The organism is Aeromonas sp. 5HA1 (assembly GCF_029237245.1).
GTDB lineage: Bacteria > Pseudomonadota > Gammaproteobacteria > Enterobacterales > Aeromonadaceae > Aeromonas > Aeromonas salmonicida.
The window spans coordinates 57,672-114,571 of the sequence record NZ_JAACFW010000013.1 but is presented as its reverse complement, the minus strand read 5'-3'; the positions used below and the strand labels follow the sequence as shown (position 1 = coordinate 114,571).

The 56,900-nt window shown below is 57.9% G+C and carries 55 protein-coding genes, 1 tRNA gene and 2 pseudogenes (1 of these 58 only partly in view); 34 read left to right on the top strand and 24 right to left on the bottom strand.

All coding sequences use genetic code 11. The features are described 5' to 3' along the window. Window positions 1-127 precede the first annotated feature (127 nt). From ihfB to cmk, 3 genes are all read right to left on the bottom strand, one after another. Entirely contained in the window at window positions 128-412 is a 285-nt protein-coding gene (gene ihfB, locus GWQ27_RS13315) for an integration host factor subunit beta (protein WP_005299934.1), read from the bottom strand. Between the two features lie 92 nt (window positions 413-504). Beyond that, window positions 505-2,175: a 30S ribosomal protein S1 gene (gene rpsA, locus GWQ27_RS13310; protein WP_005315043.1), complete on the bottom strand. Its 1,671-nt coding sequence runs from the start codon at window positions 2,173-2,175 to the stop codon at window positions 505-507. Between the two features lie 94 nt (window positions 2,176-2,269). Beyond that, complete coding sequence (cmk, locus tag GWQ27_RS13305) at window positions 2,270-2,962, bottom strand: (d)CMP kinase (RefSeq protein ID WP_005315040.1); 693 nt, start codon at window positions 2,960-2,962, stop codon at window positions 2,270-2,272. Between the two features lie 248 nt (window positions 2,963-3,210). Between cmk and ribA the strand changes: the two genes are divergently transcribed. After that, on the top strand, window positions 3,211-3,804 hold the full coding sequence (gene ribA / locus GWQ27_RS13300; RefSeq protein ID WP_021140653.1) for a GTP cyclohydrolase II: 594 nt from the start codon (window positions 3,211-3,213) through the stop codon (window positions 3,802-3,804). A 146-nt stretch (window positions 3,805-3,950) separates the two neighbouring features. Here ribA and cysB read toward each other — a convergent pair whose 3' ends face one another. Then, the gene (gene cysB, locus GWQ27_RS13295; protein WP_005315034.1) at window positions 3,951-4,925 is read right to left on the bottom strand and encodes an HTH-type transcriptional regulator CysB; all 975 of its coding nucleotides are present in this window, start codon (window positions 4,923-4,925) and stop codon (window positions 3,951-3,953) included. Between the two features lie 73 nt (window positions 4,926-4,998). Continuing rightward, the gene (locus GWQ27_RS13290; protein ID WP_212539391.1) at window positions 4,999-5,874 is read right to left on the bottom strand and encodes a LysR family transcriptional regulator; all 876 of its coding nucleotides are present in this window, start codon (window positions 5,872-5,874) and stop codon (window positions 4,999-5,001) included. 93 nt (window positions 5,875-5,967) lie between these two features. On the opposite strand from GWQ27_RS13290, the gene GWQ27_RS13285 reads away from it, so the two are divergent. After that, window positions 5,968-7,176: an MFS transporter gene (locus tag GWQ27_RS13285; protein WP_275907552.1), complete on the top strand. Its 1,209-nt coding sequence runs from the start codon at window positions 5,968-5,970 to the stop codon at window positions 7,174-7,176. Between the two features lie 44 nt (window positions 7,177-7,220). On the opposite strand, the gene GWQ27_RS13280 is transcribed toward GWQ27_RS13285, so the two are convergent. From GWQ27_RS13280 to GWQ27_RS13265, 4 genes are all read right to left on the bottom strand, one after another. Then, entirely contained in the window at window positions 7,221-7,775 is a 555-nt protein-coding gene (locus tag GWQ27_RS13280) for a VOC family protein (RefSeq protein ID WP_275907551.1), read from the bottom strand. Next, complete coding sequence (locus tag GWQ27_RS13275) at window positions 7,769-8,533, bottom strand: hypothetical protein (protein WP_005315024.1); 765 nt, start codon at window positions 8,531-8,533, stop codon at window positions 7,769-7,771. Before GWQ27_RS13275 ends, GWQ27_RS13280 begins: the two co-directional genes overlap by 7 nt. Before the next feature lie 189 nt (window positions 8,534-8,722). Next, window positions 8,723-9,448 carry an oxygen-insensitive NADPH nitroreductase gene (nfsA, locus tag GWQ27_RS13270; RefSeq protein WP_005315023.1) on the bottom strand — a complete coding sequence of 242 codons (726 nt, stop codon included), beginning with the start codon at window positions 9,446-9,448 and terminating at the stop codon, window positions 8,723-8,725. Between the two features lie 93 nt (window positions 9,449-9,541). Then, entirely contained in the window at window positions 9,542-11,479 is a 1,938-nt protein-coding gene (locus GWQ27_RS13265; RefSeq protein ID WP_111588722.1) for an EAL domain-containing protein, read from the bottom strand. A 169-nt stretch (window positions 11,480-11,648) separates the two neighbouring features. On the opposite strand from GWQ27_RS13265, the gene GWQ27_RS13260 reads away from it, so the two are divergent. The 4 genes from GWQ27_RS13260 (at window position 11,649) to GWQ27_RS13245 (ending at window position 14,889) form a co-directional block, all read left to right on the top strand. Further along, complete coding sequence (locus GWQ27_RS13260; protein WP_034524291.1) at window positions 11,649-12,350, top strand: DUF2982 domain-containing protein; 702 nt, start codon at window positions 11,649-11,651, stop codon at window positions 12,348-12,350. Window positions 12,351-12,423: 73 nt separating this feature from the next. Next, complete coding sequence (locus GWQ27_RS13255) at window positions 12,424-13,362, top strand: LysR family transcriptional regulator (RefSeq protein WP_275907550.1); 939 nt, start codon at window positions 12,424-12,426, stop codon at window positions 13,360-13,362. A 54-nt stretch (window positions 13,363-13,416) separates the two neighbouring features. Beyond that, window positions 13,417-14,448, top strand: a complete 1,032-nt coding sequence (locus GWQ27_RS13250; RefSeq protein ID WP_275907549.1) for a response regulator — start codon at window positions 13,417-13,419, stop codon at window positions 14,446-14,448. A gap of 9 nt (window positions 14,449-14,457) precedes the next feature. Continuing rightward, window positions 14,458-14,889, top strand: coding sequence for a PAS domain-containing protein (locus GWQ27_RS13245; RefSeq protein ID WP_162626294.1), 432 nt, complete (start codon window positions 14,458-14,460; stop codon window positions 14,887-14,889). Window positions 14,890-14,947: 58 nt separating this feature from the next. Here GWQ27_RS13245 and ltaE read toward each other — a convergent pair whose 3' ends face one another. Beyond that, entirely contained in the window at window positions 14,948-15,964 is a 1,017-nt protein-coding gene (gene ltaE, locus GWQ27_RS13240) for a low-specificity L-threonine aldolase (RefSeq protein ID WP_275907548.1), read from the bottom strand. A gap of 589 nt (window positions 15,965-16,553) precedes the next feature. Between ltaE and GWQ27_RS13235 the strand changes: the two genes are divergently transcribed. The 4 genes and pseudogenes from GWQ27_RS13235 (at window position 16,554) to GWQ27_RS13220 (ending at window position 20,237) form a co-directional block, all read left to right on the top strand. Continuing rightward, entirely contained in the window at window positions 16,554-17,492 is a 939-nt protein-coding gene (locus GWQ27_RS13235) for a universal stress protein (protein ID WP_021140641.1), read from the top strand. Between the two features lie 24 nt (window positions 17,493-17,516). Next, on the top strand, window positions 17,517-18,806 hold the full coding sequence (locus tag GWQ27_RS13230; RefSeq protein WP_275907547.1) for an HAD-IC family P-type ATPase: 1,290 nt from the start codon (window positions 17,517-17,519) through the stop codon (window positions 18,804-18,806). An 18-nt stretch (window positions 18,807-18,824) separates the two neighbouring features. Then, window positions 18,825-18,929, top strand: a pseudogene (locus GWQ27_RS13225) (hypothetical protein); the annotation flags it as partial. Between the two features lie 3 nt (window positions 18,930-18,932). Continuing rightward, on the top strand, window positions 18,933-20,237 hold the full coding sequence (locus GWQ27_RS13220; RefSeq protein ID WP_275907556.1) for an HAD-IC family P-type ATPase: 1,305 nt from the start codon (window positions 18,933-18,935) through the stop codon (window positions 20,235-20,237). A 232-nt stretch (window positions 20,238-20,469) separates the two neighbouring features. Here the strand turns inward: GWQ27_RS13220 and GWQ27_RS13215 are convergent, their stop codons facing one another. Both GWQ27_RS13215 and GWQ27_RS13210 read right to left on the bottom strand, forming a co-directional pair. After that, complete coding sequence (locus tag GWQ27_RS13215; protein ID WP_099992859.1) at window positions 20,470-21,171, bottom strand: SDR family oxidoreductase; 702 nt, start codon at window positions 21,169-21,171, stop codon at window positions 20,470-20,472. A gap of 89 nt (window positions 21,172-21,260) precedes the next feature. Further along, window positions 21,261-21,668, bottom strand: coding sequence for a hypothetical protein (locus tag GWQ27_RS13210; protein ID WP_005314974.1), 408 nt, complete (start codon window positions 21,666-21,668; stop codon window positions 21,261-21,263). 108 nt (window positions 21,669-21,776) lie between these two features. On the opposite strand from GWQ27_RS13210, the gene GWQ27_RS13205 reads away from it, so the two are divergent. Further along, a complete protein-coding gene (locus GWQ27_RS13205; RefSeq protein WP_059113237.1) occupies window positions 21,777-22,676 on the top strand; it encodes an aldo/keto reductase family oxidoreductase in 900 nt (299 codons plus the stop codon). A 68-nt stretch (window positions 22,677-22,744) separates the two neighbouring features. On the opposite strand, the gene GWQ27_RS13200 is transcribed toward GWQ27_RS13205, so the two are convergent. Both GWQ27_RS13200 and GWQ27_RS13195 read right to left on the bottom strand, forming a co-directional pair. Next, window positions 22,745-23,023 carry an RNA-binding protein gene (locus GWQ27_RS13200; protein ID WP_011898630.1) on the bottom strand — a complete coding sequence of 93 codons (279 nt, stop codon included), beginning with the start codon at window positions 23,021-23,023 and terminating at the stop codon, window positions 22,745-22,747. Between the two features lie 218 nt (window positions 23,024-23,241). Further along, window positions 23,242-23,784 (bottom strand): hypothetical protein, encoded by a 543-nt coding sequence (locus GWQ27_RS13195; protein WP_275907546.1) that lies wholly within the window; start codon window positions 23,782-23,784, stop codon window positions 23,242-23,244. Between the two features lie 106 nt (window positions 23,785-23,890). Here GWQ27_RS13195 and GWQ27_RS13190 point away from each other — a divergent pair, with 106 nt between their 5' ends. The 22 genes from GWQ27_RS13190 (at window position 23,891) to nuoN (ending at window position 45,723) form a co-directional block, all read left to right on the top strand. Beyond that, a complete protein-coding gene (locus tag GWQ27_RS13190; protein ID WP_219592432.1) occupies window positions 23,891-24,661 on the top strand; it encodes an amino acid ABC transporter ATP-binding protein in 771 nt (256 codons plus the stop codon). After that, window positions 24,654-25,451: an amino acid ABC transporter permease gene (locus GWQ27_RS13185; protein WP_017411548.1), complete on the top strand. Its 798-nt coding sequence runs from the start codon at window positions 24,654-24,656 to the stop codon at window positions 25,449-25,451. The genes GWQ27_RS13190 and GWQ27_RS13185 overlap by 8 nt, the downstream gene beginning before the upstream one ends. Before the next feature lie 2 nt (window positions 25,452-25,453). After that, window positions 25,454-26,275 carry a transporter substrate-binding domain-containing protein gene (locus GWQ27_RS13180; protein WP_169045939.1) on the top strand — a complete coding sequence of 274 codons (822 nt, stop codon included), beginning with the start codon at window positions 25,454-25,456 and terminating at the stop codon, window positions 26,273-26,275. Next, complete coding sequence (locus GWQ27_RS13175; RefSeq protein ID WP_058394108.1) at window positions 26,275-27,150, top strand: amino acid ABC transporter permease; 876 nt, start codon at window positions 26,275-26,277, stop codon at window positions 27,148-27,150. Before GWQ27_RS13180 ends, GWQ27_RS13175 begins: the two co-directional genes overlap by 1 nt. After that, entirely contained in the window at window positions 27,150-27,887 is a 738-nt protein-coding gene (gene mepA / locus GWQ27_RS13170) for a penicillin-insensitive murein endopeptidase (protein WP_096119313.1), read from the top strand. The genes GWQ27_RS13175 and mepA overlap by 1 nt, the downstream gene beginning before the upstream one ends. A 42-nt stretch (window positions 27,888-27,929) precedes the next feature. After that, window positions 27,930-28,535, top strand: a complete 606-nt coding sequence (locus GWQ27_RS13165) for a LemA family protein (RefSeq protein ID WP_005314946.1) — start codon at window positions 27,930-27,932, stop codon at window positions 28,533-28,535. Next, window positions 28,532-29,266: a TPM domain-containing protein gene (locus GWQ27_RS13160; protein WP_169045937.1), complete on the top strand. Its 735-nt coding sequence runs from the start codon at window positions 28,532-28,534 to the stop codon at window positions 29,264-29,266. The genes GWQ27_RS13165 and GWQ27_RS13160 overlap by 4 nt, the downstream gene beginning before the upstream one ends. A gap of 20 nt (window positions 29,267-29,286) precedes the next feature. Further along, window positions 29,287-29,904 (top strand): TPM domain-containing protein, encoded by a 618-nt coding sequence (locus tag GWQ27_RS13155; protein WP_005314938.1) that lies wholly within the window; start codon window positions 29,287-29,289, stop codon window positions 29,902-29,904. 268 nt (window positions 29,905-30,172) lie between these two features. Next, window positions 30,173-30,260 (top strand) — tRNA-Ser (locus GWQ27_RS13150). Window positions 30,261-30,647: 387 nt separating this feature from the next. After that, the gene (locus GWQ27_RS13145; RefSeq protein WP_021140926.1) at window positions 30,648-31,052 is read left to right on the top strand and encodes an NADH-quinone oxidoreductase subunit A; all 405 of its coding nucleotides are present in this window, start codon (window positions 30,648-30,650) and stop codon (window positions 31,050-31,052) included. Between the two features lie 29 nt (window positions 31,053-31,081). Then, entirely contained in the window at window positions 31,082-31,756 is a 675-nt protein-coding gene (locus GWQ27_RS13140; protein WP_005314925.1) for an NADH-quinone oxidoreductase subunit B, read from the top strand. 38 nt (window positions 31,757-31,794) lie between these two features. Beyond that, window positions 31,795-33,564 carry an NADH-quinone oxidoreductase subunit C/D gene (gene nuoC, locus GWQ27_RS13135; protein ID WP_345893548.1) on the top strand — a complete coding sequence of 590 codons (1,770 nt, stop codon included), beginning with the start codon at window positions 31,795-31,797 and terminating at the stop codon, window positions 33,562-33,564. A gap of 74 nt (window positions 33,565-33,638) precedes the next feature. Continuing rightward, window positions 33,639-34,205, top strand: coding sequence for an NADH-quinone oxidoreductase subunit NuoE (nuoE, locus tag GWQ27_RS13130; protein ID WP_005314908.1), 567 nt, complete (start codon window positions 33,639-33,641; stop codon window positions 34,203-34,205). Continuing rightward, window positions 34,202-35,587, top strand: coding sequence for an NADH-quinone oxidoreductase subunit NuoF (gene nuoF / locus GWQ27_RS13125; protein WP_265422623.1), 1,386 nt, complete (start codon window positions 34,202-34,204; stop codon window positions 35,585-35,587). The genes nuoE and nuoF overlap by 4 nt, the downstream gene beginning before the upstream one ends. 55 nt (window positions 35,588-35,642) lie before the next feature. Beyond that, window positions 35,643-38,390, top strand: coding sequence for an NADH-quinone oxidoreductase subunit NuoG (gene nuoG / locus GWQ27_RS13120; protein ID WP_275907544.1), 2,748 nt, complete (start codon window positions 35,643-35,645; stop codon window positions 38,388-38,390). Beyond that, complete coding sequence (gene nuoH, locus GWQ27_RS13115) at window positions 38,387-39,355, top strand: NADH-quinone oxidoreductase subunit NuoH (RefSeq protein WP_005314900.1); 969 nt, start codon at window positions 38,387-38,389, stop codon at window positions 39,353-39,355. The genes nuoG and nuoH overlap by 4 nt, the downstream gene beginning before the upstream one ends. Before the next feature lie 9 nt (window positions 39,356-39,364). Further along, window positions 39,365-39,907, top strand: a complete 543-nt coding sequence (gene nuoI, locus GWQ27_RS13110) for an NADH-quinone oxidoreductase subunit NuoI (RefSeq protein WP_021140920.1) — start codon at window positions 39,365-39,367, stop codon at window positions 39,905-39,907. A 10-nt stretch (window positions 39,908-39,917) separates the two neighbouring features. Next, window positions 39,918-40,469: an NADH-quinone oxidoreductase subunit J gene (gene nuoJ / locus GWQ27_RS13105; protein ID WP_111588706.1), complete on the top strand. Its 552-nt coding sequence runs from the start codon at window positions 39,918-39,920 to the stop codon at window positions 40,467-40,469. Further along, window positions 40,466-40,774 carry an NADH-quinone oxidoreductase subunit NuoK gene (nuoK, locus tag GWQ27_RS13100; RefSeq protein WP_005314891.1) on the top strand — a complete coding sequence of 103 codons (309 nt, stop codon included), beginning with the start codon at window positions 40,466-40,468 and terminating at the stop codon, window positions 40,772-40,774. The genes nuoJ and nuoK overlap by 4 nt, the downstream gene beginning before the upstream one ends. Continuing rightward, window positions 40,771-42,618 (top strand): NADH-quinone oxidoreductase subunit L, encoded by a 1,848-nt coding sequence (nuoL, locus tag GWQ27_RS13095; RefSeq protein WP_275907543.1) that lies wholly within the window; start codon window positions 40,771-40,773, stop codon window positions 42,616-42,618. Before nuoK ends, nuoL begins: the two co-directional genes overlap by 4 nt. A 62-nt stretch (window positions 42,619-42,680) precedes the next feature. Then, window positions 42,681-44,201 carry an NADH-quinone oxidoreductase subunit M gene (gene nuoM / locus GWQ27_RS13090; protein WP_021140917.1) on the top strand — a complete coding sequence of 507 codons (1,521 nt, stop codon included), beginning with the start codon at window positions 42,681-42,683 and terminating at the stop codon, window positions 44,199-44,201. Between the two features lie 58 nt (window positions 44,202-44,259). After that, window positions 44,260-45,723, top strand: a complete 1,464-nt coding sequence (nuoN, locus tag GWQ27_RS13085; protein WP_275907542.1) for an NADH-quinone oxidoreductase subunit NuoN — start codon at window positions 44,260-44,262, stop codon at window positions 45,721-45,723. Between the two features lie 195 nt (window positions 45,724-45,918). Here the strand turns inward: nuoN and GWQ27_RS13080 are convergent, their stop codons facing one another. After that, window positions 45,919-47,811 carry a M6 family metalloprotease domain-containing protein gene (locus tag GWQ27_RS13080; protein ID WP_275907541.1) on the bottom strand — a complete coding sequence of 631 codons (1,893 nt, stop codon included), beginning with the start codon at window positions 47,809-47,811 and terminating at the stop codon, window positions 45,919-45,921. A 160-nt stretch (window positions 47,812-47,971) separates the two neighbouring features. Here GWQ27_RS13080 and GWQ27_RS22260 point away from each other — a divergent pair. Beyond that, window positions 47,972-48,248: pseudogene (locus GWQ27_RS22260) on the top strand (NADH-quinone oxidoreductase subunit N); the annotation flags it as partial. A 230-nt stretch (window positions 48,249-48,478) separates the two neighbouring features. On the opposite strand, the gene GWQ27_RS13075 reads toward GWQ27_RS22260, so the two are convergent. The 9 genes from GWQ27_RS13075 to GWQ27_RS13035 form a co-directional block, all read right to left on the bottom strand. Next, window positions 48,479-50,098, bottom strand: a complete 1,620-nt coding sequence (locus GWQ27_RS13075; protein WP_111588767.1) for a methyl-accepting chemotaxis protein — start codon at window positions 50,096-50,098, stop codon at window positions 48,479-48,481. A gap of 374 nt (window positions 50,099-50,472) precedes the next feature. After that, complete coding sequence (gene secF / locus GWQ27_RS13070) at window positions 50,473-51,387, bottom strand: protein translocase subunit SecF (RefSeq protein ID WP_174218925.1); 915 nt, start codon at window positions 51,385-51,387, stop codon at window positions 50,473-50,475. A gap of 115 nt (window positions 51,388-51,502) precedes the next feature. Then, window positions 51,503-53,305: a protein translocase subunit SecD gene (gene secD, locus GWQ27_RS13065; RefSeq protein WP_046400730.1), complete on the bottom strand. Its 1,803-nt coding sequence runs from the start codon at window positions 53,303-53,305 to the stop codon at window positions 51,503-51,505. 157 nt (window positions 53,306-53,462) lie between these two features. After that, window positions 53,463-53,936, bottom strand: coding sequence for a hypothetical protein (locus GWQ27_RS13060; RefSeq protein ID WP_275907540.1), 474 nt, complete (start codon window positions 53,934-53,936; stop codon window positions 53,463-53,465). Between the two features lie 110 nt (window positions 53,937-54,046). After that, window positions 54,047-54,904 (bottom strand): DUF6279 family lipoprotein, encoded by an 858-nt coding sequence (locus GWQ27_RS13055; RefSeq protein WP_111588700.1) that lies wholly within the window; start codon window positions 54,902-54,904, stop codon window positions 54,047-54,049. A 3-nt stretch (window positions 54,905-54,907) separates the two neighbouring features. Then, window positions 54,908-55,741, bottom strand: a complete 834-nt coding sequence (locus tag GWQ27_RS13050; protein WP_169045930.1) for a phosphotransferase — start codon at window positions 55,739-55,741, stop codon at window positions 54,908-54,910. Then, window positions 55,731-56,327 carry a penicillin-binding protein activator LpoB gene (lpoB, locus tag GWQ27_RS13045; protein ID WP_005314873.1) on the bottom strand — a complete coding sequence of 199 codons (597 nt, stop codon included), beginning with the start codon at window positions 56,325-56,327 and terminating at the stop codon, window positions 55,731-55,733. The genes GWQ27_RS13050 and lpoB overlap by 11 nt, the downstream gene beginning before the upstream one ends. Further along, window positions 56,327-56,725 carry a YcfL family protein gene (locus GWQ27_RS13040; protein WP_005314863.1) on the bottom strand — a complete coding sequence of 133 codons (399 nt, stop codon included), beginning with the start codon at window positions 56,723-56,725 and terminating at the stop codon, window positions 56,327-56,329. Before GWQ27_RS13040 ends, lpoB begins: the two co-directional genes overlap by 1 nt. Window positions 56,726-56,799: 74 nt before the next feature. Next, window positions 56,800-56,900: the end of a hypothetical protein gene (locus GWQ27_RS13035; RefSeq protein WP_275907539.1), read on the bottom strand. The gene runs 1,324 nt beyond the window's last position; the window shows 101 of its 1,425 coding nt (coding positions 1,325-1,425); its start codon lies off the right edge, out of view; the stop codon is at window positions 56,800-56,802.

Here is a 56,900-nt window from a genome sequence, read left to right as displayed (position 1 = left end):
GCTGATTATCCTTAAAATCACGGGCAGACTCTAGAGCGAATGGGAAAAGACTTGGAGAAACCAGACAATTGACACAAGAGAAGCCACAAAAACAAAAAAGGCATACCCAAGTATGCCGTTTTCTGCATTATTCAATAATGTTCACGCGCTCGCGCAACTCTTTGCCAGGTTTGAAATGAGGGACATATTTCCCGGTCAGTTCAACCTTGTCCCCGGTCTTGGGATTACGACCCACGCGGGGAGCACGATAGTGCAGTGAAAAACTTCCAAATCCACGGATTTCAATCCGGTCGCCGTTTTGCAAAGTCGATGCCATCTGCTCAAGGATCTCCTTGATGGCAGCTTCGACATCTTTGGCCGGCATATGCATGCGGCTCGCAGCCAATTGTTCGATGAGATCTGATTTGGTCATAACGTTAAATCTCCTTCCCCGATCACATGCAATATTCATTACGCCAATATAAAAAAGGGCGGCGTGAAGCCGCCCTTTTCTTGCATCAAGGATTATTCACCCTTGGCAGCTTTGAACGCTTCCATCATAGCATTGCTGAACACAACTTCTTCTTGTTGGTTCAGGCTATCGATAGCAACACGCTCGTCAGCCTCGTCCTTCGCACGGACAGACAGGCTTACGGTGCGGTTCTTACGATCAACGCCCATGAACTTGGCTTCAACTTCATCACCAACGGACAGTACCAGAGTCGCGTCTTCGACACGGTCACGAGCAGCGTCGGAGGCACGCAGGTAGCCTTCTACGCCGTCAGCCAGTTCGATCACGGCACCCTTGGCATCAACCTCGGTAACCTTACCCTTCACAATAGCACCTTTCTTGTTATCAGACAGGTACTTATTGAACGGGTCTTCTTCGATCTGCTTGACACCCAGGGAGATGCGCTCACGCTCCGGGTCCACTTGCAGAACAACGGCTTCGATCTCGTCGCCTTTCTTGAATTCACGAACTGCTTCTTCACCCTGATTGTTCCAGGAGATGTCAGACAGGTGAACCAGACCGTCGATGCCGCCGTCCAGACCGATGAAGATACCAAAGTCAGTGATAGACTTGATTTTACCGGAAACACGGTCGCCCTTGGCGTGAGTTTCGGCAAACAGCTGCCACGGGTTGGATTTGCACTGCTTCAGACCCAGGGAGATACGACGACGTTCTTCGTCGATATCCAGAACCATCACGTCAACCACGTCGCCAACGTTAACAACTTTGGACGGGTGGATGTTCTTGTTGGTCCAATCCATCTCGGATACGTGTACCAGGCCTTCAACGCCTTCTTCGATTTCAACGAAGCAGCCGTAGTCGGTCAGGTTGGTCACGCGGCCAGACAGACGGGTGGTCTCCGGGTAACGCTTGGCGATAGCAACCCAGGGATCTTCGCCCAGCTGCTTCAGACCCAGAGATACACGGGTACGCTCGCGGTCGAACTTCAGAACCTTGACTGCGATCTCGTCGCCAACGTTGACGATTTCGGAAGGATGCTTAACGCGCTTCCACGCCATGTCGGTGATGTGCAGCAGGCCGTCAACACCGCCCAGATCTACGAATGCACCGTAGTCGGTCAGGTTCTTGACGATACCCTTGACTTCTTGACCTTCTTGCAGGTTAGCCAGCAGGCTCTCGCGCTCGGAGGTGTTCTCGGTCTCGATCACGGCACGACGGGAAACAACAACGTTGTTGCGCTTCTGGTCCAGCTTGATGACTTTGAACTCGAGTTCTTTGTTTTCCAGGTGAGCGGTGTCACGGATCGGACGCACGTCAACCAGAGAACCCGGCAGGAAGGCACGGATGCCATTCAGTTCAACGGTGAAACCACCCTTGACCTTGCCGTTGATGATACCGATAACGGTAGCTTGCTCTTCGTAAGCTTTTTCAAGCTGCAGCCAGGCTTCGTGGCGCTTGGCTTTTTCACGGGACAGCTTGGTTTCGCCGAAACCATCTTCGATAGAGTCCAGAGCTACGTCAACAGTGTCACCCACACTGATTTCCAGCTCGCCCAGGGCGTTCTTGAATTCTTCAGCCGGGATGGCGGACTCAGATTTCAGACCGGCGTCAACCAGTACGAAACCGTTCTCGATAGCAACGACAGTACCCTTGACGATGGAACCTTGACGGGTTTCAACGGAGTTCAGGGACTCTTCAAAGAGTTGAGCAAAAGATTCGATCATTGTTTATTTCACAAATGAAACATCCACTTGCAATCCGGCACAAGCGGGGCTGTTTTAAATAATCTGCGCCATCCTTGGTGCAGACGACCGGATGTCAGCTTGCGCTGGCATCACCAAGTTGTTGCTCTGCATAGGCGAGCACTGTTGCCAGCACTTCATCTATGGTCATGGAGGTAGAATCCACCACGAGAGCATCTTCTGCCGCTTTAAGGGGCGCTACGGCGCGATTTCTGTCGCGATCGTCACGTTCCCGAATCTCGGTTAAAAGACGCTCAAAGTTAACATCAAAGCCCTTATCTTGCAACTGCTTATAGCGGCGCTGGGCCCGTTCTTCCGCGCTGGCGTCGAGGAAAATTTTTACCTCTGCGTCCGGAAAAACCACGGTGCCCATGTCTCTGCCGTCTGCAATCAGGCCAGGGGTTTGACGAAATGCACGCTGGCGACGCAGCAGGGCTTCACGCACCCGAGGAAAGGCAGCAATTTTGCTCGCGGCATTGCCCACCTCTTCGGTACGAATGGTGCGGGAGACATCCTCCCCTTCCAGCACCACCTTGACCTGTTCGCTATCCACCTGGAACTGCACATCCAGATTGGCAGCAAGGGGGACCAGCGCAGCTTCAGAATCGAGTTCCACATCATGGTGCAAGGCAGCCAGGGCCAATACCCGGTAGATGGCGCCGGAATCGAGCAGGTGCCAACCCAGTTTTTCAGCCAGCAACTGACACAAGGTGCCTTTACCGGCACCACTCGGGCCATCGATTGTCATCACGGGGGCCATCTGAGGCATAACTTATCTCCTGCACACTTATTGCACACATCCCGGAGGGAATGAGGTAATGGGCGCCGATTATACCCAAATGTGCCGAGTCTGGCAGTCGTCAGGGCGCACATTTGCGCAAAAGCCGTCGCGACTGCGTTGTTTGTGTACAACTACTCAAGTCATTAAATAGCACAAGGTTTTGTTCTTATGGTTGTTATGGACAAGGCGCGCTAAACTGGCCGCCCTTTTTAAGCAGCTGTAGTAAGGAGCAACCTATGAGCAGCGTTACCCTCGTGGCCAAATCCAAGTTGCCGACCCCCTGGGGCACCTTCACGCTGGTAGGCTTTCAGGAAGCCGGCACCGGCAAGGATCATGCTGCGCTGGTGATGGGCGATGTCACAGGCGATGAGCCTGTGCTGGGCCGTATTCACTCTGAATGCCTGACCGGAGATGCCTTGTTCAGCCTTCGCTGCGACTGCGGCTTCCAATTGCAGGCAGCCATGGAGAACATCGCCAAAGCGGGTCGTGGCGTTTTGTTGTATGTACGCCAAGAAGGACGTGGCATCGGCCTGCTCAACAAGATCCGGGCCTATCATCTGCAGGATCAGGGCGCCGATACCGTCGAAGCCAATGTGGCGCTGGGCTTTGCTGCCGACATGCGCGACTACACCATCTGTGCCGATATGCTCAAGGCGTTGAACGTCACCAGCCTGCGCCTGATGACCAATAATCCACGCAAGATGAAGGCGATGGAGAGCTTTGGCATTCCGGTGACGGAGCGGGTTCCCCTGCAGGAAGGCCGCAATCCTCACAACGAGTTCTACCTCTCGACCAAAGCGAATAAATTGGACCACATGTTCAAGAAGTGAGCCTCACAACGAGGCCTGCCTTTTGGCCAAAGCGAACAAGCTGGATCACAGGTTCAGAAAATGACTCCGGTGATCAGACGCTGGCATAAAAACGCCTCCCATCGGGAGGCGTTTTTTATTGATTCAAGCTGATCGCTGGCACGACGCTAGCGAACCGGCAGCTCTATATCGGCAAACATGGCATCCACGTCATCGCTGGAGCGCAGCGCGATGGCGCGCTCCACCACATCCCGGGTCAGGTGCGGGGCAAAACGGGTCATGAAGTCGTACATATAGGTGCGCAGGAAAGATCCTTTACGAAATCCTATCTTGGTGGTGCTGTGAGCAAACAGATGGCTGGCGTCGAGTGCCACCAAATCGGTATCAACTTGCTGATCCAGCGCCATGGTCGCCATCACCCCTATCCCGACGCCCAGTCGAACATAGGTTTTGATCACATCGGCATCGGTCGCGGTAAAGACGATATTGGGCTCGAAACCGGCCCGATTGAAGGCGAGATCCAGCTCGGATCGGCCGGTAAATCCGAACACATAGGTCACCAACGGGAAGCGGGCGATATCCGCAATGGAGAGCTTGCCAACCTGGGTCAAGGGATGTCCCTTGGGAACAATGACGCTGCGATTCCAGTGGTAGCAAGGCAGCATGATGAGATCTTCATACAGGTGCAGCGCCTCGGTGGCGATGGCAAAGTCGGCTTGCCCCTTGACCACGGCTTCACTGATCTGGGTCGGGGTACCCTGGTGCATGTGCAGAGACACCTTGGGGAAGCGCTTGATGAAACCCTTGATCACATCGGGCAGCGCATAACGAGCCTGGGTATGGGTGGTCGCAATATGCAGCGTGCCTTGCTCGGGATGTGTATGCTGGCTCGCCACCGATTTGATGCTCTCCACCTTGCCCAGGATCTCGTTGGCAATCTTGATCACGTCCCGCCCTGCCGGAGTGATCTGGGTCAGATGCTTGCCGCTTCGCTCGAAAATCTGGATCCCCAGCTCATCTTCCAGCATGCGCACCTGCTTGCTGATCCCTGGCTGAGAGGTGTAGAGGCTCTCTGCCGTTGCCGACACGTTCAGTCTGTGATTGGCAACCTCAACGATATAACGCAACTGTTGGAGTTTCATGATGTTAGGCTCTAAAGGCGACTTGAACTAATACTAACAAACTTTTGCCTGATAGCCTTTCCTTCTTGGCCATTTATGGCCTGGCCTGCGCCAGCAGGAAATCACGCAGGGCACGGTTCGCCATGGAGAGCGGATCGCCACGCCGCCACGCCACACAGAGATCAAGAAAAATGGGGGGAGCAAACGAGATGCCAGTGAGTGAAGGCTCCTCATCCAGCACCATCCGCAGGAAGGTAGTCACCGCAAATCCCTGCTTGACCACCGCCTTGAGCAGGGGGATCAGATTGCTTTCAAACGCAATGTCAGGCTCACACCCCAGCTCCTGAGCCAATGCTTCCATGTGTTCACGGTGATAAAAACCTCGTCGGAACATGGCCAGCTCCTGGTCAAAAAACTGGGTCAGTGACACGGCCTGAGCATGTCGCAACGGATGCTCTTCCCCCACCACCATCAACATCTCTTCACGTAGCAACTGGGCCCCTTCCAGCGCAGGTGGCAGATCGCTGGTGATCAGGATGGCCAGATCCAGGGTGCCATCCACCATGCGGCTCAGCAACTCGCGTGAGCCAGCCTCTTCTACCCGGATCTTCAGACCGGGGTAACGATGCTTGAAGGCCATCAGGATCGGAGGAAAATAGTAAGAACCCATCATGTAGGGGATACCGATGCGCACCTCGCCACGTTCCAGCCCTTTCAGCTCGGCCATCTCGGCTTGCGCCTGATGCATCTGCAATAACAGCCGCTCGGCATGACGACAGAGCACCTCCCCCTCCGGAGTAAGCCGCACGTTGCGATCCTGCCTGTCGAACAGCCGCAGCTCGAGCTGCTGCTCCAGCTTGGCAATGGCCATGCTGATGGCTGGCTGGGCTATATGGAGGCCATTGGCCGCCTTAGTGAAGGAACCGGCATCCCGTACCGCCAGCAAATAGGTGAGCTGCTTCAAGTCCATATCAATTAATCTTATTAGATGGATAACTTAAATATATTATATTTATGCCCTGTGGCGCACTACTCTGCACAAAAGCCGTCAGGACAACTGCACATGATCGAAGTAGGTAGCCGCGAATGGATACGCGCCACCCTGGCCCTGAGCCTGGGTTCCTTCCTGGTATTTCTCAACCTCTACCAGACCCACCCCTTGCTGCCACTGCTGGCAAATGTCTTCTCCGTCAGCTCTCTGTCGGCAGGCTGGACACTGGCTGGCTGCACTGCGGGGCTTGCCACCTCCCTGCTGATTTGCGCCCGCCTCGCGGACAGGTTCGGCCGGCGCCGTATCATGCTGTGGACCCTGGGCGGTGCTATTTTGCTCTCCCTGCTCATCAGCCTGGTAAACCAATTTGAGCAGTTATTGCTGTTGAGGATATTGCAGGGGGTACTGCTGGCCGGGTTACCCGCCACTGCCATCGCCTATATGGGAGAAGAATTCAGCAAGCGTGCTCTCCTCTCAGCCGTCGGTGTCTACATCGCCGCCAACTCGCTAGGGGGCATAGCGGGCCGTGTCGTCGGCGGCTTGCTGGCAGGCTGGTTTGGCGACTGGCAACACACCTTTCTCGGCATTGGCTTGATAAGCCTGACCCTGCTGCCCCTCGTCGTCTGGTTATTGCCCGCCCAGACCCGCTTTGTGCCCGTAGTCGCAGAGTCTGGTCAATTCCAGCGGGCCATCAGCAGCCATCTCGGCAATCCGCTGCTGGTCGGTGCCTATCTCATCGGCGGGCTCAACTTCATGGTGTTTTTGAACCAGTACAGCTACCTCACCTTCCTGCTGGCCAAGGCCCCTTTCTCCCTGCCCACCCAGTGGCTCGGCATGCTGTTCCTGACCTATCTGTCAGGCACTGTCGCCTCCTCCTTGAGCGGCCGTTGTGCCCACCGCTGGGGGGCACAGCGCCTGCTGCTGGCAGGGATCTCGCTGATGGCACTGGGCAGTGCGCTGCTGCTGCATGGCTCGCTGGCAGCCATACTGACGGGGCTGCTCATATCCAGTTTCGGTTTCTTTCTCTCCCACGCCTGTGCCAGTGCCTGGGTCGGTCAGCACGTGGAGCAAAATCGGGCGCTGGCATCGTCACTCTATCTGGTGGGGTATTATCTGGGCGCAAGCCTGGGAGGCCTCTATCTTCACCCCTTCTGGGAACGGGGCGGCTTGGGAGGATTGGTGCTCGGCATCGAGCTGGTACTGGTGATCACAGCGGGCTTGAGCCTCTGGCTCGGTCATTTGAAAGGGCGCAGCGCTCGCCCCCGAACCTGCCATACCTGACGACAACAACAGGGGAAAACATGAAACGCCTCCCCCTGCACGGATCAGATACCGTCGTAGTAACCAGCAGGCACAGGCACAACGGCGCCGGTATGCAACTCTTCCTCAATCACCTCGGCCAAGGATCGCAGGTGAAACTTGATCTGACCAGAGGCCAGCATCAGGCCCACATCCGGGTTGCGAAGGTCATCGATATTCGCGGTCTTGAACGGCAGATCGGGATACGCGGCCACCAGTTCATGCAGTGAAGGCACCACCAGCTCGATATGCTCCAGACCTGCCTGATGGTTGCGCCCCGGTTTGGGCGCGGCCAGTTCTATGCAGGGCACGCTGACATGACCACATAACACGGACTGGTGAAGCTGATAGGTGGCGATGGGGCGACCCCCAATCATGCCTTCCACCAGCAGGGTGCCCTGTGTCGCCAGTTCGGCATTCAGCTTCTGATACTCGGCCAGACTCGCCGCCCGGTAACAGAGGTGGTCAACATTGATGTTATTGACGTGAACTGCCAGTTGGTCCAGCTCAGCCAATAGCTGACAAACAAATGGGGCCATGGGCCCCAAAGTGGTATCGAGTGGGTGGAACATGATCACCATTTCTTCTTGGGTTGGAACAGGACGTCCAGTTCGTCCGCCTCTTTGTCCTTAATGTTCTGCAGCTCTTTATCGCTGTGCTGCTGCAAATGTTCATCAAGGCCTTGCAGGCCTTGCCGCATATCCTCTTCCCTGGCCATCAGATAGGGGTCCTTGTCGGACACGCTGGCCAAGGCGGCAAGCCCCTTGGTATAGAGCTGGCGGCAGGTGCCGTACTGCCCCTGGATCTGCGCATCCATGGCCCGTTTGACCAGGTTGGCGATGTTGATCTTGAGCTGCATCAGCTCAAGGCGACGATCTTCCTGAGCAAAACCGTGAGGGTCTATCTTGCCCTTGTTGTGCTCAACACGCAGCACTGCCCGCATCTTTTTGACCAGTTGCAGCATCTGAATGGCCTGACGGTCGGATTCGGGGGTCTTGAAGTGGGCTTCATCCTGGCTGCTGTAGTTGTCCTGCACATTCTTTATCTGGGTCTGCACATCGGCGATACGCTGCTTGATCTGACCATTGGGCATCACCAAGGCGATCGCCCGGTAAGCATCCAGGATCCGGTGTTGCAGCAGCAGCACTATGTTCTTGGAGAAGGGCACCAAATTGACATTCAGCAGCACCTCTTCGGTCTCGTCCGCCACCGCCTTGTGACGAGCAATCGTCTGGCGCTTGTCGGCTTCTGCCTTCTGCTTATATTGCTGCATCACGTTATAGGCGATAACCAGAAACAGGAGTGCGCCAATAGACAGCAATACCAAGGTTAAAATCATAGGATGTCCAAACTCCTGTCCCAATCCAATTGCGTGATCCTACAACAGCTTACCCACTTAAGGTAGCCCGCACCGCGGAGCTTACCCACGATTTATTATCCTCCCCTGTCTCAAAACAGGCAGAGGAGCTCAGGATCATGCAGCGATGGCAACACTGTCATTACCTCATAGTATCGCCCATCGGGCCCATTACTTGAGGTTGAACCCTTTCGATTGCAGGAATTCCTGCATGAAAGGACGCGCCTCTTTGCCGAGAACGGACCGGATCTGGCTGCTCCAGGTCTGCTGCTTGTTGTTGCTGCTGCGGGCCTCATAGTACGACTGGATCTGCTGATCATATTGTGCGAGCAAGGGGCGATCCAGCTCAGCGCTATAGTGGTTCTCATGTACCACCAGCGCCCTCGGCAGACGGGGCTTCTGCTCGGGCTCCTGCGCCGGATGGCCCAGACACAGACCAAACAGTGGTATTACCTGATGGGGCAAGCCCAGCGCCTCGCTCACGGCGGCTGGATTGTTGCGGATACCACCGATATAAACGCCACCCAGCCCCAGTGATTGGGCTGCCAGCAGGGCATTCTGGGCCATCAAAGCACCGTCAATGGCACCGATCAGCAGTTGTTCGACAAAGCCGGTCTGGGCATCTGCCACTATCTGGGTGTGGCGCTGATAATCGGCGCAGAACACCAGAAACTCGGCGGCCTGGGCAACATATGCCTGATGCCCCGCCAGTTCGGCGAGCAGGGTACGCAAGGCCTGGTCCGTCACCCGAACTATGCTGTTGGCCTGCAGGAAGCTGGAGCTGGATGCCGACTGAGCGGCGCTCAGGATCTGGTCAAGCTGCACCGGCGTAATGGGCTCAGGCGTAAACTGACGGATGGATCTGTGGGAGAGAATAAGGTCGATGGTCGGGTTCATGATGCCTCCTGGAAGAAGGCCACACTCTACCCAAAAAAACGCAGCGGCCCAAGACCATCCAGGAAGAGGATGACGACTGCATCTGCGTTGAACCTATTCCGCCAGCGGATAGGTGCCAGCCTTGCAGCAGACCGCAAACCGATTCTCTTCTACCTGAGCCACCGTCATCGGCTTGCTGAACAGAAAGCCCTGAAAAACGTGGCAACCCTGAGCTCGCAGTGCTGCGAGTTCGTGCTCATCTTCCACTCCTTCCGCCATGATGCCAAGTCCCAGGCTGGTTGCCATGGCCACTGTGGCCCGGATCACCGGCAGATTCAGCCCCACCACGAATGAGCGGTCCAGCTTGATGGTATCGATGGGCAGCCGGTTCAGGTAGGCGAGCGACGAATAGCCGGTACCAAAATCGTCGATGGCGATCTTGATGCCCTGCTCGCTCAGGCCATCGAGGATCTCGATGCAGCCTTTCATGTCCAGCATCAAGACGGTTTCTGTCAGCTCCAGGGTAAGCAGGCTGGCATCCACGCCATACGCCTTGAGTTGCTGGGCCACCAGTTCCGGCAAGGAGGTAGATAGCTGGAAACCGGAGAGATTGACCGACACAGGCACCCTTACTTGGCATGCTTGCTGCCAATGGGCCATCTGGGCCAGTGCCGTCGAGAGCACCCAGCTGCCTATCTCCCGAATAAGGCCCATCTCCTCGGCCAGCGGAATGAACTCCACCGGTGAGACATGGCCAAGGACGGGATTGTGCCAGCGCAGCAGTGCTTCAAAGCCAATCAGTTTGCCCTGTGCCACATCCACCTGGGGCTGATAACAGAGGCTCAGCTCCTGCCGACCGATGGCCTTGGCCAGAAACTGCTTCAGGGTCAGCTTGCGATGCAAGGTCTGCTGCATGCTGGGGGTAAACCGCTGCCAGCGCAGGCGTCCCATCTGCTTGGCCTGATACATGGCCATGTCGGCGCGAGTAATGAGGGTGTCACCGTCATCCGCATCGTCCGGGTAGATGGCGATGCCTATGCTGCCGCCTATGGTCACTTCGGGTACACCGCTCAACTGCAACGGTTTGGTCATCTGGGAGAGCATGAGATCGGCTACCTCCTGCGCCCTGTCGCTGGAATGGGCCAGCGGCACCAGGGCGGTAAACTCGTCGCCGCCGAGACGCGCCAGTTCCACATCCCGCGGACAGACTTGTTTGAGCCGACCGGCCACCCGTTCCAGCAGGCGATCGCCTGCCTTGTGGCCATAGTTGTCGTTGACCAGCTTGAAGTTGTCCAAATCCATGAACACCAGCGCAAAACGCCCGCCCATGCCGCAATAAGCCTCGAGGGACTTCATCAGACCATAGCGATTGAGCAGCCCGGTGAGCGAGTCGTGCCAAGCCAGATGGCGGTGCTCCAGCTCTTCGAGTTTGCGGTCGGTAATATCGCGCATGGTGAGCAATATCTGTGCCCCCTGCTGGATATGCCGAAACTGATACTGGAACCAGCGCATCCCCTTCCGGGTACGACACTCCCCTTCTGCCACCACCTCGTCGAGGCGTGAGAGCTTCTGGTAGAAAGCTTCATTGTTGCCGGAAAACACCTGGGAGAGCTGGCTGACCTGATCGCCGAAGCAGGTGTCGAAGTGGTGGTTGCCGCTCTCAAGCCGCCCCTGATTGTCAAATAGACAGGCAAGGGTATCGCCGGTGGCGAGGGAGGACTCCTGATAGAGGGTATCGGCGTCGATCACCGCCTCCGTCATCATCATCAGGCGGCCGGCCAGCTGAATGCCAGACAACCGCAGGTAGATCTGTTTTTTGATCCCCTTGGGGGAGAGCGTCCACCACTCGCTGTAACTGCGCCCCTGCTGGAAATCACCGAGGTAGCGTTGCAGCAGCAGATCGATGGCGGCAGCCATGTCGGCAGAGAAGTCCCGCGCTTGCAGTTCGGCAAGCGAGCTGGCTTCCCATACCCCCAATGCGGTACGGTTGGCCCAGTAAATATGATGATGCCGGATGTCATAAACCCAGATAGGGGTATGCAGGACATCCATCCCGCTCAATAACCGTTCGTCTAGCGTATTCATCTAATGTGGTGATTCATGATGTGTGATCACTGAGAAAGCCTGCTACAAGGTACCCTTTCGGGGCACCCCATGCTGGTACAAAATAGGATCCAGCCCATAATCTGAAAATAAGCTTGCGCACAAGGGCTGACTTCATATGAAAACGCTACATGTGAAACCCATGGTCAGGAAAAACGGACTCACCTTGGTATTGTTGGGCATCATAGTAACCATTACTATGATTTTTATACTTTTTTTCTTCCGTGAACAACCACTAATCCCCTTCATCTCCGGCCTGTTGGCGGGTCTGATGATGATCTTTATCGGCTCGTTGAAGCTGGTCGAACCCCATGTCAGCCTCTCCCTCTGTCACGATTGTTTGCAATATCACCACAAATACGGCGGTTGGATCCTGAAATGGAGAAATATTCAGCGAATTGACCAACCGCGCATCCATCTCGGCTGGGATCTGGTCCCCCTGCCCTACATTGGATTGAAGATAAAAGATTACGATGATTTTTTGACATTGATCACACCCAGGTTGGCCGTTCGCCTGCTGACCGAGCAAAGATCCGTGCTGTTGCAGGCCCTGCGCAATGAACAACAGGATTGTCCGAGCGGTACCTGTGGTGGTGCATTGCAGGGGGAAGGCTTGCTGGAGGAGAGCCGTTTTCGCTCTTCGTCAGGCCAGCGATATGAGGGGGTGATCGCCATGCTGGCCAATCGCATGACCCGGCTGCGTGAGCTGCTTGGTTACGATCTGCTGGTGCCGGACAACAGCCTGGATCGGGATCCAGCCGAATTTATCCGCCTTTTGCACCAATACCAGCGGGAGTCGAATCTAATCCAGATCAATTAAACGCCGGATTGAGCTTGCCAAGGCGGGCGGCTCTTTTTAAGGTCTCCCCCCTGTTACACCCAGAACACCGCTTATGAAGTACATCGAAGAGTTCTATCTGTTCGTCAAGGTGGTGCAAGAGGGAGGCTTCTCCCACGCAGCTGCCGCACTGGGCATGCCGACCGGCACCATCAGCCGACGTATTTCTCAGCTCGAAGAGCAACTCGGCTGCTCTTTGCTGCACAGATCCACCCGCAAGCTCCGCCTCACCGATGAAGGGCTCAGATATTACGAGCGCCTGTGCACCCCGCTGGCCGAGATTGAACAGGCCACGGGGGAGATCCAGGGGCGGGAAGCCGATATCAATGGCGTGATCCGTCTCGCGGCGCCGATCGCCCTCTCCAATACCCTCCTGGTCGACATGCTGGCAGATTTCGGTCTGCACTATCCTGAAGTACAGTTCGACATCACCCAGACCAATGATCATCAGCACCTGTTTGATAACGATAGGGATCTGGTGTTTTTCAACGGTGAGCTGCCGCAATCCATGACCAATGCCCTCTGCCTTGGTCACATCGAATATGGCCTGTTCGCCTCCAGGCTGTATCTGGAGAAAATGGGTACGCCAGCCCACCCAGCCCAGCTGGAAGAGCATTCGCTGATCTACTGCTGGCCCCACCAGCACTGGCAATTGATCGGCCAGGATGACCAGATAATACAGATAAAGCGCGCCGCCAAGCTGACCGTCAACCAGACACAGGCGGCCGTCAGGGCAGCCAGACGGCATCTGGGTATCGTCAATGCCCCGCTCCATTATGTGCACCCATTCTTGCAAGATGAGCAGCTGGTGGCCGTGCTGCCGGACTGGAAAACCGGCCATCGCCCCTTCTACATGGTGCGCTGCCAGCCTCAGTTTGCCCCGCTGCGTGTTAAGATGTTCGCTGAATTCGTTGAAAAATACTCGGCGCACTACCGGAACCGCCAATGGGACAACCAATTTTCACCGGCAACCAGTCTGTCCCATTGCATCTGACCGTGAGCGGGCCACACTTATAGCAATCCTCGTTGACCAGGCCAGCCTAACACTATGAATGTATTGATATGTGATGACTCAGGATTCGCTCGTAAACAGCTGGCCCGTGCCCTTCCCGCTGACTGGGATGTGACGCTGCATTACGCCGCAAACGGACTCGAAGGGATAGAGCAGGTACTGATGGGGCATGGCGACCTGATCTTTCTGGATCTGACCATGCCGGAAATGGACGGCTACGGTGTGCTGGAGACCCTGCAACAGGAGGGACTGCGCAACAAGGTTTTCGTCGTCTCTGGCGACATCCAGCCTGAAGCACATCAAAGGGTCATGAGCCTCGGTGCGCTCGATTTCATCAAGAAACCCGCAGCCCCCGAAACCCTGACCGCCCTGCTCAGGCAACACGGCTTGTGGCAGCCAAACGGCGTGGCCTCGACCCCCGCTCCCCTCCTCACCGGTATAGCAACAGCTGAGCCCGATGCCGATGTTGGCATCAAGATCAGCCCCGAGATCCGCGACGTGTATCAGGAGCTCGCCAACGTCTCCATGGGCCAGGCCGCCGATTTGCTGGCGCGCCTGCTCAATGCCTTCGTGGTACTGCCCATACCCAACGTCAACGTGCTGGAGGTCTCCGAGCTGCACATGGCCCTCTCGGCCGCTGCCGATTCGGATACCCTTTCCGCTGTCTGCCAAGGCTTCATCGGTGCCGGTATCGCCGGCGAAGCGCTGATCCTGTTCCACGACTCCAGTTTCAACGACCTTGCCAGGCTGATGAACCACCAAGGTGCGCTGGATCGCAATGCCGAGCTGGAGCTCTTGATGGACACGGCCAACGTGCTGATCGGTGCCTTCCTGCGCGGTTATGCCAGCCAGCTCGACACCCCCTTCAGTCAGGGCCACCCTGTGGTGCTCGGCCAGCACAGACCCATCAAGGACCTCATCAACACCAACAAGAGTCTCTGGCGTCGTACCCTGGCCATCGAGATCAACTACCGGGTCCAGGATTACGCAGTGCAGTGTGACCTGCTACTGCTGTTTACCGAAGATTCCATCGCCACCATGAACAACAAAATCATGCACATGCTCTAGGGAGTGACCATGGAAATTCGTGAATTTCATTGGCTGATGAACATAGTCCAGAATCTGGACGTGGGGCTGGTGGTACTCGACAAGGAGTACAAGGTGCAGGTGTGGAACGGCTTCATGGAGAGCCACAGCGGCCGGATGGCGGGTGAGGTGCGCGATGGTGTTCTGTTCGAGCTTTTCCCCGACGTTGACAGGGCCTGGTTCGAGCGCAAGGCCAACATGGTGTTCCAGCTTAACAACCGCGCCTTCAGCACCTGGGAACAGAGACCCTACCTGCTGCGTTTCTCCAACTATCGCCCCATCACAGGCTCGGCTCCCCATATGTTCCAGAACCTGACCCTGGTGCCGCTGGCCGATTTTGGCGGCCAGGTGACCCACATTGCCGTGATGATCTACGATGCCACCGACGAAGCCATGCTGATGACAGGGCAACGGCAGATATGATGAACAAGGCCATGCAGTAACAAAACAGGGCGCCGAAGCGCCCTGTTTCATTGCATTATCACGCGCCGAGATACTCGGTAAAGGCGTCGATCACCTCTTCGATGTCGTCGTCATTGATCTGCAGATGGGTCACCAGCCGCAGCTCGCCGTAACCGGAGAAGAGGATCCCCCGCTCCTTCATGAAGGCCAGCAAAGGCGCACTCTCGCCACTCGTCAGTTGCAAGAACACCATGTTGGTCTGCACCTGGTCCAGATCCAGCCTGACGCCCGGCAGCACCGCCAGCCCTTCGGCCAGCCGTCTGGCACGGCGGTGATCATCGCCAAGGCGTACCACATGCTGCTGCAGGGCAAACAGACCGGCCTGGGCCAGGATCCCCGCCTGACGCATGCCGCCACCCACCATCTTGCGCAGCCGTCTGGCACGAGCGATGAAGGCATGAGAACCCACCAGCAGCGATCCCACCGGCGCTCCCAGTCCTTTGGAAAGACAGATGGAAATGCTGTCAAATGGCGCGGCCAGCTCACGCACCGAATGGCCACTCGCCACGACTGCGTTGAACAGGCGAGCGCCGTCCAGATGCAGCAGCAGGCCGTGCTCGTTGACAAACTCGCGCATCTCGTGCAAATAGCTTAGCGGCAACACCTTGCCGTTATGGGTGTTTTCGAGGCAAACGAGGCGAGTCTGGGCAAAATGGGCATCGTCAGGGGCAATAGCTGCGCGCACGTCGGCCAGCGCCAGTGAGCCATCGGCCTGCATGGGCACGGGTTGCAGGGCCACAGACCCCAGCACGGCAGAACCCTGAGCCTCGTAGCGATAGATGTGGGCTGCCGAGCCCAGCACGGCACCTTCCCCACGCTGGCAATGGCTCATCACCGCCAGCAAGTTGGACATGGTGCCGGATGGCAGGAACAGCGCGGCTTCTTTGCCAAGCAGGTCGGCGCCATAGGCTTCCAGCCCATTGACGCCCGGATCCTCCCCATAGACATCGTCCCCAACCTCGGCATGGAGCATGCTCTGACGCATGGCATCCGTGGGTTGGGTGACAGTATCACTTCGTAAATCGATATAGCGCATGACATCCCTCCTGGTGCAGGAGGATGACGTTAACCATGACACGTCTCCTTGGCAAGGCTGCCATCATCAGAATGTGAAGCACATGGTGTCTGCCAAACGGCGGAAAAACCGGTATGCCATCCGGTTAAATGCATATGGTGAAAAGTGAGCACCAATACTTGGAAACGACGCTGAAAATACGCCATCGTGATGACAACAAAGACATTTATTACACCTGTAATAACAAAGAAATATGAGAAATAGATCACAAAACACCATCGAATTATAAGGGGATGCATATTTACCCTTATCATAAGATGCATTTTCTATGCATTAAAACAAAAAATCAAAGCATCCTTTTATAGAGGTTTACTACATGATCGGATTGATTAATTCACTCCCTGTTCATACTTTTACAAATACCATCAGAACAGTTGGCTGCCAAACCATTGATACTAAACAATATGATTTAATATAACGGCAACAGGGCCGTAGATCATGAGGTGTCTCATTTCAAGGTTTCGGAGAAACGGGGGCAATAGATATCTGTTCCCATTCCAACCCACGTAAGCGCATGTCATGCACTTGCATCAAGAAAGGAAACTAACAGATGCAAAAATTTCATAACATACTGTTTGTCAGTCAAGGCTTGGTGGATGAGACAGAAGCCCTGACACAAGCAATAAGCCTTGCTCGTAACAATCATGCAGTGCTGAAAGCACTGGTGGTATGCCCTGATTTTCCCAAGCAAATGAAGGATTATAGAGAAAAATATGAAGCCTCGCTCAAAGAGCAGCTAGCCCAGGTCATCCAGACGACCCGTGACATCCTGAAGGTCAACGAAGGGGATGTGCCGGTGCAAATCGAGGTTGAAAGCGGAGATACCCCCTCTATTCGGATTATTCGTCATGTATTGAAGCACTCTCATGATTTGGTAGTGAAAGCCACAGACCCCAAAGAAGGTGGCAAAGGCTTCAAAGCAATCGACATGGAGTTGCTGCGTAAATGTCCATGCCCCATCTGGCTTACCCGCCCCATTCATAGGCACCGCAATACGATGCGCGTTGCCGTGGCGATTGACCCAAAGAGTACGGCCCCTGAGGGACGTGACCTTTCACTTAACCTGTTGACCCTTTCGCGGTCCCTTGCTGATACATGCAGCGGAGAACTGAATGTACTTTCTTGCTGGGATTATGAGTTCGAGGATTATCTGCGTCAAAATGTATGGATAAAAGTATCAGATGATGAATTAACCAAAAGTATCGATGCCGCGCAAAATGAACATAAAGCAGCCCAGGCGCACTTATTAAAAGAGTCAGGTATTCAAGGAAATCTACAGATCCACCACATTCGAGGGCAAGCTGAACACGTCATTCCACAATATGTGGCAGACCACCAAATCGACATTTTGGTGATGGGGACAGTCGCCAGAACCGGCATTTCCGGGTTCTTTATTGGGAATACCGCCGAAAATGTCGTACAAAAACTTGAGTGTTCCTTGCTGGCACTGAAACCAAACGGATTCGTGTCTCCTGTGATGGCTTATTAATAACGGGGGTTGGAAATGCAGCCTGTGCAACCAGAACAAGATCCCGTCCTTTGGCATAGCATCACATCAGATTGTGCCCTCAAGCGACAAGCATCTTCCTGCTCAGGTCTGAGCCAGAACGAAGCCAGTGATCGACTGGCCAAATACGGCGAGAATCGCTTGCCGCAGACGGCCAAGCGTAGCAACTTCATACGCTTCTTGCTGCATTTCCACAATATTCTCATTTATGTCCTGCTTGCTTGCACTGTGGTGACTGCCGCGCTGGAGCACTGGGTTGATACGAGTGTGATTCTGGCCGTCGTCATCGCCAATGCTCTGATCGGCTTCATTCAGGAGGGCAAGTCAGAAAAAGCGATGGATGCCATCCGCCATATGCTGGCACCCAATGCGAATGTCATTCGCGATGGGCAGCGCATCAGTATTGCAGGCGATCAACTTGTTCCTGGCGATATTGTATTGCTGGAGGCGGGCGACAAGGTGCCTGCCGATCTGCGGCTACTCACAGCGCTCGGATTATCGGTGCAGGAGGCGATTCTGACCGGTGAATCTGTGCCGGTAGAAAAACACAGTGAACCAGTGGTGGAGAACGCACCGCTCGGTGACCGATGCTGCATGGCGTTCTCCGGCACCATGGTGGCCAGCGGACAAGGTAAAGGTGTCGTCGTCGCGACGGGAGCTAGTACCGAGATAGGACGCATCAGTGGCCTGCTTTCAGGTGTAGACGTGCTCACAACCCTTCTGGTGCAACAGATGGGTGTATTTGCCAAATGGCTCACCATACTGATCCTGCTGATCGCGTCGTTGTTGCTCGGATATGGTTACTTTGTCGGACATCAAGACTTTACCAGCATGTTCATGGCGGTGGTGGGGTTGTCAGTTGCCGCCATCCCCGAAGGCTTGCCCGCAGTGCTCACCATCACTCTTGCCGTGGGCGTACAAGCCATGGCGAAGCGCAATGCCATTGTGCGCCACCTGCCAGCGATTGAAACCCTCGGCTCTGTGTCCGTCATCTGCACTGATAAAACCGGCACCCTGACCCGCAACGAAATGATGGTAGCCTCAGTGCTAACCCATCAGCATATGTTCACGCTGGAGGGCGAAGGTTATGCGCCTGAAGGCGCCTTGACACACGAGGAGGCTCGGATTGCACCGTCTGAACATGCCGTATTGGAAGAACTGGCCCGCGCAGCCGCACTTTGCAACGATGCCGCCTTACGCGAGCATGAGCAGGTGTGGACAGTAGAAGGTGACCCAATGGAAGGGGCGCTGCTTGCCTTCTCTGGAAAAATGGAGATGGATATTCGCAAGGAGTAGGCAGCCTGGACACGTACTGATGCTATTCCCTTCGATGCCAAACACCGCTTCATGGCAACCCTGAACCATGATCACGAACGCCATGGGTTTATATTCGTCAAAGGTGCGCCAGAGCGGATCCTTGCCATGTGTGCGGCTCAGCGCAGTACCAACAACAAGACAGAAGCGCTCAATACGGCCTACTGGAACGACAGAGCAGAAGACATTGCCGCACGCGGACAGCGTGTGCGGGCCTTCGCCGTGAAATCGGTCAAACCCGAGCACACTGTATTGGAACACAGCGAGGTTGAAGGCACGCTCACATTGCTGGGCATGGTAGGTATGATTGACCCGCCGCGTACCGAGGCAGTAACGGCCGTGGCAGAATGTCACTGTGCAGGCATTCGGGTGAAGATGATCACCGGCGATCACGCCAAGACAGCGGCGGCCATTGGCAAGCAGATTGGCCTGCAAAACGCTGACAAGGTACTCACTGGCGCAGACCTTGACAGCATGGATGATGCATCACTCCAACAAGCCGTTTTGCACTGCGATATTTTCGCCCGTACCAGCCCTGAGCATAAATTGCGGCTGGTAATGGCTTTGCAATTCCACGGCATGACGGTCGCGATGACGGGAGACGGGGTGAACGATGCCCCTGCCCTGAAGCGCGCCGACGCCGGTATTGCAATGGGAAAAAAGGGCTCGGAAGCCGCCAAGGAGGCCGCCGAATTGGTACTGGCGGATGATAACTTCGCCTCCATTGTCGCCGCAGTGCGCGAAGGGCGAACCGTGTATGACAATATAAAGAAAGTGATCAGCTGGACACTGCCCACCAACGCAGGCGAAGCCATGACCATCATCATAGCGCTGTTGCTTGGTGTCACACTGCCCATCACGCCGATTCAGATTTTGTGGATCAACCTTATCACGGCGGTCACCCTCGGCATTGCGCTGGCGTTTGAGCCGACCGAAGAAAATACCATGCGCCGCCCACCACGCCCTCGCCATGAGCCTATCTTAAGTGGCGAGCTGGTATGGCACATCGTATTGGTTTCTCTACTTTTTCTCTGCGGAGTGTATGGGATCTATTCATACGCAATGGATAGCGGCTATTCTGTCGAGCTCGCCCGCACACTGGCGGTGAATACACTGGTAGTGATGGAAATCTTCCATATGTTCTTCATCCGCAATATCTATGGCACGTCGCTGACATGGCAAGCGGTGAGAGGAACCAAGACAGGATGGACAACCGTTATCATCATTGTCATTGCACAATTCGCCATCACCTATTTGCCTGTGATGCAGGCCATATTCGCCACAGAGTCAATCCCCTTCTGGGATGGCGTCTTGGTCATTGCCATTGGTGTCGCGCTGTTTACCATTATTGAAACCGAAAAGCAGATTCGTCTGGCATTTAAACGCATGAAGGGAACAGGACAGCCGGTTTAGTCTTTTACAGACAGACCCGCGTGTCATCTATTAACCATACCCTGAACCCGGGTGGTATTGGCTAGTTGCACAATCTGTCAAAAGATAACGTGAAATCCTGGTTATCTTGTTTCCAGCAGATGCTCTTCTACTTGGGATGGTTATCTGAAGCACTCGACGGGGATCTGAATTAACCGCCAGCCCCAGTGGCAGGAGACTATCCGAGTTGACTCAGCCAGAGTGACAAAACGGTTTACCAAGGCAAGGGCACCCCATTCAGATCCAAGAGTTGTCCCGATTGGTTCAAAGATAATCCATTGAGTAGATTAAGCAGTTTGACGGCGACCTCGGCTGGGTTCTGCCACTGTTCTGCTGGCAGCTCCGTCAAGAAGGGAGTATTCATCGGGGAATCCATCAGCCCGGGAGCCACGGCAATAACGCCAGCTTGCGGGAAACTGCGCGCCCACTCATGGGCAAGGGTCCTGACCCCCATGTTGAGGGCCGCCTTGCTCATGCGGTAGCTGTAACGTTCCCCTTGTTCATTTGCGCCTATGGCTCCCGCCAGATCAGAAATGGCACAGAGCCAGACTCGGCTATCCTCCGCCATCAGGCGGCCAAGCCGGGCAGCCACGGCCAGGGTGGGCCAGGCATTGGCCAGCAGGCTGTCACACAGCCACTTGGGATTGACCTCCTCTACCCGCTTCTCCGGCATGAAGTTGATATCGTGCAACAGGCCTATGGTGTTGATCACCACGCTCGGCAGCGCGACTGTGTCATAGAGGGTGAACAGCGCATCGAAAGAGAGCGGATCCACCTCCTGCAACGGAAAGTAGCAGGCCGGATCCAGCCCTTTTGGCAGTTGCCTGCCCGCCAGTACCAGCTCCTCTCCACGGGCTGACAGCTCCCTGGCCAGCGCCGTGCCCAATCCACCACTGCCCAAGATCAGATAGCCCATCACCCTCTCCCTGGATTGACTGCCTGCTTAGAGGTTATCAGAATAATGACCGCTTGCCGCCAAGGGAAGGCGGTAACCCCTATACGGCTTTATGCCTCACCCAGATGTTTGCCAAATTCCCGTGCCAGCGCCAGATCCAGAAAACCATCTGCCTTCTTGTGGCTGCGCAAGAACTGGTAATACGCGAGCAGGGTGACCAGCTGTTTTTCATCTGGCAGGGATTGCTCGGGAACCAGCTCCTGCAGCAGGGTGCCGGCGGCGGCCAACGCCTCCCGATCCACCACTTCCGCCTGTCGATAGAGGTAGCCACAGCCGGTGGCGAGCCACTCCAGCGAACAGTTGGCTCCCATGGCAATCTGGTTTGCCTTGCCAAGGCCGGGCTCGGCTCCCTTCAGGTACTTGCGGATCAGGGCTTCACTCAAACCCACCTTGCGGGCGAAAGCGCTGACACTGCCCTCCCCGATCAGACTCTGCAACCGCGCGGCAAATCCGTCCATCATGCATCCCGTCAGAACTAAAGTTCGAATGAACAAAAACCACATTATTGCCTTGCCAGGCAGAAGAGACCAAGATGCTGGCAGCATTTATTCCCCAAGGAGTCACCCATGTCTGTATCTCGCCTCGCCCTGCACGCCCAGGGCCCGACCTTCTCTCGCCTTATCATGGGCTACTGGCGTCTGATGGAGTGGCAGCTCTCCCCGGCCGCCCTGCTCGATCTGATGAAGTACCACCTGGACCTGGGGGTGACCACCATAGATCACGCCGATATCTATGGTGGCTACCAGTGCGAAGAGGCATTTGGCAATGCTCTGCGCCTGGAACCCTCCTTGCGTGACCGGATGGAAATCGTCAGCAAGTGTGGCATCGCCCTCACCGCCAAGCCTGAGCATGCCCTCAACCACTACAACACCGGCAAGGCACACATCATCGCCAGTGCCGAGGACTCCCTGCGCAAACTCGCGACCGATCACCTGGATTTGTTGCTGATCCACCGTCCGGACCCCCTGATGGATGCCGATGAGGTGGCCGATGCCTTTATCAGCCTCAAGCAGGCGGGCAAGGTGAAACATCTGGGGGTGTCCAACTTCAGTGCCCGCCAGTTCGAGCTGCTGCAGTCCCGCCTGCCCTTCCCGCTGGTCACCAATCAGCTGGAGATATCGCCCCTGAATCAGAGCACGACGCTGGATGGCACCCTGGATCTCTGTCAGCAACTGCGCATCAAGCCCATGGCCTGGTCCTGCCTGGGTGGCGGACGCCTGTTCGATGGCCAGGAGTATGCTCCGCTGCGCGCCGAGCTCGAGCAGATCCGTCATGAAGTGGGAGCCCAGAACATAGAGCAACTGGTGTACGCCTGGGTAATGATGCTGCCGAGCCAGCCGCTGCCGCTGATTGGCTCAGGCAAGCGGGAACGGATTGCCGCTGCCGTGGCAGCCGAGTCCATAGCGCTCACTCGCCAGCAGTGGTTCCGCATTCGCAAGGCGGCGCTTGGTTACGACGTACCCTGACCCCTGCTTGATGGCACAAACAAAAACGGCATGGGAAAACCCATGCCGTTTTGCATTAACGAGGCAACTCAACGATGACGCTGGGGGCGACCACGTGGTGCATCTGTCTTCGGTTTGGCTTGGTTGACTGTGATGGTACGGCCACCGATCTCGGTGCCATGCAAACCGGCGATGGCCTTTTCGGCATCGCCATTAACAGGCATTTCAATAAAGCCAAACCCCTTGGACTGACCGGTATCTCGGTCGATGATGATATCGACCTTGTCTACCTGTCCAAATTGGCTGAACACGGTTGTCAGTTCGTCGGCCGTCATCCGGTACGACAGATTACCTACGTAAATCTTCATGCCATCCACTCTCGATTCAAGGTGCCTTCTCTATCCCATCACCAACACAAAGGTAAGGGCACAACCCCCATGCCGGACCTGCCAGGGCGTCATGCCTTGGCACTCCCCGTTCTGCTCACTCAAGTCATTGATCTCTTGGGTGAACAGAACAGGCAAGATCAATTCGAGTCACTGGCAGTATCTGAGCTTTGAGATGGATTGTCGAGAAAATAGTCAGCTCAAACCGGGAGCAGCTCGTTCAGCACACCCTTGATCGCCCGGCGGCTATGCCAGGCTCGTTTAAAGCCAAAGCGGTAGATGCCAGGGGCAACCTCATGGGTCCCTTCGCGGCTCAGCCCCATAAGCGTGGTCGCCGCAGCAAGCTGCGCACCATCGAGCCTAAGGTCAAGACTGAACGCCAGCCACTGACCGTCATGACCTACCTTGTATTCCCGCTCTATGGCCACCAGCGCCGTTTTAGGCAAGGCCAGGGCCTGATCATCGCTGCCGTTGAGCAGAAAGAGGTGCTCGTCATCCCAACCCAGTTCGGCCAGCCGCCAGCGTTGCCAACTGCGTGGCAGAGAGACCAGGATCCCTGTGATGCCCCCGAATGTCACCCCAACCCAGTGGAGCAACCCCATGGCACCCCGTCCATACCACAAGGAGGCAGCCACCACGCCCCAACTCGTCAGCAACAACAGAAAAATGACGCAGCGATAGGGCATTGCCGGCGGCATCAGCAAGCGAACCCCGGGGGTTGCCAGCAAGGATGTAATTCGCATGAAAGGTTCCTGTGACCGTGAAATGGCGCCATTGTGAATAGACCTCACGGGGCTGACAAGGGGGTTTTCTTTGTCATCCTCCTATAAAATCAATACCATGGCATCATTGATACTCAATGGAACTTGTTTCTTGACCAGCTCGCAGCCCTGTGTGCGCTTTTGTGGCGTCAACAAATTCTACGGTGACTTCCAGGCCCTGCATCAGATTGACCTCACCATAGCGCGAGGGGAGAAGTGGGTTATCTGCGGCCCGTCAGGCTCTGGAAAATCCACGCTGATCCGCACCATCAATGGCCTGGAGGGAATAGACAGTGGCCAGCTGTTCCTGTTTGGCGAGCCCGTTACCCCCGCCTACCTGCGTCGCCTGCAAGGGCGAGTCGGCATGGTGTTTCAGCAGTTCAACCTGTTCCCCCATATGACGGTGCTGGAAAACCTGATGGTGGCCCCTGTACATACGCTGGGACTGAGCACGCAAGCGGCCAAAACCCGTGCCCTCGGCCTGCTGGAACGCGTACGCATTCAGGCCCAGGCCGACAAGTACCCCCACCAGCTCTCAGGCGGCCAGCAACAGCGCGTGGCCATCGCCCGCTCCCTCTGCATGCAGCCGGAACTGATGCTGTTTGATGAGCCTACCTCGGCCCTCGACCCCGAGATGATCCGCGAGGTACTGGATGTGATCCGCGAGCTGGCAGACGAGGGAATGACGCTTATCTGCGTCACCCACGAGATGGGTTTTGCCCGCCAGGTGGCGGATCGTGTGCTCTTCATGGATGAGGGCAAGATCATCGAATCCGCCCCGCCGGCTCAGCTGTTCAGCAAGCCTGCCCACCCGAGAACCTGTGCCTTTCTCGAGCAGGTGCTCAGCTACCATGGCTGATACCCGACCCACCCGCCTCGCCAGCTGGTTGCTGGCAATCCTGTTGCTGATCCTGCTGCTGGGCTGGGTGCTCTACAGTGGTGCCCATCAGATGGGTTATGAGTGGCAGTGGCAGCGGGTCGGCCCCTTTCTCGGGGAGTGGGAAGATGGCGACTTCTACCCTGGCCCACTGCTCAGCGGCTTGCTGGTGACCCTGCAAGTAGCCTTGCTCAGTCTGGCAGGCACCCTGGTCGTCGGGTGTTCCGTCGTCAGCCTGCGTCTGCTTCCCTCTCGCCTGGGCCCCTGGCTTGCCGTCACCTATCTGGCGCTGGTGCGCACCACGCCCCAGCTGGTGCAACTCTATATCCTCTATTTTCTGCTGGGCCCCATGTTGGGACTGGCCCCGCTCGCCTGCGCCGTGCTGAGTCTCTCCCTCTATCAGGGGGCCTTCACCGCCGAAGTATTGCGAGCAGGAATACAGGCCATCCCCAGCGGACAGTGGGAGGCAGCACGCTCTCTTGGGTTGTCACGGGCCATCACACTGCGCAAAGTGATACTGCCGCAGCTGGTTCGTATCGTACTGCCTCCGCTCACCAACGAGCTGGTGTCCCTCATCAAGCACTCGGCGCTGGTGAGTGTCATCGCCATCTTCGATCTCACCAACGAAGGGCGTACTCTGGTGGCCGATACCTTCCTCACCTTTGAGGTGTGGTTCACCGTAGCCGCCCTCTATTTGCTGTTGACGCTGACACTGTCAGCCTGTTCGCGGGCGCTCGCCCGTCATCTGGATCCGGAACAACAAGGACGCTAACCATGTCACTCTCGTTCAAAACCGCCCTGTCGGGCGCAGCACTGCTATTTACCACTCTTTTTACCCCTGCCCAGGCAGAAGGCGAGGCATCTGCCACCCTGGCGCAGATAGAACAAAGCGGCACCCTGCGGGTTGGCATGTCCACCTTTGCCCCCTGGGCGATGCGCGACAAACAAGGCGCCCTCATCGGCTTCGAAATCGATGTTGCCCGCCGCCTGGCCACCGACAACGGCTGGCAGGTCGAATTCGTCCCCACCGCCTGGGATGGCATCATTCCTTCCCTGCTGGCAAAAAAATATGACGTCATCATAGGCGGCCTCACCATCACACCCGAACGGGAGAAGAGCGTGCGCTTCACTCAGGCCTACTCCCACTCAGGCATCCAGCTGGCCGCCTCAAAGGCGCAGGCCCAGGACAAAAAGGCGCTGTCCGACTTCAACCAGCGCGGCGTGATCCTGGCGGTGCGCCGTGGCGCCTCACCGGTGCAGGTCGCCAAGGAGAACTTCCCCAAGGCGACCCTGCGCCAGTTCGATGATGAATCCCAAGTGTTTCAGGAAGTACTGAACGGCCGCGCCCACGGCGCCCTCTCCTCTTCCCCGAAACCGGAACAAGAGACACTGCGCCACCCCGAAGCTCTTTTTATGCCGTTTGCCGAACCGCTGTCGCAAGGCAGCGAAGGTTTTGCCCTGCGCAAGGGGGATGACGCCCTGGCCGAGCAGTTCAACGAGTGGATTGCCGCCCGTCAGGCCGACGGCTGGCTCAAGGCCCGTCATGACTACTGGTTCAAGTCGCTGGCATGGGAAGCCCAGGTCGCCAATCCCTGATGCTGATTGCCATCAAACGCGCTACCCGAGCCGTCGGCTGGCTCGACGGGATACTCATGCTGATACTGCTGCTGGCAGGCATGTGGCTTGCCAGCAGATTGCACCTTGGCGTGGCCTACCAATGGCACTGGCAGGCCGCCTTCGAGTTGCTGTTCACGCGCGGCCCCCAGGGTGAGCTGCCCTATTTTTTCAGCGGCTTGCTCACCACCTTGCGCATCGCCCTGCTCGGCATGGCGCTGGCGCTGCTGCTGGGCACTGCGCTGGGTCTGGCGGCATTCAGCCGCCGTCCCTGGCTGGTGTTGCCGGCGACCCTGTTCATCCAGTTGATCCGCAATCTGCCGCCGCTGGTGTTTATCTTCATTTTCTACTTCTTTATCGCCAATCAATTACTGCCGGCGAGCGGCCTCTCCCGCTGGCTCGGCACTCTGTCACTCTCCCCCTGGCAAGAGGCGCTGCTGGGCCCGCCCGCCAGATGGGAGAATCTCATCTCGGGCACCCTCTGTGTCGGCATGATCAGCGCCGCCTTCGTCGCCGAGATAGTCCGTGCCGGTCTCGCGGCCGTGCCCAAAGGGCAGTGGGAAGCAGCGCAGAGTCTGGGGCTCTCGCCCCGGGTGCGGCTGCGCCGGGTGATCCTGCCCCAGGCCATGTTGCTGATGCTGCCTCCCCTCACCGGCCAGCTCATCGCACTGGTGAAAGATACCGCCATCGTTTCCCTCATTTCGGTGCAGGAGCTCACCTTCGTCGGCACCGAGATGGCCAACTCCAGCGGGCTGGTTTATGAAATCTGGCTACTGGTGGCAGCCGCCTATTTATTGATATGTTTGAGTCTGTTTGTGCTGCTCAGCCGACTCGAAGCAAAACAAGGAGCCCATTGATGCTGACGTCCCTGTTACTGGCCTCTGTACTGCAGGCCGAGGCGATCGGCGGTTATGCCGCCGGTTGCCTCAAAAACGGCATGGCCCTGCCACTGGAGGGACCCGGGTATCAGGTGATCCGCACCAAGCGGTTGCGTTACTACGGTCATCCCGACCTCATCCACTATCTGCAGGGGCTGGCCAACCAGACCCGCATGGCTGGCATGCCGGATCTCTATATCGCCGATCTGGCGATGGCCCGCGGCGGCCCCTTTACCTCGGGCCATCGCAGTCACCAGACGGGTCTGGATGCCGACATCTGGTTTCGCATGGCCAACCGCCCCATCAGCAAGTGGGAGCAGGATGCCCCCAGGGAGTGGGCGCTGATCGACGAGCCCAGCTATCGGGTATTGCCGGGCCGCTTCGGCCCGGAGCAACTGAACCTGTTGCGACTGGCTGCCAGCAAGCCCGAAGTGGCACGCATCTTTATCAACCCCGTCATCAAGGGCGAGGTGTGCAAACGGGCCGCCGATGAGCCCTGGGTTGCCAAACTGCGCCCCTGGGTCGGCCACTTCAGCCACTTTCATGTGCGGTTGCGCTGCCCCGTCGGCAGCCCGGATTGCGAGCCACAAGCCCCCATTCCCCCCGGCAATGGCTGCGGCGCCGAGCTGGCCTCCTGGCTCAAGGACAAACCACAGCTACCCAAGGTCTCAGGTATCAACAAGATGCCCATCCTGCCCGCCCGTTGTGGCAACTGACCCCAAGCTGGTATGGTGGGCCCATATCCGCTAGAAATTTCAATGGAGAACAACAAGATGGCCACTTCACTCTGGCGCAGCACCACGCAGAGCCTGTTGACACTGACCCTGCTGCTGGGATTGACCGGCTGCGGCATGAACAATATTCCGACCCTGGATGAGCAGGTCAAGGCAAGCTGGGGCCAGGTCGAGAATCAGTATCAACGCCGCGCCGATCTCATTCCCAATCTGGTGGCCACCGTCAAGGGCTACGCCAGCCATGAGCAGGAGACCCTCAAAGCGGTCACCGATGCCCGAGCCAGGGTCGGCAGTGTGCAGGTGAGCGATCCGGCCCAGCTCAAGGAGTTTGAAGCGGCCCAGAACCAGCTCTCCAGTGCCCTCTCCCGCCTGATGGTGGTGGTGGAGCGCTATCCGGATCTCAAGGCAGATCAGCAGTTCCTCACCCTGCAGGCGCAGCTGGAAGGCACCGAGAACCGCATCTCGGTAGCACGTCGTGACTACATAGAGGCGGTGCGCCAGTTCAATACCGAGATCCGCACCTTCCCCGGCGTCATCTGGTCCAAACTGCTCTATTCGGATCTCGAAGCCAAACCGAGTTTCAGTGCCAAACCCGGGGCTGAAGAGGCGCCCAAGGTCAGCTTCCAATGAGCAAATTTGCCCGCTGGTTGCTGCCCTGTCTGTTGCTCTGGACCGCAGTACTGCAAGCCGCTCCCTACTTTCCGGCCCTCAGCGGCCGGGTCGTGGACGAGGCGAACCTGATGTCCCGCAAGCAGGCCCACCAGCTGACCCAGCAACTGGCCGCGTTTGAAAAACGCAGCGGCATTCAGCTGGTAGTGGTCTCCATCGACAGCCTGGATGGCGAGACCATAGAGGAGTACGGCTATCAGCTCGGTCGTCATTGGGGCATAGGCCAGAAGGGAAAGAACAACGGTGTGCTGCTGTTGATCGCTCAAGATGAGCGCAAAGTGCGTATCGAAGTGGGCTATGGGCTGGAGGGTGCCCTGCCCGATGCCATCGCCGCCAACATCATCCAGACCCGGATCCTGCCCGCCTTCAAACGTGGCGACATGGTTGCGGGCGTAGTGGCTGGCAGCCAGAGCATCATGCAGGCATTGGCGGGTGAATATCAGCCAGTGGACACCGCCAAGAAAGAGGACAAGCTGGGTGGTCCCTGGCTGTTCATTCTGATGGTGATTGTGATGATAGTGCTGCATAACCTGCGCGGAGGCGGTGGGGGTGGTGGCGGTGGTCGACGCCGCGCGGCTTTTCTGGCCGGTGGTTTTGGTGCCGGTAGCTTCGGCGGCAGAGGAGGTGGCGGCGGTGGCTTCAGCGGTGGCGGCGGCAGTTTTGGTGGCGGTGGTGCCTCCGGTGGTTGGTAACAGGAATAAAGAGACAGACCATGATTTCTAAACAGTTCTTTCACACCCTGCAGGCCAAGGTTCGCGAAGCGGAGCTGGAAACAGACGCCGAGCTGGTCACAGTACTGGCCCCGGCCAGCGACGGCTATCGCTACATTCCCACCCTGTGGGCAGCCCTGATTGCCATGCTCACGCCCCTGCTGGTGTTCGAACTCGGCTTCTGGCTCGGCTGGTACGAGATACTGCTGGCACAGTGGTCAGTCTGGTTGCTGCTGAGCATACTGTTCCACTGGACTCCCATCAAAATGTACCTGATCCCGAAGAAGGTACGCAGGCACAGAGCCGCCCTGATGGCGCGCCTGCAGTTTGTCGAGCAGGGGCTGCACCGCACCCGTGACAGGCTGGGGGTGCTGATCTTCGTCTCTGTGGCCGAGCACTATGTAGAGATACTGGTGGATGACGGCATCGCCCAGCATATCGACAATGACCAATGGCAGGCGATCATCGATGACTTCACCCGCCGGGTACGCAACAAGGAGGTGGAGCAGGGATTCCTCGAATGCGTGGAGCGCACCAGCGCCATCCTGACCGACGCCTTCCCGGCTACCCGGGATCAAAACGAGCTGCCCGACAGCCTGATCATCCTGGACAAGCCCTGATCGGGTGTAAAATACCGGCATTTTGTTCAAGGGATAGCCGCTCGATAAAGATTATGAAAAATAAGGGGAAAAGTGGTTGACCCAGACAGCCCTTTCCCCTAAATTACGCCCCGTTCCGGCGCAACAGCGCAGCGAACTCAGTGTTGGCCGAACACGTTAAACGCTGGTCAAAAATTTGGTGTGGTGTCCGAGAGGCTGCCCACCGGCGAAGTCGGCAAGAAAGCACGCACAGCGTGCTCCGAAAGCCACTTCAAAGCAGTAAAAATTTGGTGAGGTGTCCGAGTGGCTGAAGGAGCACGCCTGGAAAGTGTGTATACGGCAACGTATCGAGGGTTCGAATCCCTCCCTCACCGCCAAATTTAAAAGAACCGACCTGATGGTCGGTTTTTTGCTTTTGGGCCGGCCTATCCTCTGCTGCCGACTCTCCTTCCTCTACTCTTACCAAGATTGCATGCTGCAGTGTTGGCCGCTCTCCCCTCTGCCCGACAAAATTCCCTTCATTCCCCTCTCTCTGTGTAAACCCGCCATCTTTGCCCATCTCTACGAAACACTGTTTTGCGGGCTTGTTCCAGCCGTTGAAAATCATTCTCAAATGGGAAAATTGACCCTTGTAGCAAAAAACGATTTTACCCCCATCGATTAATTATTAATCCCCTGAAATGACATGTAAATCAGTATGAAAGTGCCATAATGCGTAACATTATTGTTAAGTCACGTGATTAATTTGGTTAGGGAAAATCTCTATGTTTGCTGATATTGCTGTTCAACATTGGGCTTTTGCCATTTATGTCATTGCAGCCATCTGCCTCTGTCTGGTGATGATCGGCCTCGCCGCCCTGCTGGGTGGCCGCGCCCACGGCCGTGCCAAAAACAAGCCCTTCGAGTCTGGCGTCGATTCGGTGGGTAACGCCCGCCTGCGCTTCTCCGCCAAGTTCTATCTGGTTGCCATGTTCTTCGTCATCTTCGACGTGGAAGCGCTTTACCTGTTTGCCTGGTCTGTTTCCGTTAGGGAAAGCGGCTGGGTCGGCTTCATCGAAGCCGCCATCTTTATCGGCTTGCTGCTGGTAGGACTCCTCTACTTGTGGCGTATCGGCGCCCTCGACTGGGCACCGAAAAAACGCGCCCTGACCGACAAGAAGCCTGACTGACTTACTGATTCTCTCTTTGAGGTTGCACCATGAAGTACACCCTGACCCGGATTGACCCGGATGCGCCCGTTGAGCGCTATCCACAGGAACAGAGCCAGACCGTCGATGACCCGCTGGCACAAGATGCGACGCGCGGCATCATGATGGGGCGTCTTGAGGAGGTGTTGCAAGACACCGTCAACTGGGGTCGCAAAAACTCCCTCTGGCCCTACAACTTCGGTATCTCCTGCTGCTATGTGGAGATGTGTACCGCCTTCACTTCCCCCCATGACGTGGCCCGCTTCGGTGCCGAAGTGATCCGGGCCTCGCCCCGTCAGGCGGATTTCATGGTGATCGCAGGAACTCCCTTCATCAAGATGGCGCCTGTCATTCAGCGACTGTATGAACAGTTGCTCGAGCCCAAGTGGGTCATCTCCATGGGCGCCTGCGCCAACTCGGGCGGCATGTATGACATCTATTCAGTGGTACAGGGGGTAGACAAGTTCCTGCCGGTCGACGTCTATATTCCGGGCTGCCCGCCCCGTCCCGAGGCCTTCCTGCAAGCCCTGATGCTGCTGCAGGATTCCATCGGCAAGGAACGCCGCCCCCTCTCCTGGGTGGTCGGCGATCAGGGGATCTACCGTCCCGACATGCCGGCCGAGAAGGACCGCAAACGGGGCGAGCGGATCAAGGTGACCAACCTGCGCACGCCGGATGAGATCTGACCATGAAACTGACTCGCGATTTTCCCAGCAATTACACCATGGCCCAGTGGCAACCCAGCGATCACCAGGATGCCCAGGTTGTCGGCGAACTGTTTGCCCACTTCGGTGCCGAGCGTTTCACCGTGCAGAGTACCCGTACCGGCGTACCCGTGATCTGGCTCGCCCGCGAACTGCTGCTGGACGTGGTGGGCTTTTTGCGCAAGCTCCCCTCCCCGTTCGTGATGCTGTATGACCTGAGCGCCACCGACGAACGGCTGCGCAGCCATCGTGACGGCCTGCCCCAGAGCGACTTCACCGTCTTCTATCACTTCATCTCCATCGACCGTAATGCCGATGTGATGCTCAAGGTGCCCCTTGCCGAGAGCGACCTGCATCTTCCCACCCTCACAGGCCACTTCCCAAACGCCAACTGGTATGAGCGGGAAGTGTGGGATCTGCTGGGCATTACCTTCGACGGCCATCCCCATCTGACCCGCATCATGATGCCCAAGAGCTGGCAGGGTCACCCGCTGCGCAAGGACTATCCGGCGCGGGCCACCGAGTTCGATCCCTTCATGCTCGATGCCGCCAAGCAGGACATGGAGCAGGAGAACCTGCTGTTCAAACCGGAAGAGTGGGGCATGGCCCGTGGCAACGAGAACGAGGACTATATGTTCTTGAACCTCGGTCCCAACCACCCCTCCGCCCACGGCGCCTTTCGGCTGGTGTTGCAGCTTGATGGAGAAGAGATCCGCAACTGCGTGCCCGACATCGGTTATCACCATCGCGGTGCTGAAAAGATGGGTGAGCGCCAGTCCTGGCACAGCTATATCCCCTACACAGACAGGGTCGAGTATCTGGGCGGGGTAATGAACAACCTGCCTTACGTGCTGGCAGTGGAGAAACTGGCCGGCATCAAGGTGCCGAACCGGGTCGACGTGATCCGGGTGATGATGGCGGAGCTGTTCCGCATCCAGAGCCACCTCCTGTTCCTTGGCACCTATATCCAGGACGTGGGGGCCATGACCCCTGTCTTCTTTACCTTCACCGACCGGCAGAAGATCTACACCATCATCGAAGCCATCACGGGTGCCCGCATGCACCCGGCCTGGTTCCGTATCGGTGGCGTGGCCCACGACTTGCCCAAGGGATGGCAGCGACTGGTGCAGGACAATCTGCTGAGCTGGCTGCCCAAGCGTCTGATGGATTATGAAAAAGCCGCCATGCGTAACAGCATTTTGCGCGGGCGCACCATTGGCGTCTCTGCCTACACCACTGAGCAGGCGCTCGCCTGGGGCACGACGGGGGCGGGTCTGCGGGCCACGGGCCTCAACTTTGACGTGCGCAAGTGGCGCCCTTATTCGGGTTATGACCAGTTCGACTTCGAAGTGCCGGTGGGTAGCAATGGCGATGCCTATGACAGGGCCACGGTACGCATCGAGGAGATCCACCAGAGCCTGTCGATCATAGAGCAGTGCATGAAGAACATGCCGGAGGGGCCCTTCAAGGCGGATCACCCCCTCACCACACCGCCCCCCAAGGATCGCACCCTGCAAGACATAGAGACGCTGATCACCCACTTCCTGCAAGTGTCGTGGGGCCCTGTGATGCCGGCCGCCGAGTCGTTCCAGATGATAGAGGCCACCAAGGGGATCAACAGTTATTACCTGACCAGCGATGGCTCCACCATGAGCTACCGGACCCGGATCCGCACCCCGAGCTTTGCTCACCTGCAACAGATCCCCTCCGTGATCAAGGGCAGCATGGTGTCGGATCTCATCGTCTATCTGGGCAGTATCGATTTCGTTATGTCGGATGTGGATCGTTGAGTCCTCGGGTAATCAAACCACAGCACTCAACAACCGTGACGAGACAAAAAGAATAAGCCACAAAAGGTTAAGCCATGAGCCAGCAATGTCAGTGCCAAAACAGTCAGACCCCGCAGGGGCAGAGTGCGTGCGGGGGCAAGGGGGATGGACCCGTCCCTGGACCAACAGACGGCTTCGTCCTGAGCCAGGCCGAACGGGACGCCATCGAACATGAGAAACACCACTACGAAGATCCCCGCGCCGCCAGCATTGAAGCGCTCAAGATAGTGCAGCAGGCCAGGGGCTGGGTACCGGACGGTGCCATTTATGCCATCGCCACCGAGCTCGGCATTCCCGCCAGCGACGTGGAAGGGGTCGCCACTTTCTACAGTCAGATCTTCCGTCAGCCGGTAGGCCGCCACATCATCCGCGTCTGTGACAGCATGGTCTGTTACATCAACGGTCACGAAGGGCTGCTGGCCGGCCTCAAGGAAGTGATGGATCTCGCCCCCGGCCAGACCAGCGCCGATGGCCGCTTCACCCTGCTGCCCGTCTGCTGCCTCGGCAACTGCGACAAGGGCCCGGCCCTGATGATCGATGACGACACCTATGGCGGGCTCGATGCCGCCACACTGATCAAGACGCTGGAGGCTTATCCATGAGTCTTCCAATCAACAAGATCCTCGCCTCTCTCGGCACCGCCAACCGCACGGCCCGGGCCCCCGAGACTCATCCGCTCACCTGGCGACTGCGTGACGACGGCCAGCCGGTCTGGCTGGATGAATACCAGAGCAAGCAAGGCTATGACGCTGCCCGCAAGGCGCTGGGCCAGATGAGCCCTGATGAGATAGTCGGCACCGTCAAGGATGCCGGTCTCAAGGGTCGTGGCGGCGCCGGCTTCCCCACAGGGGTGAAGTGGGGGCTGATGCCCAAAGACGAGAGCATGAACATACGTTACCTGCTCTGCAATGCCGACGAGATGGAACCCAATACCTGGAAAGATCGCCTCTTGATGGAGCAGCTGCCCCACCTGCTGATCGAGGGCATGCTCATCTCCGCAAAGGCGCTCAAGGCCTATCGCGGCTATATCTTCCTGCGCGGTGAGTACGTGGATGCTGCCATCCATCTGCGCCGTGCGGTGATCGAGGCCAAGGCCGCCGGCCTGCTCGGCAAGAACATTCTGGGATCCGGCTTTGATTTCGAGCTGTTCGTCCACACCGGCGCCGGTCGTTACATCTGTGGTGAAGAGACTGCGCTGATCAACTCACTGGAAGGCCGGCGCGCCAACCCGCGCGCCAAGCCCCCCTTCCCCGCTGTTTCCGGCGTCTGGGGCAAACCCACCTGCGTCAACAACGTCGAAACCCTGTGCAACGTGCCAGCCATCATAGGCAATGGCGTGGCCTGGTATCAGGGACTGGCGCTGCCGGGCTCTGAAGATCACGGCACCAAGCTGATGGGTTTCTCCGGCAAGGTGAACAACCCCGGGGTCTGGGAGCTGCCCTTTGGCATCACGGCCCGCGAGCTGTTTGAGCACTACGCCGGTGGCATGAAGCCAGGCTACCGCCTCAAGGCGTGGCAACCGGGCGGGGCTGGCACCGGCTTCCTGCTGCCAGAGCACCTGGATGCCCAGATGTATACCGCCGGTATCGGCAAGGTGGGCACCCGCATGGGCACCGGCCTCGCCATGGCAGTCGATGACAGCATCAACATGGTAGGGCTCTTGCGCAACATGGAAGAGTTCTTCGCTCGCGAATCCTGCGGTTGGTGCACCCCGTGCCGTGATGGCCTGCCCTGGAGCGTCAAGCTGCTGCGGGCACTGGAGCGTGGCGAGGGACAGCAAGGGGATCTCGCGACCCTGGAGCAGCTTTGCAATTTCCTTGGGCCGGGCAAAACCTTCTGTGCCCACGCGCCCGGCGCCGTCGAGCCCCTTGCCAGCGCACTCAAGTATTTCAGATCCGAATTCGAGGCCGGTATCAAGGGGCCAAGCGACCATCACTCGCTGCTCAAAGGGATCCAGCCCAATCTGCTGGGTGAACGCTGGTAAGCGCCAAGGCGCATCGGGCAATAGCCGATTTCACCATAGGTTTCAGGAACGTTGTATGGCGACCATTTTTGTAGACGGTAAAGAGTACGAGGTAGACGGGGCAGACAACCTGCTGCAGGCCTGTCTGTCGCTGGGTCTGGACGTCCCCTATTTTTGCTGGCATCCGGCGCTGGGTAGCGTGGGCGCCTGCCGCCAGTGTGCGGTCAAGCAGTATCAGAATGCCGACGACAAGCGCGGCCGGCTGGTCATGTCCTGCATGACCCCCTCTACCGATGGCACCTATATCTCCATCGAAGACGAAGAGGCGAAAGAGTTTCGCAAGTGTGTGGTGGAGTGGCAGATGACCAACCACCCCCACGACTGCCCTGTCTGTGAAGAGGGCGGAGCCTGCCACCTGCAGGACATGACGGTGATGACAGGCCACAACAGCCGTCGCTACCGCTTTACCAAGCGTACCCACCAGAATCAGGAACTGGGGCCCTTCATCAATCATGAGATGAACCGCTGCATCGCCTGTTATCGCTGCGTGCGTTACTACAAGGATTACGCCGGTGGCGAGGATCTGGGGGTCTATGGCGCCCACGACAACGTCTATTTCGGCCGGGTCGAAGATGGCACCCTGGAGAGCGAATTCTCCGGCAACCTGGTGGAGATCTGCCCCACCGGCGTGTTCACCGACAAGACCCACTCAGAGCGTTACAACCGCAAGTGGGACATGCAGTTTGCCCCCAGCGTCTGCCAGCAGTGCTCGGTGGGCTGCAACATCAGCCCGGGTGAGCGTTATGGCGAGCTGCGCCGCATAGAAAACCGCTTCCATGGCGGCATCAATCACTACTTCCTGTGCGATCGTGGCCGCTTTGGCTATGGCTACGTCAATCTGGCTGACCGTCCCCGTCAACCGCTGCTTCGGGTAGACAAAGAGCCGCGCGATGACAACGACCCGCTGGCCATCACTGTGGATGGCGCCCTCAACCGCGCCGCCGATGCCCTGCGCACCGCCAGCGCCGTCATCGGCATCGGCTCACCGCGCGCGTCGCTGGAGAGCAACTTCGCCCTGCGCGAACTGGTCGGGGCCGACAACTTCTATTGCGGCGTTGAGCAAAGCGAGTGGGCGTGCCTGCAAAAGATGCTGCACATACTGCAGCACAGCGGTATTCGCACGCCGAGCCTGCGGGACATGGAAGAGGCCGACGCCATTCTGGTGCTCGGTGAAGATGTCACCATGAGCGCCGCCCGTATCGCCCTGGCGCTGCGCCAATCGGTCAAGGGCAAGGCCCGTGAAATCGCCCGCAAAATGAAGGTGGACTTGTGGCAGGTCGCCGCTGTGCAGACCCTGGGCCAGAATGAGCGCTACCCGCTGCTCATCACCAGCCTGGACAGCACCCGCCTCGACGACGTGGCGGCAGAAAAACTGCACGCCCCCCATGCGGATCAAGCCCGCCTCGGCTTTGCCATCGCCCATCTGCTCGACAGCTCGGCGCCAGCCCTGTCCGATCTCGGCCAAGAGCAGCAGGCGCAAGCCGCTCGCTGGGCCGACCTGCTTGGCAATGCCAAAAAGCCGCTCATCATCGCAGGCTCAGGCGCCCGCACCCCGGCATTGATCGACGCGGCCAGCAACATCGCCCGCGCCCTCAAAGGCCGCGGTCAGGACGTCAGTCTGGCACTGGTGGCACAAGAAGCCAACAGCCTGGGGCTGGCCATGCTGGCCGGCAACGTCGCCCCGCTGGAAGCCGCACTCACCCGCATCGAGGCCCAGGATAATCTGGCGCTGGTGACCCTGGAGAACGATCTCTACCGCCGTGCCCCGCGCAATCGGGTCGATGCCGCCTTCAATCGTCTGCAACACCTGCTGGTCATCGATCATCAGGCTACCCAGACCGCTCAAAAAGCCGATCTGGTGCTCCCTGCCGCCAGCTTTGCCGAGGCCGATGGCACCCTGGTCAATATGGAGGGGCGCGCCCAGCGCTTCTTCCAGGTCTATGCCCCCGCCTTCTACAACTCCGACATTCAGGTGCGTGAAGGGTGGCGCTGGCTGGCCGCGCTGCAAGGCGCCCTCCTGCGCCAACCGCTGCGCTGGCAGACCTATGAGCAGATAAGCCATGACTGCGCCACCAGCCATCCGCTGCTGGCCACCATGCAGGAAGCGGCCCCCAACGCCGGATTGCGGATCCGTGGCATGAAGCTGGCCCGTGAACCGCACCGCTACAGCGGCCGCACCTCCATGCTGGCAGATCAGAACGTCAGCGAACCCAGAGTGGCGCAAGACCCGGATTCCCCCTTCAGCTTCTCCATGGAGGGCTATGCCGGTGCCCGTCAGCCGATGCAACAGGTGCCATTCGCCTGGGCGCCGGGGTGGAACTCCCCCTCTGCCTGGAACAAGTTCCAGAGCGAGGTAGGTGGCAACCTTAGGGCCGGCGATCCCGGTCGCCGTCTGCTGGAGCCGGGCGACGACACCCTGGCTTGGTTCGATACCATTCCTGCCCCCTTCACCGCCCAGGAAGCCCTGCAGGTGGTCAACTATGACCAGCTGTTTGGTGGCGAGGAGCTCTCCGCCAGAAGCCCCGTCATACAGGCGCGCATGAACGAACCCGAGCTGGTGCTGAACCCGGCCGATGCGGCTCGCCTTGCCCTCAAGGCGGGCAACCAGGTGAGCTTCTCCTGGGGTGGCAACCACTGGCGTCTGAAGCTGCGACTGAGCCATGCCCTGGCGCAGGGCCTGCTGGGACTGCCCCTTGGAGTGAACGGTCTGCCGACCGCACTGCAACAGGCCTATATCAACAACCTGCAGGAGGCCATCGCATGAGTGATTCCCTGATCGACCTGTTGCTGGAGGTTGGCAAGGCATTGATAGTGCTGGTGGGGATAGTGGGGGCTGGCGCCTTCATGAGCTTCATCGAACGCCGCCTGCTGGCCCTGTGGCAGGACAGATACGGCCCCAATCGGGTGGGCCCGTTCGGCCTGCTGCAACTGGCGGCCGACATGATCAAGATGTTCTTCAAGGAGGACTGGATCCCGCCGTTCGCCGATCGCCGGATCTTCATCCTGGCCCCCATCATCGCCTTCACCGCCTTTATTCTGGCGTTTGCCGTGGTGCCGCTCACCCCTACCTGGGGCGTGGCGGATCTCAACGTGGGGCTGCTCTACATCCTGGCTATCGCGGGGCTCGCTGTCTATGCCGTGCTGTTCGCCGGCTGGTCGAGCAACAACAAGTACTCATTGCTCGGCAGCCTGCGCGCCTCGGCCCAGACCCTCTCCTATGAAGTGTTCCTGGGGCTCTCCCTGATGGGGATAGTGATCCAGACCGGCAGCTTCAACCTGAGAGACATAGTTGAGGCACAGGCCGGCTTGTGGAACGTGGTGCCCCAGATATTGGGCTTCATCACCTTCCTGTTTGCCGGCGTTGCCGTCACCCACCGTCACCCGTTTGACCAGCCGGAGGCCGAGCAGGAGCTCGCCGACGGTTATCACATCGAGTACGCGGGCATGAAATGGGGTCTCTTCTTCGTGGGCGAATACATCGGCATAGTGCTGATCTCCTCCCTCATAGTGACCCTGTTCTTCGGTGGCTGGCATGGCCCCTGGTTACCCCCTTTCATCTGGTTTGCCCTGAAGACCGCCTGTTTCATGGTGTTCTTCATCCTGCTGCGGGCTTCCTTGCCAAGGCCGCGCTTTGACCAGGTGATGTCGTTTGGCTGGAAAGTCTGCTTGCCGCTGACCCTTGTCAATATGCTGATCACCGGCGCTGTGGTGCTGATAAATGTGCAGTGAGGCACGACTATGAAAATCATTAACATCATAAAGGGTGTCGGCACCCAGTTACGTAGCCTGGGCATGGTGTTCTCCCATGCCTGGCGTCCCCGCGAGACCCTGAGCTATCCGGAGGAGTCCGTCTATAGCCCGCCCCGCTACCGTGGTCGTATCGTACTGACCCGGGATCCGGACGGTGACGAGCGCTGCGTGGCGTGCAACCTGTGCGCCGTGGCCTGCCCGGTCGGTTGCATCTCGCTGCAAAAAGCCGAACGCGACGATGGCCGCTGGTATCCCGAGTTCTTTCGCATCAACTTCTCCCGCTGCATCTTCTGCGGCTTGTGCGAGGAAGCCTGCCCCACTACCGCCATCCAGCTGACGCCGGATTTCGAAATGGGGGAATACCGCCGCCAGGATCTGGTGTACGAGAAAGAAGATCTGCTGATCAGCGGGCCCGGCAAATACCCGGACTACAACTTCTATCGCATGAGCGGGATGGCCATCGACGGCAAGCCGAAAGGGGATGCCGAGCACGAAGCCAAACCCATCGATGTCAAAAGCCTGCTGCCCTGAGGAGTCAATCATGGAACTGGCATTTTATGCCGCGGCCCTGGTCGCCGTTTACAGCACGCTGCGGGTGATCAGCACCAGCAATCCCATGCATGCGCTGCTCAATCTCATCATTTCGATCATCGCCGTGGCCATGATCTTCTTCTGCCTGGGGGCCTCTTTTGCGGGCGCCCTGCAGGTGATCGTCTATGCGGGCGCCATCATGGTGCTGTTCGTGTTCGTGGTGATGATGCTGAACCTGGGGTCGGCCCAAGCCCAGGAGAAGAAGTGGCTCACCCCCATGACCTGGGGCGGCCCCGCCCTGCTCTCTCTCATCCTGCTCGGCTTTCTGGCATACGGCATCCTGGGCGTGACCGGTGGTCAGCTTGGTCTGAGTGACGTCAGTGCAAAAGAGGTGGGCATAGCCCTGTTCGGCCCCTATGTGCTGGCGGTGGAGCTGGCCTCCATCCTGCTGCTGGCGGGTCTGGTGACCGCCTACCATCTGGGTCGTGAAGACAAGAGCGGCGAGGTGCTTTCTGTCCCCCGCGCCTCATCACGCTCGTCACAAGAAGGAGGACCGCTATGAATGGCATTCCAATGGAACACGGCCTTCTGCTGGCTGCGATCCTGTTCTGCATCGGGTTATGCGGTCTGCTGATCCGCCGTAACTTGCTGTTTATTCTCATGAGTATCGAGATCATGATGAATGCCTCGGCGCTGGCGTTCGTAGTGGCTGGCAGCCGCTGGGCCCAGGCCGATGGCCAGATCATGTACATACTGGTGATTTCTCTGGCGGCAGCGGAGGCCAGTATCGGCCTCGCCCTGTTACTGCTGCTCTATCGTCGTTACCACACCCTCAACGTGGACACTGTGAGCGAGATGCGCGGATGAGCCTCTTATACCTGACGTTTCTATTTCCGCTGCTGGGATGGCTGGTGCTGGCCTTCTCCATCGGCCGTTTCGGCGAACGCACCTCGGCCCTGATCGGGGTTGGCAGCATAGGATTGTCGGCCCTCACCACCCTGTGGGTCGGCGTCGATTTTCTCAACACCATGCCGGTCGGCGGCGTCTATACCCAGACCCTGTGGCAATGGATGGCGGTGGGCAACTTCAGTCCCAGCTTCCGCCTCGCACTGGACGGCCTGTCGCTGACCATGCTGGGGGTGGTGACAGGGGTGGGTTTCTTCATCCACCTGTTCGCCTCCTGGTACATGCGCGGGGAAGAGGGCTATTCCCGCTTCTTTACCTATACCAACCTCTTCATCGCCAGCATGGTGTTTCTGGTGCTGGCCGATGACCTGCTGTTCGTTTACCTCGGCTGGGAAGGGGTGGGGCTGTGCAGCTACCTGTTGATCGGCTTCTACTATCGCAACCCGGCCAACGGGGCTGCCGCCCTCAAGGCGTTCGTGGTGACCCGGGTTGGCGACGTCTTCCTCGCCATCGGCCTCTTCATCCTTTACCGAGAGCTGGGCACCCTCAACATCCACGAGCTGCTAGTGCGCGCCCCCGTCATGTTTGCCGAGGGCTCCCCTGCCCTCTCCCTGGCCTGCCTGATGTTGCTGGGCGGTGCGGTCGGTAAATCTGCCCAGCTGCCGCTGCAAACCTGGCTGGCGGATGCCATGGCGGGCCCGACCCCGGTCTCGGCCCTCATCCACGCCGCCACCATGGTGACCGCCGGTGTCTACCTGATTGCCCGCACCCACGGCCTCTTCCTGCTGGCCCCCGAGATCCTGCATCTGGTAGCGCTGGTCGGTGCCATTACTCTGGTGCTGGCCGGTTTCGCAGCCCTGGTGCAGACTGACATCAAGCGGATCCTCGCCTACTCCACCATGAGCCAGATCGGTTACATGTTTCTGGCCCTCGGGGTCGGTGCCTGGGAAGGGGCCATTTTCCATCTGATGACCCACGCCTTCTTCAAGGCGCTCTTGTTCCTCTCCGCCGGTGCCGTCATCGTTGCCTGTCACCATGAGCAGAACATCTTCAAGATGGGGGGCCTGCACAAAAGCTTGCCACTGGTCTATGCCTGCTTCCTGGTGGGAGGCTCGGCGCTGGCTGCATTGCCGCTGGTGACCGCCGGTTTCTACAGTAAAGACGCCATCCTGTGGCAGGTGCAGGCATCCGGCCAGACCACCCTGTTGTGGGCAGGTCTGGTGGGCGCCTTCCTGACCTCGCTCTATACCTTCCGCCTCATTTTCATCGCCTTCCACGGCAAGGTGCAGACGCAAGCCCATGCCGGTCACGGTCTGGCCCACCAGCTGCCGCTGCTGGTGTTGCTGGTGCTCTCCACAGGTATTGGGGCCCTGATAGTGCCGCCACTGGCCGGAGTACTGCCAGCCGGGCCGGGAGACAACATCGAAGCGGGTCGCCATACCCTGGAGATCGTCTCAGGCATTGTTGCCATCGCGGGCATTGCCCTGGCGGCCTTCCTGTTCCTCGGCGAACGACGCCTAGCAAACAAGATTGCATCCAGTGCGCCGGGCCGGCTGCTCAGCACCCTCTGGTTCAATGCCTGGGGCTTTGACTGGTTGTATGAACGGCTGTGGGTCAAACCCTATCTGCTGGGGACCCGACTGCTTGGCAAGGACCCGCTGGACTGGATGATGAACCTGCCAGCCTGGCTGGCACAGCGCGGCCACCAGCTGTTGGTCTGGACCGTTTCCGGCAAGTTGCGCTGGTATGCCGCCTCCATGGGGATGGGTGCCACCCTGATCCTGGCTCTGTTGCTGCTTGGCTGACCCCATGCGGCCCCTGAACGCGGACTAGTACCATTACTCGCACATAAACGAGAGCTGATATCGTGACCTTACTCTGGATCTTGTTAATTCCTTTCATCGGCGGTCTGCTCTGTTGGCAGATGGAGCGCCTTGGTGAGCAATTCGTACGCTGGGTTGCCCTGTTGTCGATGAGCGCCTGCCTGTTGCTCTCCTGCGCCATCTGGTGGAGCGGTGACTTCACCCTGATCAACCAGACTGGCGTGCCCGTCTGGGCCGCCGAGCTGCAACTGCCCTGGATCCCCCGCTTTGGCATCTCCTTGCATCTGGCGGTGGATGGCCTCTCCCTGTTGATGGTGATGCTCACTTGCTTTATCGGGGTGCTGGCCATCCTCTGCTCCTGGAAGGAGATAGTGCAGCGCATCGGCTTCTTCCACCTCAACCTGCTCTGGATCCTGGGGGGCGTGCTCGGTGTCTTCATGGCCGTGGACCTGTTCCTGTTCTTCTTCTTCTGGGAGATGATGCTGGTTCCTATGTACTTCCTGATCGCGCTGTGGGGCCATTCGGTCACCGATGGCAAGTCACGGATCAACGCCGCCACCAAGTTCTTCATCTACACCCAGGTCAGCGGTCTCATCATGCTGGTCGCCATCCTGGGGCTGGTGCTGACCCACCATGCCGCCACCGGCGTCTTCACCTTTAACTACGAGGATCTGCTCCACACCCCCATGAGCACGGGTGTCCAGTGGCTGCTGATGCTGGGCTTCTTCATCGCCTTCGCGGTCAAGATGCCGCTGGTGCCACTGCACGGCTGGCTGCCGGATGCCCACAGTCAAGCGCCGACCGCAGGCTCGGTTGACCTGGCAGGCATCTTGCTCAAAACCGCTGCCTATGGCCTGCTGCGTTTTGCCCTGCCCCTGTTTCCGGAGGCCTCTGCCGAATTTGCCCCCTACGCCATGGCGCTGGGTCTCATTGGCATCATCTACGGCGCCCTGGTGGCCTTTGCCCAGACCGACATCAAGCGGCTGGTGGCCTACACCAGCATCTCCCACATGGGCTTTGTGATGATCGCCATCTACTCGGGCAGCGAACTGGCATTGCAAGGTGCCGTGGTGCAGATGATTGCTCACGGGCTCTCTGCCGCTGGCCTTTTCATCCTGTGTGGTCAGCTCTACGAGCGGCTGCATACCCGGGATTTGCGCCTGATGGGGGGGCTCTGGGGCAGACTGCGTTACCTGCCCGGCGTCATGCTGTTTTTCTCGGTGGCTTCCCTTGGCATGCCGGGCACCGGCAACTTCGTCGGCGAGTTCCTGATCCTGATCGGCAGTTTCCAGGTCGCCCCCGTCATCACTGTCATCGCCACCTTCGGGCTGGTGCTGGCGTCCGTCTACTCCCTTATCATGCTGCAACGGGCCTGCTTTGGTGCGCCCAAAGAGACCACCATGCTCAAGGGGCTGGATCGCCGCGAACTGGTGATGATGATGACCATAGCCGGCCTGCTGGTACTGCTCGGTGTCTATCCCCAGCCCATTCTCGATACCGCTGGCAGCAGCCTGATGAGCGTGCTGCACTGGTACGCACTGCCATCCGCAGGAGCCTTGCAATGACACCTTCCTCTCAACGGCCCACCCTGTTGCCTTTCTTGCACACGACAGGAGCACTGCAATGACCTTCACCGCTTCTCAACTGCTGGCGCTCTTGCCCCTGCTGCTGACCACGGGGACCATGGTGGCCCTGATGCTGGCCATCGCCTGGCGGCGCTGTGACGACACCGCCTTCATCGTCACCATCACTGGCCTGAACCTGACACTCTTCTCCCTGCCCATCGTCATGGCACAGGGTGACCAAGGGATCACTCCCCTGCTGCAGATCGATGGCTACGCCATCTTTTACATGGGACTGGTGCTGATCGGCGCGCTTGCAACCTGTACCTTCGGTCGCTCCTGGCTCAAGGGTTATCCGGACAACCGGGAAGAGTTCTACCTGCTGCTGGTGATCGCTACCATAGGCGGGCTTGTGCTGGCCGGCTCCCGTCATCTGGCGTCGCTGTTCATCGGGATCGAGATGCTGACCCTGCCCATGTTCGGTCTGGTGGGTTACGCCTACCGCGAGCGCCATTCGCTGGAAGCCAGCATCAAGTACATGGTGCTCTCCGCCGCCGCCACCGCCTTTCTGCTGTTCGGCATGGCCTTGCTCTATGCCCAGGCAGGCAGCCTGAGCTTCAGTGATCTGGGGCTGACCCTGGCACAGAGCCCGGCCCATCATCCACTGCTGATGGGCGGCCTCGGATTGATGCTGGTCGGCTTTGGTTTCAAGCTGTCACTCGCCCCCTTCCACCTCTGGACACCCGACGTCTATGAAGGCGCACCGGCGCCAGTGGCCACTTTCCTCGCCACCGTCAGCAAGATAGCCGTGTTCTGCGTGCTGCTGCGATTCTATCTGGCGGTACCGGCGGCGGCGGATCCCATGATCCACTGGTTGCTGGCAGCCATGGCAGTTATCTCCATCGTCATCGGCAACCTGCTGGCGCTGCTGCAAACCAACATCAAGCGGATGATGGGGTACTCCTCCATCGCCCATTTTGGTTATCTGCTGGCGGTGGTGGTGGCGAGCCGCCTCGGCCAGATACCGGTGGAAGCCGCCGGTGTCTATCTGTTGATGTACCTGTTCACCAGCCTGGGTGCCTTCGGCGTCATCAGCATGATGTCCAGCCCGTATCGCGGCAAGGATGCGGACTCTCTGCACAGCTATCGCGGCCTGTTCTGGCACCGTCCTTACCTGACCGCTGTGCTGACAGTGATGATGCTCTCCCTGGCCGGTATTCCCATGACATTGGGCTTTATCGGCAAGTTCTATCTTATTGGCGTAACGGTCGAAGCCCGGCTGTGGTGGCTCTCCGGCGCCATAGTGCTCGGCAGCGCCCTGGGGCTCTACTACTACCTGAGGGTCATGGTGACGCTCTATATGCGCGAACCCGGCATGCAGATGCGTGACGCCAGGGGCGACTGGGCCCTCTCCTCGGGCGGGCTGGTGGTACTGCTCTCCGCCATCATGGTGGTGGCCATGGGCATCTATCCCCAACCGGTCATCAGCCTGGTGCAGGGCTTGCAGAACGTGGTCTTGCGCTAACCCGCCCTGATAGCCAATGCCCTTTGTGTCAGGCACCATGGCCATCTTCCAGATGTGAAAAAATCCGAAACCAGCTTGGCTGGTTTCGGATTTATGTGATTGTCAGCAGACGAAGCCAACCGATTCAGAATAGAACTTTAGTCGACACATGCCATTAATGTGTTTATTAAGATCCTTTATGTTTATGACAAGAATCTATTTTTTCAACGTAAAGTTATAGTTCCCCTCGCCATTATAAGAATAAACTTTAAAACGATAATAACCACTGCTTGCAACATAGTTAATCGCTTCATTCGAGGTGACGCTGGTGGATGTTGCCACAGATATCCAAGTACTGTTTTGCCATTTTTCCAGTGACAAATCGAAATCAGCATTGCCGGGACCGGTCAACACACCATACAGGGTTCCACCATCATATTGAAACCAGCTGCCATTCGGAATGATATGACTAACGCCCTTCCCACTCAGATAACCTGAGTAATTTTCTTGATTTGAATTACCCTGGCCACCGATGTCAAACGTCATTCGACTTGAGATAGCACTAATATTCGTCAGCTCCAACCCTGAATCAGCACCACTCCACCAGCGTGAATTGGTTCCTCGGCTGGACAGCGCATTGGGTTGAGTATCACCAAACGTATCTTTCCCAGAAGCATGATACATATCATAAGCATCACCAAGATTAATATTTTTCTCTGGATCACGATTTCCATCCGCATGTTCCATCTGAACATATGGATACCACTCATTATTATTGGAGCCATTAGGATCAACATGCCATACAATAAGACCTTGACTTGGCATATACTGATTTTGCCCGGCCTGAGTTCTTGTCTCTATATAAAAAACTTCACCGGCTTTATTCGGGTTGGACCAGCGGTATAGTGTGTTGCTGTTAGCCTGGTGACTCAATAGACCTGAAGGTGCATTGCCATTAACCGCAGGATTGAGCTCAGTGATCGTTTCCCAGCCACTCAGTGAGCGAAAGTAGCCATTGGGTGGAACTGGTTTTTTATGTCTGTTACCGGTTACACCGCCATATCCCATAATGCAGTGAGAGCCAGCGGATCCTCCTGAGCTGCCATCGTAATCGTAAAGATCAGGCCAGCCGAACAACAGGTGTCCTGACTCGTGAATGAAGGTCCCGATAGATAAACTGCTATCCATGTTGGAGATCTGGTATTTGGATGCACAGACCCCATCGGCACACCAGCGGTTCAAGCCACCTTGATGAGGCCATAGGCCCTGAGCCCAGCCACCACCAGTCTTGCCAGAATAGAACACATTCAAACCACGAATATTGCCGTTACTATCTTTCGAGATGGTCGAAAAGTCGAAGCCTTCGGTATATTCAAGCCAATCCAGCGCTTCGACTATCAACTCTCTTGCTCTGGCACCATAGGTTATCGTGGGGTCTGTGTAGTAGGACTTATATTTCTTGGCCGTATAATATCCAACCACAGTATTGGTATAGTCCAATTTATTACCAGACACGGCACGAAAATAGTCCCGGATTGATTGTGCATTTCCATGGCCTGTGTAACCGATTTGGTTGGTGTAGTTGATGACCTCACTGGGTGGAATAGAGCTGGATTCATCAGGAAATTGAATCAATATGGTCAACCCTCGAACATTACCTGTTACATTGGCATATTGATTGGCAAAACCACTGATTTTGGGTGATTGGGCTTGATATTGTAAAACTTGTAATTGCCTGGCGTTACGTTGCACGATAGAACGCTTGGCATGTTGAGGAATATCAGTGTCCTTCTGTATGGACCTGGTGCTAATACCATTCGATTCGGTAACCAGAATTCCGGTCGACTCAAACATCTCTTCATTTTCTGAAAGCTTGGCATAAGCGTAACCTTTCAGGGTATTGTCATAGATAACCGGATAGCCATCTTTAGTTCGTTGATCTGCGTAAAGAGTTGAGCCATTGAGGATCAACTCAAGTGTCGCACCATCCGGCTGCGTAACCGTGTGATGATAGTTGACATAAGGTACTGCGGCTTCCGTTTGAACAGCGAACATGACTGACCCTATGATGGTTAAAATATTTAACCATCCTGCTCTTCCATTTTTCATTTTATCTTCCTTGTGAGTCCCGTGCAGAGTAAGTCTTATATCCAGTTCACCAAGGGATCAAATTTTATTTTCAAACTGGGATGTGTGTAACCATTCACCGACGTGAATTCAAACAAAACCATGTCATTTTTTGTGGTTATATCCCTGATCAGGGAATCGCTCAAGTATTCCCATGACATTGGGCTTTATCGGCAAGCTTTGTCTTATTAGCGTGACGGTCGAAGCCCGGCTGTGGTGGTTCTCTGGTGCCAGAGTGCTCGGCAGCGCCCTGGGGCTCTACTACTAGGGTCATGATCACTCTCTACATGCGCTAATCCGGCATGCATATGCGTGATGCCAGGGGAGACTGGACCACCACCTCGGGCGGGCTGGTGGTACTGCTCTTCGCCATCATGGTGGTGGCACTGGGCATCTATCCCCAACCGGTCATCAGTTAGGTGCTGGGCCTGCAGACCCGGGTCTTGCGCTAACCCGCCCTAATAGCCAGCATCCCTTGTGTCAGGTACCGTTGGCCATCTTCCAGATATGCAAAAATCCGAAACCGGCTTGGCTGGTTTCGGATTTCTTATGCGCATATCAGGGTTATCAAGGTGCCACAGATATCCCTCTGCGTGGGTCCATCCCCCTGGACGACCTTAATGATGGCGGCATCAGGGGCCACTGACCATCACTGGATACGGTAACGAGAGATCTGCTGATGGATGCTCTCTGTGGTCACATTGAGCTCTTCCGCTGCGGCCGAGGTCTCTTCTGCCGTACTGCTGGTCTGCTGGACCACCTGTGCAATCTGCTCCACCTGATGAGCGATGGATTCCGCGGCCGAGCTTTGTTCGCGGATGGCATTGGTGATTTCACCGACCTGATCCATGACCCGGTGCGACGCATGGCGGATCTGGGTGATGATCTCCCCGCTTTCAGTGGCCATCGCAACCCCTTGCACCACTTTTTCCTCTACCTGACTCATTCTGGACACTGTGGCCTGAGACTCTTGTTGAATCGCCTCTACCGTTGCCGAAATTTCCTGGGTTGACTGAGCCGTACGCTCAGCCAGCTTGCGCACCTCGTCAGCGACCACCGCAAATCCTCGACCTTGCTCACCCGCACGGGCTGCTTCAATGGCGGCATTGAGGGCCAGCAGATTGGTCTGGCCTGCAACGTCACGAATGACGTTCACCACACCGCCGATCCGGGAAATGCCCTCGCCCAAGGCCGTCACCTCATGGGAGGCCTGGCGAATGGAGTCGGCAATCTCGTTGATAGCTTGCACCGTTCTCTCTATGGTCGCGCCGCCGTCACTGGCAAGCTTGCCCGACTCGTTGGTGATACGGCTGGTCTCCTGGGTTCGCTGCGAGATATCCGTGATGCTCACCGTCATCTCCTCCACTCCCGCAGCAATCAGACTGGTTGCATCATTTGCCTGGCTCGCGGAACTTGCAAGGTGCTGCGCAGCCTGGGAGAGCGACTCAGCAGTACTCTTTATTTGCAAACTGCCCACCGAAAACTCAGTAAAGGTTTGCTGCAAGGTATCCAGCAGACGGTTGACCGCATTGAGCGTCAACCCAATTTCATCCTGCTGCTTCACGTCTGCCCTCAGGGTAAAATTCAAGTCGCGCTGGATCAGGGAAAGGGTCTGCATGGCAAGTCGAAGTGGGTTGGCAACCTGATTGAACAACCAGATAAAAAGCCCCAGGGTCAATATGCCGGTGCCACCGGCAATGAACAGCAGGGTTTGCAGGCTGCTGTCATAGTTCTCTTCTCCCTGCCGCTTGAGCGTCAGCCCCAGATCGACATTGAACTTGACATGGCGCTCTATCGCCTGAGCAAACTGCCCAAACAGCGTCATGACGTTGTTTGCCAGATAATCTCTGGCCTCGGTGTTTTTGTTTTGGCGCGACAGCAACAGGACCTTGTCTATCTCCAGATAATATTGGGCAATGATCCGCTGATCATCATCAGTCAATCGCCTGTCTTCATCATTGGAAAGCATCTCGGCTTTATATTTTTCCAGAAGCGAATTGATCGCTGTCCGTATGTCAGCGATATCCGTTTCAATCTGCTGCATCTTGCCATCATCGGTATTGAGTACATGTGTCTGGATCAGTGCATGCAGCTCATAGAAATCGGCCTGCACCTCCTTGATCAAGGATATGCTTGGCACTGTATTATCCGTCACATAACTCAGATCCTGGTTGGACGCCGCGAGGCGATTGATACTGAACCAACTGAGAAAAACGAGAGCCACCATCACCAGCAAGGCAATCAGTTGAAGCCGGCGCGCAATGTTCATAACCGCATACTCCATAAGGAAACTCCCTAGCAGTGTAGACGATGCATAAACAAAAAATGGTCTGCGAAACGGGCTGTTTCATTGCGTACCCTGGCCGGCCAGCCGCGCCTTTTTGACTCGCGCTTGTTCGGGACTTTGCCACTCCCCAGGCCGTGGCAGTGCCGTTCAGCGCATGCCCTATGTCTGTACCTGAACACAATGCTGGATGAACAGCAGGCCAGCTCGCTGGGTCATACCCGCCAGCCAATAAACAAAGAGGGAGGCACAATGCCTCCCTCTTGTTATTCACACCTGTCACAAAACGGGCCAAGGATTGGATCCCCTGAGCACATTGCCCAAAAACCCGTTTTGTCTGCAAAGGCTGGCGAGTCAGGTCATGCCGCTTCTGCCAGCTCTTCCTCTTTTTTCTGGTACGCCTGGGGCGTGAGTCCCAGCAGCTCCTGTACGGTCGACGCGACCGTGATGGAAGAGATGGTACCCACCAGGACGCCGGTAAACAGCGTGAAGGCGAAGCCGAACAAGGCATCCCCCCCGAACAGCAGCAGGGCTCCCACGGTAAAGAGGGTGGTCCCCGAGGTGATCATGGTACGACTGAAGGTCGCCTTGATCGCCACGTCCGAACACTCGTAGATGGAGAGTTTGGTGCGCGAGCTCAAGATGTCCCGCAGCCGGTCCGAGATGACGATGCTGTCGTTGAGCGAGTAACCGATCACCGCCATCAGGCCGGCGATCACGTTGAGGTCAAACTCGATGTGGAACAGTGCCAACAGCCCTATCGCCACCAGACCATCGTGCAGCACAGAGATCAGGATGCCGATGGCCTGGCGCCACTCGAACCGTACCGCCAGGTAGGCGGAGATGGCCAGTGAGGCCACCAGCACCGCCAGCATCCCCTGCTGGAACAGCTCGGCGCCCACCTGGGGACCGACTATGGTGGTGCGCAGCAGCTCCACCGGCAAGTTGAGCTGTTGACCCAGCATGACCGCCAGCTCCTCGGCTGGCCAGGGCAGCTCGTGGGGCGGCAGCTTGATGAGCCACTCTCCCGGAATGCCGGCGCCATTGAGTTCGATGGCCCCCGCCAGCGGCGCGCTCAGCAGGGCGTTGAGTTCATGGGCCTCTTTCAATGTCTGGATACGAAACTCCAGCAAGATACCGCCGGTGAAGTCGAGCCCGAGCTCCAGGCCGTTGATGGCCAGCACGGCTATGCTCGCCACTGTCAGCAGCACGGAAATCCACAATCCAATGTAACGCCAGCGGGTCAGGCCCATGGCAACGATCATTCTCAACATAATTTTATCCTCGACAACAGCTGACTCGGGCTTCCCAACCGGAAGCGCGTGACGCAGGCGCGGAGCAGGCTCGAACGCGCGGCGCTATGGCACAGAGTAAATGCAGGGGTCACGGTCACACCCTCAGCAGCTTGGCGCTGCTCTTGCCCCACAAGGGGTTGATGATGGCCCGAGTACCCCAGATACCGGTCACCATGCTGGAGATGAGGCCCAGGATCAGGGTGATGGAGAAGCCCTGCAGCGGGCCAGATCCGATGGAGTAGAGCACAACGGCACAGATCAGCGTGGTGATGTTGGCATCGAAAATGGTGCGAAACGCCGAGCGATAGCCAAAGTCGATGGCATTGGCCAGGCTGCCCCCTTCACGCAGGCGGTCCTTGATCCGCTCAAAGATCAGCACGTGGGTATCCACCGCCATGCCGACCGTGAGCACCAGACCGGCGATCCCCGGCAGGGTCAGTACGGCCCCCGGCAGCACGGCCAGCATGCCCACCTGCATCAGCAGGTTGGCGATGAGCGCCGTGATGGCAACCCAGCCAAACTTGCGATACCAGGCCATCATGAACAGCATCATGCCCGCCATGCCAAACGCCAGCGCGGTGAAGCCAGCCTCGATATTTTGCAGCCCCAGGGTCGGCCCGATTGAGCGCTCCTCCAGGATCTTCAGCGGCGCCGTAAGGGCACCGGCCCGCAGCAGCATGGCCAGCTCCTGAGCTTCGGGTACGCTGGCAAGGCCTGTGATGCGGAACTGGTTGCCAAGGGCAGTCTGTATGGTGGCGACGTTGATCACTTCGCTCTGGGCACGCAGCTTGCCCTGGGCATTGGTCTTGTATTCGGTGAAGACGGTGGCCATGGCGCTGCCCACATGCTGGCGGCTGAACTGGTTCATCTTGCTGCCACCCAGGGTGTCGAGCACTATGCTCACCTGGGGTTGTCCCATCTCTCCCATACCTGCCCGCGCATCGACTATGTGCTCACCGGTCAGTACCGGCTTGCGCGCCATGCCGACCGCCTGACCGTTGCGATCCGCCATGAAGAAGCGGCTCTCCGGCTGGGCCTGATAGAAGGCGAGTGACGCCGTGGCGCCTATCACTTCCTTGGCTTGCTTGGGATTGTGTACCCCTGGCAGCTCGATGCGAATGCCATCCTGGCCCTGACGCTGGACCGAGGCTTCGACGATGCCGAGCTCGTTGATCCGTTTCTTGAGGATCGACAGGTTCTGGGTCACGGCGTTGTTGGCCAAGAGGGTACGCTCGGCCTCGCTCATCACCAGTCGCAGCTCGTTGCCGCTGCGATTGAGGGTCCACTGATCCTGCCGGGTACCGGCAGAATCCTTGATGATGTTAAGCCAGGGTGCCTGATCGGCCACCTCGGGCAGTATGACCCGCACCTCACCTTCACTCACCCGGGCCACGTTGGCCCCCCGCAGGCGCGCTTCACGGAACTGGCTGCGCAGCATGTCCACCAGGTTTCGGGTCTGGTTGTCCACCACGAAACTGAGATCGACCCCGATCAGTAGCTGGGAGCCACCACGCAAGTCCAGCCCGAGCTTGATGGGAGCCGCACCGAGCTGGCTGATCCAGGTCGGGGCATTGGAGTAGAACTCCAGGGTCAGGGCGGCGCTGTCATAGCCTTGCTGCTCCAGCAGCTGTTTGGCCCTTTGCTGTTCAGACTGGCTGCTGAACACCAGTTCGACCCGCTCTTTTTGTTGTACCTGTTTGACCGGCGCTATCTGGTTGTCGGCCAGCAGGGTGCGCTGCGCTTCTGTCAGGCTGGTCTGGCCGTGCAGGCCCAGTGAGGGTTGCTCACCGAAGAAGGTAGGCAGGGAGTAAAACGCGAAAGTGAACAGCATGAGCAGCAGCAGGGCGTACTGCCACTTGCTCATGCGGTTCAGGGTAATACGACTCTTTTTTCTCATGGCAAAAGCCTCTGTCAGGAGAAGGCGGCGGGCACGCACACCAAAAAGGTGAACAGCACGCAAGAAAATACAAATGAGACAGTGAGCCAGTTCACGCGCGGTGAGCTGGCTTTACGGAGGCGATGAGGCTGTGCAGTAAGACCGGACCCCATCGGGATCAGGCGAGATAGCTCTGGGAGAAGCGGTATTGCAGGTGTTGGCGTTGCAACCTGTGCCGATGAATGGTGGCAAAGCGGTCGCGGAAACTGTTTTTGGGGGAATAGAGAACAGCGTAGAACAGCAGGCCGCACAGCAGCAACAGGATCGCCTGCTGCGACCAGCTCATGATCAGCTCGTAAACAACGCTGCCGGGCTGACTATCGCTACGCAGGGAGTGCTCGAGACGCAACAGGTGATTCTGGTGGGAGCCGACAAACTTGACGATGCCGTCATCGCTGTCACTGGCACTGTGGAGCGCCCGCGAGCTGTCTGACTGCTCGCCTGTGCCGGCATCATGCATCACCTGAGTGTGCTGGCTGGCAGACGGATGAGCGGATAGCTCGAGCCCCTCCACCGAGACGGTAGAGAGCAACAGAGTGAGCGAGATGAGCAGTGTCATCAGCGCCAGTTTCACTTTGTCCAGCAGGCTCAAAAAGTTAATTCCCAAATAATAGAAAGGGCAAACTACCACAGAGGCCCGCCAAGGACAAGGCGGCAAGGCTCATCACCTCGCCGCGTTGACCTTGCAATGCCCCCCTGCGCTTACCCCTCGGACATCTTTCTAAAGTCCCGGGCATAGTCCTTGAGCAGGGAGTAAAGATGGGTGCGCTGGGAGATATCCAGCGACTGGCTCAGGGCGCTCAGCCAGTTGACGGTACGCTGGCGGGATTGATCCGTGTAGCCGGTGAAACGGCCATCCATGAGCCCATCCCCCTGCTGCAACAGGGCGGTGAGCTGGGCACCGAAGTCCGGGCTCTGGCGCTGCTTCATCAGCCGGGCCAGCTCCTTGGTCCAGGCGGTCTGGAACTCCAGCCAGGGGGCTTGCAGCTCATACTGCCACTCCACCCACTGCGCCACCAAAGGCGCCTGCGCTGGTTTCACTTCGCCAATCCAGAACACGAGTCGTTCGTTCATCTTGTCGGTGAACTCCTTGAGCATCTCGGCCTTGGGCTTGCGGGCAAAGTCCTGCTCCCGCTCGGCCTGACGAGTGAGCCTGTCCTTCATGAACATGGCCACCTGATCTTCGGTCAGGGTGCGGGCCAGCCGAACGGCACGGGGAACCGTGTTCTCCAGGGTGCGGGTCAGGCTCTGCTGGGCCGCATCCAGATGGCGGGAAACCTGCGCCGGGCTCATGGGGCTCGCGACCGCCTTGGCCAGGGCATCGAGATCATCGGCATAACGGGGCACCTCGTGCTGACGGTGCCAGGCCATCAGCCCTTTGACCTCATGATCCAGCAAGCGCTTCTGGCCACGATCCAGCGAGAAGTAGTCATCCAGCTGCCAGACGATGGCCACGTCCAGCCAGTAATAGACAACGCGGGTGGAACAGCCCACCAGCAGCAGGCAGAGCAACAACAGACTCCAGCTGCGGGGCTGACGCCAGGAAAAGGTGGTCATCATGCACTACTCCAAACGTTGACGATTCATGTCGATCAGGGCCTGATAATCAGGCTCGTCTTGTTGCTCGGCCATCAGCAGGGCCCACAGCAGGCCAATGTAATCGACCCAGGGCAGGAAGGCCTGACTCTGAAAGCCCTTTGCTCCCGGCGCCCTCCCTGCCAGCTCAAGATAGCGCTGTTCCAGTGCCGCTCGCCGCTCGTCATCCCAGCCGTGGGTGCGCTGTATGCTGGCGACCTCGAAACCGGGGTGACCGGCGGCGCCATACTCCCAGTCGATGACCCAGGGGCGCGACCCCAACAAATTAGCCGGATTAAGATCGTGATGGCAAGGGAGCCAGCAGTCGTCAGGCTCGCGGCTGGCAAGCAGCGCACGCTCCAGCGCAGGCAACCATTCAGGGATCCGGGCCAGACGGCCGCGATAACCGGTGGCATGAGCCCGCACCGCCATCACGACGGCAGGCACAGGCAGCCGGTGCAGTCGCACCAGCACCTCAGCCAGCAGGCCGGGCTGCTCGGCCAGGGGCGGTGGCACCTCGGCCCAGTTTGGCTCGTCGCACCAGTCCAGCAACATCAAACCGCTGGCAGGATCGCTGTGGTGGCAGGGCAGCGCCAGCCCTTGTACCATGGCGCCCTGATAGAGCTGCCACTCTGTGGCTCTGTCGATGCCGAGCCGATAGGGGTCGGGGTGACCAAGCCGCAAAAAATGACTGCGCCCCGAGGGGAGGCGCAGTCGATAGTTGCAGTTGGTCAGGCCACTGGCCAGGGATTCCAGCCGCCCCGAGCACCAGGGGACTGGCAGGCTGGCCAGCAGCTCGAGCTCTGCCAGATCACCAGCCAAAGGTGGATTTCTTCGCCTGTTTACGGATCTCTTTCTGGTCGGCCCACAGCAGTTCACCGTTTTGCAGATCCATCAGGTTCATGGTCATCTGGTAGTAGACGTCCTTCACCTTGCCGTTGTCCTTGACGATGCTGCTGAGGTTGCCATAGACCATGTAGCGGGCACCGGTCTGCTTGCCCAGACGCACCATGGAGGCAGGATCCACCATGCCGCTGCTCTGCTGGTATTCGAGCTGCTGCTTGACCGCGGCCACCTTGCTCATGTCGACGAAGCGGAACTTGCCAACGCGCAGCAACTTGGTGCGGATGGTATCCGTGATGGCTTCGGTATCGATGTGCTCCGAGGTCTTGTTGCGGATGGAGTCCATGAACATAACGGGACGACCACCTGCAGTGATCTCGCTGGTCGCCGGTGAAGCGAGCATGGAATCCGCCATCTTGTCGGCAATGGCCTGCAGATCCGATGAGCCGTAATCCACGGTCACCGTCTCGGTTTCGGTGGGGTCGCCATAACTGACGGTGGTACTGGAACAACCGCCGAGCAGCAGGGCGCCGCTCAATATCAGCAGGGCATGATTCATTTTCATCAGTTGGATTCCTCAATCACTTCGCGTACATAAATCCGGTATCCCTGGGCGGCCGGGCTCGGCGCCAGAGCAGACAGGGTGCGGCTCTGATAGCCGTGGAGCTTGATGGGTGTCCAGCCGCGACCATCACTGGCCACTTCCTGCCCCGCCTCATCATACCAATAGAACATATATTGCAGCTTGTTATCGCCACGCTGGGTACTGGCAGCGGCCACATTGACCTGCAGCAGGCCGTTTTGCTCGCGCCGGCTCAGCTCGGTCAGGGTCACATTGACGTTCTGATGCTGCTCCTGCACAGGCGCCGCGCCTGCAGCGCCATAGAGCGCCACGCCGGACGTATTGGTAGCGCAGCCTGCCAGCAGCATAACCAACCCCAGGGCCAACCCGTATGCTTTCATCTTGATCTCCTTAGCCGGCGGCCACAGGGGCCCAACCGATCAGTCATGGGTGTCATTGTCGTTTGAGTGGGTGCCTAGAGCGGCATCACCCGGGTAGTCAGGCCTGCGCCGAGCCGTTGCACCCACACCAGGGTGGTGCGTCCGCCATGTATGGTGAGCGGCAACTGGCGCATGG

Coding starts and splice junctions, on each gene's coding strand:
- GWQ27_RS13210 (WP_005314974.1), bottom strand. CDS start 21,668: ATGGACGGATTTGCCGCGCGGTTGCAGAGTCTGATCGGGGAGGGCAGT.
- GWQ27_RS13200 (WP_011898630.1), bottom strand. CDS start 23,023: ATGAAGATTTACGTAGGTAATCTGTCGTACCGGATGACGGCCGACGAA.
- GWQ27_RS13215 (WP_099992859.1), bottom strand. CDS start 21,171: ATGGGCTATCTGATCTTGGGCAGTGGTGGATTGGGCACGGCGCTGGCC.
- GWQ27_RS13055 (WP_111588700.1), bottom strand. CDS start 54,904: ATGATGACCACCTTTTCCTGGCGTCAGCCCCGCAGCTGGAGTCTGTTG.
- GWQ27_RS13260 (WP_034524291.1), top strand. CDS start 11,649: ATGAAAACGCTACATGTGAAACCCATGGTCAGGAAAAACGGACTCACC.
- GWQ27_RS13075 (WP_111588767.1), bottom strand. CDS start 50,098: ATGAACATTGCGCGCCGGCTTCAACTGATTGCCTTGCTGGTGATGGTG.
- GWQ27_RS13250 (WP_275907549.1), top strand. CDS start 13,417: ATGAATGTATTGATATGTGATGACTCAGGATTCGCTCGTAAACAGCTG.
- GWQ27_RS13160 (WP_169045937.1), top strand. CDS start 28,532: ATGAGCAAATTTGCCCGCTGGTTGCTGCCCTGTCTGTTGCTCTGGACC.
- GWQ27_RS13175 (WP_058394108.1), top strand. CDS start 26,275: ATGCTGATTGCCATCAAACGCGCTACCCGAGCCGTCGGCTGGCTCGAC.
- GWQ27_RS13290 (WP_212539391.1), bottom strand. CDS start 5,874: ATGGACTTGAAGCAGCTCACCTATTTGCTGGCGGTACGGGATGCCGGT.
- nuoG (WP_275907544.1), top strand. CDS start 35,643: ATGGCGACCATTTTTGTAGACGGTAAAGAGTACGAGGTAGACGGGGCA.
- GWQ27_RS13265 (WP_111588722.1), bottom strand. CDS start 11,479: ATGGATGTCCTGCATACCCCTATCTGGGTTTATGACATCCGGCATCAT.
- secF (WP_174218925.1), bottom strand. CDS start 51,387: ATGTTGAGAATGATCGTTGCCATGGGCCTGACCCGCTGGCGTTACATT.
- nuoI (WP_021140920.1), top strand. CDS start 39,365: ATGAAAATCATTAACATCATAAAGGGTGTCGGCACCCAGTTACGTAGC.
- GWQ27_RS13275 (WP_005315024.1), bottom strand. CDS start 8,533: ATGATTTTAACCTTGGTATTGCTGTCTATTGGCGCACTCCTGTTTCTG.
- secD (WP_046400730.1), bottom strand. CDS start 53,305: ATGAGAAAAAAGAGTCGTATTACCCTGAACCGCATGAGCAAGTGGCAG.
- nfsA (WP_005315023.1), bottom strand. CDS start 9,448: ATGAACCCGACCATCGACCTTATTCTCTCCCACAGATCCATCCGTCAG.
- nuoL (WP_275907543.1), top strand. CDS start 40,771: ATGAGCCTCTTATACCTGACGTTTCTATTTCCGCTGCTGGGATGGCTG.
- GWQ27_RS13235 (WP_021140641.1), top strand. CDS start 16,554: ATGCAAAAATTTCATAACATACTGTTTGTCAGTCAAGGCTTGGTGGAT.
- nuoF (WP_265422623.1), top strand. CDS start 34,202: ATGAGTCTTCCAATCAACAAGATCCTCGCCTCTCTCGGCACCGCCAAC.
- nuoN (WP_275907542.1), top strand. CDS start 44,260: ATGACCTTCACCGCTTCTCAACTGCTGGCGCTCTTGCCCCTGCTGCTG.
- cysB (WP_005315034.1), bottom strand. CDS start 4,925: ATGAAACTCCAACAGTTGCGTTATATCGTTGAGGTTGCCAATCACAGA.
- ribA (WP_021140653.1), top strand. CDS start 3,211: ATGAGCAGCGTTACCCTCGTGGCCAAATCCAAGTTGCCGACCCCCTGG.
- ltaE (WP_275907548.1), bottom strand. CDS start 15,964: ATGCGCTATATCGATTTACGAAGTGATACTGTCACCCAACCCACGGAT.
- GWQ27_RS13155 (WP_005314938.1), top strand. CDS start 29,287: ATGATTTCTAAACAGTTCTTTCACACCCTGCAGGCCAAGGTTCGCGAA.
- GWQ27_RS13140 (WP_005314925.1), top strand. CDS start 31,082: ATGAAGTACACCCTGACCCGGATTGACCCGGATGCGCCCGTTGAGCGC.
- nuoC (WP_345893548.1), top strand. CDS start 31,795: ATGGCCCAGTGGCAACCCAGCGATCACCAGGATGCCCAGGTTGTCGGC.
- nuoK (WP_005314891.1), top strand. CDS start 40,466: ATGAATGGCATTCCAATGGAACACGGCCTTCTGCTGGCTGCGATCCTG.
- nuoJ (WP_111588706.1), top strand. CDS start 39,918: ATGGAACTGGCATTTTATGCCGCGGCCCTGGTCGCCGTTTACAGCACG.
- cmk (WP_005315040.1), bottom strand. CDS start 2,962: ATGCCTCAGATGGCCCCCGTGATGACAATCGATGGCCCGAGTGGTGCC.
- GWQ27_RS13255 (WP_275907550.1), top strand. CDS start 12,424: ATGAAGTACATCGAAGAGTTCTATCTGTTCGTCAAGGTGGTGCAAGAG.
- GWQ27_RS13285 (WP_275907552.1), top strand. CDS start 5,968: ATGATCGAAGTAGGTAGCCGCGAATGGATACGCGCCACCCTGGCCCTG.
- GWQ27_RS13245 (WP_162626294.1), top strand. CDS start 14,458: ATGGAAATTCGTGAATTTCATTGGCTGATGAACATAGTCCAGAATCTG.
- GWQ27_RS13165 (WP_005314946.1), top strand. CDS start 27,930: ATGGAGAACAACAAGATGGCCACTTCACTCTGGCGCAGCACCACGCAG.
- GWQ27_RS13220 (WP_275907556.1), top strand. CDS start 18,933: ATGTGTGCGGCTCAGCGCAGTACCAACAACAAGACAGAAGCGCTCAAT.
- GWQ27_RS13040 (WP_005314863.1), bottom strand. CDS start 56,725: ATGAAAGCATACGGGTTGGCCCTGGGGTTGGTTATGCTGCTGGCAGGC.
- GWQ27_RS13205 (WP_059113237.1), top strand. CDS start 21,777: ATGTCTGTATCTCGCCTCGCCCTGCACGCCCAGGGCCCGACCTTCTCT.
- rpsA (WP_005315043.1), bottom strand. CDS start 2,175: ATGATCGAATCTTTTGCTCAACTCTTTGAAGAGTCCCTGAACTCCGTT.
- GWQ27_RS13145 (WP_021140926.1), top strand. CDS start 30,648: ATGTTTGCTGATATTGCTGTTCAACATTGGGCTTTTGCCATTTATGTC.
- ihfB (WP_005299934.1), bottom strand. CDS start 412: ATGACCAAATCAGATCTCATCGAACAATTGGCTGCGAGCCGCATGCAT.
- lpoB (WP_005314873.1), bottom strand. CDS start 56,327: ATGAAAATGAATCATGCCCTGCTGATATTGAGCGGCGCCCTGCTGCTC.
- GWQ27_RS13195 (WP_275907546.1), bottom strand. CDS start 23,784: ATGCGAATTACATCCTTGCTGGCAACCCCCGGGGTTCGCTTGCTGATG.
- nuoE (WP_005314908.1), top strand. CDS start 33,639: ATGAGCCAGCAATGTCAGTGCCAAAACAGTCAGACCCCGCAGGGGCAG.
- mepA (WP_096119313.1), top strand. CDS start 27,150: ATGCTGACGTCCCTGTTACTGGCCTCTGTACTGCAGGCCGAGGCGATC.
- GWQ27_RS13185 (WP_017411548.1), top strand. CDS start 24,654: ATGGCTGATACCCGACCCACCCGCCTCGCCAGCTGGTTGCTGGCAATC.
- GWQ27_RS13180 (WP_169045939.1), top strand. CDS start 25,454: ATGTCACTCTCGTTCAAAACCGCCCTGTCGGGCGCAGCACTGCTATTT.
- GWQ27_RS13080 (WP_275907541.1), bottom strand. CDS start 47,811: ATGAAAAATGGAAGAGCAGGATGGTTAAATATTTTAACCATCATAGGG.
- GWQ27_RS13280 (WP_275907551.1), bottom strand. CDS start 7,775: ATGGTGATCATGTTCCACCCACTCGATACCACTTTGGGGCCCATGGCC.
- nuoH (WP_005314900.1), top strand. CDS start 38,387: ATGAGTGATTCCCTGATCGACCTGTTGCTGGAGGTTGGCAAGGCATTG.